Consider the following 48,430-nt stretch of genomic DNA (forward strand, 5'->3'; position numbering starts at 1 on the left):
TGAAGAGCTTCCTGTACCTGGCCGGTACCGAGCTGGACTTCTCCGACGGGCTCAACGGCAAGGGCTTCTTCTTCAACAACCCCAACGCTTCCCGCACCTGCGGCTGCGGCGAGAGTTTCTCGGTGTAACCCCTCCGCTCCTACTGAGCTTCGATACGCAACCCCTGCGGCCCCGGCTGCAGGGGTTTTTCGTTGTGCGAGCGGACGCGCTTGACAACGCAAGGTTCGGGCAACAACGGCCGGTTGGGCAGCCCAACGGTCGGTACGGGCAACATGGGCGGGGCCAGGGCCGACAATACGTAGCGCAGCGGGCACAATGCGCCGCGCACCCTGCCCCAAGCCGCGCCTACGGCCCACAACGCCCCGCCTAGCTCCCACAACGCGGGGCGCCCCGCCTGCACGGCAGCAGGTAGGCATCACCACGCGCCGCGTCTACCCCGCAACAACTTCCGCACCCGCCGCAACGCGCCGGCTGGCGCTGACGGTACGGGAACTGCGGCGCCCAATCCGACGGCTGCCCGCACCAATGGGCGGTTCGGGACGCCCAAAGCAACCCAGCAACGCCTTTTTTCTACCTTCACGGCCTTTCTCCCACCTGATGCTATTAGCAGTATGAAAAACGACCTGATTGAGGCCCGCCTGCGCCGCGACGAGGCCCTACTCTCTTTTCTCGGCTCCGAAAAAGCGGCCTACGCGGATATTGAGGCCGACGTGGCCCCCTTGCGCCAGCAGCTCAGCAACGCCCTGGCCAAGGCCCAGGACACGGCCCAGAACGTGCTGACGGCCGATAACGACGGCAGCTCTGCCCGCAAAAAAGGCCAGCGCAACCAGCTCACGCAGCTGCTACGCCGCCTCATCGTGGGCCTGCAGTCTATTGCCACCAGCACCAACGATGCCCGCCTGCTCGCGTTGGCGGGACAGGTGAGCCGCTTGCCGCGCCTGCCCGAAACGGCCTTTGTGGACGAGTCGCGCCGGCTGCTGAGCCTGGCCCCGGAGCGTAGCGAAGCCCTGGCCAAGCGCCGCTTCACGCCCGAGCACTATCGCGAAGCCGTGACCTTGACCGCGGAGCTACGCCGTAACATCAGCGAGGGCCGCCTGAACGACACCGAGGGCAGCACGGGTCGGCAAAGCCTGGAGCGCCTTGTCAAGCAGAATGCCCGCGCCATTGAGCAGCTGCGGACCTATTTCCGCATTTACGAGCTGGATGAGCCGGAGCTGTGGCAGCGGTTTGTGGCGGCGGCCAAGCCGGTGAAGCGCGGCGGCTCGGATGGCCCCGCAGCCGCCTAGGGGTGCGTTCTATCGGGTAGTAATGGCAAAAAGCCCCGTCCGACATACCGGGCGGGGCTTTTTGGTGCAAACGGCGGAGAGACAGGAAACGGAATCAGGGCGTGTATTTGACGAAGGAGCGCGTGGTGCGCTGGCTGCCGGCGCGCAGCTCCAGGGTATAACTCCCGTTGCGCAGCCGCCGCAAGTCGATGCGCTGGCCGGGCCCGAGGTGCCCCGACAGCACCAGGCGCTTGGCCGCGTCGCGGATGCAGTAGTCGCCGCTGGCGGGGCCGCAGCTCAGCCACTCGGCCGCGGGGTTGGGCGTCAGCTCCCAGTCGGCGGCGGGCAGGGGGAGCACCTCCGAGAAGCCGCCCGGGAAGCGCAGCCGGTAGTACACGGCCTCGGCGCCGGGGGCCGGGTCGAGGAAGCGGTAGCCGGGGCCGGCGGTGCGCACCGGCACCGTACCCACAGCCCGGAAGGCCACGCCGTCGGTGGAGCGCTCCACGTCGAAGCGCCCGGCGGCTTTGCCCACGGCATCCCAGGTCAACAGGGCGCCCTGCGGGGTGCGCCCCACCGCCCAGGTACTCAGGGCTACCGGCGCGGGGCTGGCTTCGGGAGCTGCGGCCGTGGGGGCCGCGCCTGCGGGCGGCCGAACGGTATGGAGGGCCACGGAGCGGGATGCCGGATGCTGCCCCCCGGCCCAGGCGGGAAGCAGCAGGGCCAGCAGCAAAAGGTGCCAGCCACCGGGCCGCTGTAGTAAGGACGGGGTTGTTTTCATGCGGAGTGGTGGTTGTGGGCGCGCCAGCGTTAACAGAATTAAGATACAATAAAATGATGATATATTCATATTAAATCACCTATTATAATCCAATAAAAAACAAGCGGCCCCTGCCGGTGGGCAGGGGCCGCTTGTGGTAGGGCTGCTCGGGCGAAGCGGCCTAGTTGGTCTTCACTACGGTGTGCACCGTGCGCTGGCGGCCCTGGCCTACTTCGAGGTAGTAGCTGCCGGCCGGCAGGCCGTGCAAATCCACCGTGGTGCGGCCCTGCACCTTGCCGTTGCGCAGGGGCTGGCCCATCAGGTTCAGCAGGCGCCACTGCACCGGCTCCTCCCCTGCCAGCACGAACAGCTCGTCCTGGGCCGGGTTGGGGTAAGTGCTGATGCTGAGCTTGTCGCCGCCCGCAATCAGTACGGCGTGCGAATCGGTGGTAGTGCCGTCGTGGTCGATCTGGCGCAGCCGGTAGAAGGCCGCCTTGGTCAGCGGGTCACGGTCGAGGAAGCTGTAGCTGGTAGCCCGGGTCGACTGGCCCTGGCCTTTTACCGAGCCAATGGTCAGGAAGGCCTTGCCATCGAGGCTGCGCTGTACTTCGAACCGGTCGTTGTTGATTTCCTGGGCAGTCGTCCAGTTCAGCACGGCCCCGGCGGCCGTACGCTTGCCCGTAAAGGCGCTCAGCTCCACGGGCAGCGGGTTCACGGCCAGGTTGCTGCTGGTAGTGGCCAGCACAAAGTCGCCCAGGGCCGTCAGGCCGGTGACGTTGATGGTGCCGGTGGGGGCGCCCGAGCCGGTGCCGCCCAGGTTTTCCCAGGTGCCGCCGCCAATGCTGCGGGCCAGACGCAGGGTAGCGCCGTCGGTTACCTGGTCGTCGGCGCCGTAGTTGAGGGTGATGGAGCCGGTGTTGAAGGTGGTACCCGGGGCCGACAGCGAGAACAGGCGCACGCCCGATACGCGCTGCAGCGTAGCGGCGAAGGGGCGGGCAGCGGCGTTGCCGCCTTCTACCTGCTGGGCCGTGTAGGTACCCGTAGCGGAGGTTTGCGTCAGCGAGAGGTTAATCGGACGGTAAACGCCCACCCCGTTGCGGAAAGCCCCGACGGGGAAAGCCAGCACTTTGGAGTTGGCTCCGCTGGCCGTGACGGTGAGCGGGCCGTTGACGAAGCTGGTGGCGCTGCCGCCGGTTACCAGCGAGCTGCCGTTGGAGCTGTTGCTCAGCGCAATGGTCAACGGGTTGCCGGTGGAGGTAGTCACCACGCCGCTGGTCAGGTTCAGCCCTTTAAACGTGAGCGGCTTGAGCAGCGTCACGCCGTTGGCGTTGTTTACCAGCAAGGTCACGGTGCTGGCGTTGATGGCAATGGAGCCGGCGCCCTGAATGGTCTGGGGCGTAGTGCCGTTCAGGGTCAGGTTGACGTCGGCGTTGGGCTGAATAGACAGGCCGCCGCCGTCCACCGTGATATTACCGCCAATGGCCACGCCGCCGGTAGCATTACCGGTGATGTTCAGGCTGACGCTGGACTGGTTGGTCGAAGCCAGAATCAAATCGTTGAGCACCGTCAGGCGGGAAGTACCGCCGTACACCAGGCCCGCGTTGGTGGGATAAGCGTACACCAGGTTGCCGTAGGTACGGCCCTCGAGGCTAGCCGGCACGGCGCCGCCCGTGAAGCGGTAGGTGCTGCCCGTCTGGAAGGTGGCGGGGCCGTAGGGGTCGGCGCCGGCTTCCTGCAGAAAGGACGAGCCGCTCTGGAATACGGCCACCCCGTTGGTCGAGCCGAAGGGCGCCGCGGTAGAAGGCACCCGGGCACCCACCACGGAAAGCGAGCCGCCCGACTGAAAAGTCAGGGAGTTGGCCGGAGCGGTGAAGCGGTGCAGGATGCGCGTGTTGCTGTTGCCGCCAGGGTTGGCGCCGTCGAATACCACGCCCCCGCCCACAGTGCCGGTGGCGCCGGTGTTCAGGTTGATGTTCAGGCTGTGCCCGTTGGAGTTACCGTTGGCCCCCGCCCCCAGCACGGTAAGGCTGGTGCCCGGGGCCACGACGAAGTCATCGACGTTGCCGGCGCCGGTACCGTCGCCGGTAATGGTGAAGGTGCGGGTTATTTCCTGGCTGTTGCCGGGAGCCGGCAGGTTCAGGGTGACGGCCGCCCCATTGGCGAGGGTCAGCCGGCGCATTGCATCGTCTATATCCAACGTTACGGCGGGCGTACCGCCGTTGAATACCAAAATGTCCGTGTTCAGGCGCGTGCCGCGGTTCGGGCTCCAGTTGGCTGCCGTACTCCAGTTAGCCCCGTTGCCGCCTACCCAGGTGTAGGTCGTCTGGGCCCAGCCGCTCAGCGGCGCCGCTACCAAAGCCAGCAGCGCCAATTTCTTCAAGCGGATAAAAGGGAGATGTTGGTATTGTTTTCTCATGCAATAGAATGTGTTGGAGGCGCGCAGAAGAGCTGCCGCGCAGCAAACGGCGACGCACGGCGAAGCAAATATACCTGTTAGAAGAATATTAACAGAAAACTATTTACAATTGTAATAATTCAAGTTTTTAACCTAGTGGAAAACGAAAGAGCAGCCCCGGCAACGGGACTGCTCTTTTCACGGAAAGACGCAGGCTGCTATTCCTTCACGAAGCGCTGCACCACGCGGCCTTTCGCGGCCGTGCGCACTTCCAGGTGGTAGCTGCCCGGCTTCAGCGCCGACACATCCACGCTGAACTGGCCGTCGAGGCTGCGGCCCTCCAGCATGGGCTGGCCCAGCAGGTTGAGCACGCGCCACTGCTGGCTGGCCACGGTGCGGACGTGCAAGGTCTGGCGGGCAGGGTTGGGGAAGAGCTGCAGCCCGGCGTTGCCGGCCTGCACCACCACTACCGGCGAATAGGCAGTGCTGCCATCGGTATCGACCTGCTTCAGGCGGTAGTAGGCGGTGCCGGCTACGGGCCGGGCGTCCACCCAGTGGTAAGTACGCCTGCTGGTGCTGGTGCCGGCGGCGGCCAGGGTGCCCAGAGCCGCAAACTCATGGCCGTCAGTGCTGCGCTGCACCTCGAAGTAGGCGCTGCTCTTTTCCTGGGCGGTAACCCACTGCAGCAGTACGCCCGCCTCCTGGCGCTGGGCCGTGAACGAGGTCAGCTCCACGGGCAGGGGGTTGAGGCCGGGCGTGGTAGCAGTGGTAGCCAGGGCGAAGTCGCCGAGGGCAGTGATGTTGGCCGTGATGGTGCCGGTGGCAAAGCCCGAGCTGGGGAAGCTGCCGGTGATGCCAACGGTGGTCAGTTCGGTGAAGGCAGTGTTGCCGTTGGCCGAGCTGCCCACGCGCAAGGTAGCTTGGTCGTTCACGCCGTCGTCGGTGCCGAAGCGGAGCGTGATGGTGCCGCTGGTGAAGGCCGCGCCGCCGGTTTCCTTGCTGAGGCGGAAGTAACGCACCGCCGACACGTTGGTGAGCGGAGCCGTAACGCCGCGGCTGGTGCCCGGCAGTTCTTGGATGCGGGCGGTGTAGCTGGTAACCGTGGCGGCATCCTGGGTCAGGGCCAGGGTAACGGGGCGGTAGAAGCCAAGCGTGCCACCTAGCGGGAAGTCGAGCGTAGCCGTGGTGTTAGCCGGCGTGGACAGCGTCAGGGCGTTGACGTAGCTATCGGCGTTGCCACCGGTGATGGAGCCCGTCACCACCAGACGGGTAGAAGCGCTAAACTCCAGGGCACCGCGGCTCAGAGTCACGTTGCCCACGGTCAGCACGTCGGTGAGGTTGATGGTTACGTTGCTGGTGCGGTCGAGCGTGAGGGAGGCCAGGGAGGCCGTGCCGTTGACAAAGTCCAGCGCCCCAATACTGCCACTGCCTGTGAAACGCAGGGAGCTGGTGGCAGCGCCGCGCAGTTGCCCCGTCCCTACCGTCACCGGCCCGTTGATGATCAGCGTCTGGCCGGAGAAGCCCAGCACTCCGTCGGTTAGGTTCAGGTTGTTTACCGTCAGGCTGCTGCCGAGGGTCAGCTCGTCGCCGCTGCCGCTGGGGTTCAGTGTGAGGGTGCCTAGGGTTTCGTTCGTGCCGAAGTAAATCGTACCGGGGTTGGTACCGCCCGACTTGGCTACATTGATGGTACCGTTGGTGGCATTGGTCAGCACACCTTCGCCTAAGAACAAGCCATTTCCAATTAGGGTAATGGTGTTGCTGTTCAGAGCCAGCGGACCGTCCAGCGTCAGGCCGCCACCGCTGGTGTTGCCCAGCGTGAGATTGGTGCCGGTGGCAGCCAGAGCCGCGCTAGCTGTACTATTGACGGTAAGACGGAACAGGTTAATATCGTTCCCGTTGCCAGTCAGCGTCTGGACGCCTGAGCTGGTCAGCTGCAGCGTATAGGCGTTGCTTGCGGTGCCGGGCGTCACGGTTCCCAACAGGGTGAAGTTGCCAGCGAGGTTGAGCGTGGTGAAGGTGGGCGTGCTGGAGCCAGCAAAACCGGCAAAGCCCGTCACGTTTTCCACAGTGAGGTTGCCGCGGACGGTAGTTGTGCCGGTGGGCAAGGTTTTGGTGCCGTTCGTCAGCTTAAGATTGCCGTAGCCCGCCGTCGGCGTTAGGGCCGGGGTTAGGGCGAAAGTGCCGCTCTGGGCGTAGTCGATGGTGCTGGTAGCATCTACCGAGCCCAGAGTGTAGGCAATGGTAGAGTTTTGCACCACCAGGGTGCTGCCCGCGCCCAAGTCGAGTGGGCCGGTAAAGTTGAAGGCAGCGGGGATGATAAATCCAGCGTTGGCGTCCAGCACTACCTTCGAGCCGTTGCCGGACACGGTCCAGGCGGCGCTGATGGTGCGGCCGGTACCGCTCACGCGGAACGTTTGCCCGTTGGTGGTGAAGTCAACCGGCGAGGTGCCCGAGCCGTCGGGGTTGGTCCCGAACGTTGCGGGGTCGTTCAGGGCGCCGGTGGCTTTGGCGTAGTACGTCGTGGGAACGATGTTGCAGTTGTTGGTCGACGAGGAGTTGCGCGGTGTGGGCGGCGTGACGGTCGTGAAATCAACGGCATTGTCGTTGCCGTTCACGCAATCATCGATGCGGCGAGCGGCGATGTTGTTGTCGAGGGAAGCGGTAGGTCCGCTGCCTTCAAAGCAGCTAGAAGAACCATAGCCGACCAGATCAAGTACGTCGGCGGTTGGACATGATACCGAGTAAGCCGTTGTTACCGACGACAGCAATACCTTGCCATTGGTGCCGCTCATCGTGGTAGTGCCAACTACATCGGGCGTGGGCAGGGCCGTGGTCCCACCGCTACCAGCCGCTTGCTGCACTAGGTAATAGCCATAGGCCGGAATCGTGCCGGTCAGCGGCGTGGATTGCCAACTGGTACCGGAGCTTGAACTGTACTGCACCGACCAGCCACTCACCGAAATAGCGGAGCCAGTGGTGTTGTGCAATTCAATAAAGTCGTTTCTGTACACCGAGCCGGAGTTGCCACCGCCGCCGTACACCTGGCTGATAACCACCTGGCCCGCCACCGGAGCCGTGAGCGTGGTAAAATTGGCCGTGCCGGGCGTCGTCGTCAGGTAGTTTTCAAAGCCGGCCGTAGCCGAAGTGTTGTAAGCGTAGACCTCGGCGGTGTAAGCCGTGTTGGGGGTCAGGCCGGTTACCGTGACGCTGGTAGCCGTGCCATTCAGCACCACGTAGTTGCCGGCGCCGGTGGTCGTGCCGGTGCCGCTGTTGCCGAAGGCCACGTTGGCCGTGTAAGCCGTTTGGTCGACGGGCGCTACGGCGCCGGTGCTGGTCTGCCGGATTACCAGCAGGCGGCTGGTACCGTCGCCGCCGGCTACGGTCAGCACGACGGAGCTGCCGCCGATGGTGCCGGTGCTGACCGTGGGCTGGGTGGTGGGCTCGGCTACCACGGTGCCGGTTACAGCCTTGGTTACGTCGGTAGCGCCGGTTGCTTGGTGGAGCAGGTTGCCGGCTACCGTGCCGCTACCGGCCCCGCTGAGGCGCACGTACACGGTGCTGCTGGCGGTGCCGCCCGTCTGAGGCACTGCCACCGTAGCGCCGAAACCGGAGCCGCTCGACAACGACACCTCATAGCCGGTGGGCGCCGTCACGGTAATGTCGGTGGTGAGGTTGCTGCCGCCAACGGTGTACGACTGTGCCGCCGAAGGCGTCCCGGCTAGGGTATTGAAGGCATTCAGCGCCGCGGGCGAAACGGTGATGGTAGGCGTGATGGAATTAACCGTACCCTCTACCGCTACGTTGCGCGTGGTGGCATTGGTGGAGGCATTGGTCACGTTGCCGCTGACTGCGCCCGTACCGGTGCCGCTAAGCCGCACGTAGATAGCGGTAGTGCTAATCGAGCCGCTGCTCGGCGTCAGCGTGACGCTGCTGCCGAAGCCGCTGGTGCTGCTGGTTGATACTTGAAAGTTCGTAGGCGCCGTCACGACCAAGTCGGCCGTCAGGTTGGACCCGCTCACGTTGTAGGTCGCCGTAGAAGTCGAGGGCGTACCGCTATTGGTGCTACCCACACTCAGCGGGCCGGCAGAGGAAACAGTAACGCTAGGAGTTGGCGTGCCGGCGGTGCCTCTTACGACAACATCATCAATGGTCCAAGTTTCACTAGCATTATCATTGAACAAGGTGATGCGGAAACGCAATTGCGTCGTGGTGGGAATTGCCGTCACGCTAACGGTGCTGTAGCCAGGAGCACTAGAGCCTCCGCCCCCGGTGAAAACCGTTACTGCACCAGTTCCATGTGCCCGGGTAGCCGTAGCGGTACCGGAGGTAAAGGACCACCGGCTATTTGAACCAGTAGCAGCGCCCCCCCGCACTCTAACCTGATCAACGTAACTAAATCCACCGTCGGTGCTTATTGCCAGAGTTACTAAGTCAGGCGAATCGGCACCGTTACCACTGGTTCCAGAAAAAGAAGCCAATCGAAAGTCAACTGACACGTCAGTGTAACCAGTCGTATTAATATCAGCATCTGAGGTAATGGTGGCCGTACCACCTGACACACTATATCCCCTGGCTCCTGAAACAAACAGTGGTGCATTCGGAGTTAAACCTCCTGTCCGAGTTTCAAATCCGCCACCAGTTAGGGCCACAACTGCAGTAGGCGTGGCCGGAGTAGCCTCAAAGTCTTGCACTGCAATAATCTGCCCCCACCCTACTAGCGGGGCGCAGAGCAACAACAGAGCCGTGAGCCACCTGGCCATATTTCCGGGGCGGGTGTGGGCGTGAGTTAAGCTTCGAGTCATGCAAACAGGCTGAAGGGGGTGAGTTGGAGCGAACTAAGATACAAAGGTGCGTCTCATCAATAGTAATTCCGGCGGTTTGGATATTACAGTATTGTTACGGGCGCGGCGGCGGCCCACAAATAAAAGGCCCCTACCGACGCGGCAGGGGCCTTTTGCTGAGGCAGTTAATCTAGCTTACTGCTTGTTGAGCTTGCGGGTAGTCTGGCCGTACTTGGTAGCCAGCTTCACCAGGTACTGCCCGGCGGGCAGGCGGCTGGTATCAAAGGAGCCATCGGCGGCCAGGCGGCCGCTGAGCACCACGCGGCCCAGCATATCCGTCACCTGCACCTCGGCAGCCGGGGCGGCCCCGGCCAGGCGTACGTACAGGGTCCGCTCCACCGGGTTGGGGTACACGGTCAGCCCGTCGAGGATGCTGGCCGCGCGGGCCGCGGTGCTGGTCGTCACCGTGAAGACGTTCGGGCTGCTAGCCGTGCCGCCGGGCGTCGTTACCGAAATGGTGCCGGTGGTAGCGCCCGTGGGCACCGTCACGGTGATGGACGTAGCCGATACCACCGTGAAGCTTGGGGCATTTACCCCGTTGAAGGCCACGGCGGTGGCGCCCGTCAGGTTGGTGCCCGTAATCGTCACCAGGGAGCCAATGGCACCCGTGGAGGGCGAAATGGCGGTAATCGTCGGAGCCGGTGTGGGCACCGTTACCGTGAACGAGCCGGTGCTGGTAGCCGTGCCGCCCGGGGTCGTTACGGCGATGGTGCCGGTGGTGGCGCCCGTGGGCACGGTGGCCGAAATCGTGGTGGCGTTGGTCACGCTAAAGGTGGTAGCCGCCGTGCCGTTGAACGATACAGCGGTGGCGCCGGTGAAGTTCGTGCCCGTGATGGTCACGACAGTCCCAACCGGGCCACTGGTCGGCGTAAAGCTGGCCACCGTTGGGGCCGGCGTGGGCGTCGTCACGGTAAACGAGCTGGTGCTGGTGGCAGTGCCGCTCGGCGTGGTCACCGAGATGGTGCCGGTCGTCGCACCCGTCGGCACGGTAGCCGTGATGGACGTGGCCGAGCTAACGGTGAAGGTGGTAGCCGCCGTGCCGTTGAAGCTCACGGCGGTAGCGCCGGTGAAGTTCGTGCCGGTGATGGTTACCACCGTGCCCACCGGGCCGCTGGCAGGCGTGAAGCTGGCAATGGTCGGCGCCGGCGTGGGCACCGTTACCGTGAACGAGCCGGTGCTGGTAGCCGTGCCGCCCGGGGTCGTTACGGCGATGGTGCCAGTGGTAGCGCCCGTCGGCACGGTGGCGGTAAGGGTCGTGGCGTTGGTGACGCTAAACGTCGTAGCCGCGGTGCCATTGAACGACACCCCGGTGGCGCCGGTGAAGTTCGTGCCCGTGATGGTCACGACAGTCCCGACCGGGCCGCTGGTCGGCGTGAAGCTGGCAATGGTCGGGGCCGGCGTGGTTACGGTGAAAGTCGCCGTAGCCGTGCCGCCGCCGGGGGCCGGGTTGGTTACGGTTACGTTGTAAGTGCCCGCCGTGGCAATGGCCGAGGCCGGTACCGCCGCCGTCAGCTGCGTGGCCGAGACAACAGTGGTGGTCAGAGCCGTGCCGTTGAAGCTTACCACCGAGCCGCTGCCGAAGCCCGTTCCGTTTACCGTCAGGGTAAAGGCGGCGCCACCGGCTACGGCCGTGCTGGGCGCGAGGCTGCTGATGGTCGGCGCCGGGTTGGGCGTCGTCACCGTAAATGTGCCGTTGCTGGTATCCGTACCGCCGGGCGTGGTCACCGAGATGGTACCGGTAGTAGCGCCCGTCGGCACGGTAGCCGAAATGGACGTGGCCGAGTTGACGGTGAAGGTGGTAGCGGCGGTGCCGTTGAACGATACGCCGGTAGCGCCGGTGAAATTGATACCGGTGATGGTGACGACGGTACCAACCGGGCCGCTGGTCGGGTTAAAGCTGGAAATAACGGGCGCCGGCGTGGGTACGGTCACCGTGAACGAGCCGGTGCTGGTGGCAGTACCGCCGGGCGTGGTCACGGCAATAGTGCCGCTGGTAGCGCCCGAGGGCACCGTAGCCGAAATCGTGGTGGCGTTGGTGACGCTAAACGTCGTAGCCGCGGTGCCGTTGAACGACACCCCGGTGGCGCCGGTGAAGTTCGTGCCCGTGATGGTCACCACCGTGCCCACCGGGCCGCTGGTCGGCGTGAAGCTGGTCACCGTCGGGGCCGGGGTAGCGGAAGTTACGGTGAAGGTCTGCGGGGCCGAGTTGCCGCCGCCGGGAGCCGGGTTAGTTACGGTTACGTTGTAGCTGCCTGCCGTGGCAATGGCCGAAGCCGGCACGGCGGCCGTCAATTCCGCCACCGAAACGAAGGTGGTGGTCAGGGCCGTGCCATTGAAATTCACCACCGAAGCGGGCATGAAGTTGCTGCCCGTCAGCCTCAGGGTAAATCCGGCGCCCCCGGCCGTAGCCGTATTGGGCGAAATAGCCGTCAGTACCGGCACCGGGTTGGGCTGCGTTACCGTGTAGTTCAGGCTCGACGTGACCGTGCCCCCCGGCGTGGTTACCGTTATTGGCCCGTTGGTAGTGCCCGTAGGCACCGTGACCGTAATCTGAGTGGCCGAGTTGACGGTGAAAGTCGTAGCCGCCGTGCCGTTAAAGCTCACGGCGGTGGCGCCGGTGAAGTTCGTGCCCGTTATCGTCACCACCGTGCCGATGGGGCCGCTGCTGGGCGTGAAGCTGGCAATGGTGGGCGCTTGGGTGGTAGCATTGGCGGGCGCCAAAGCCACGCCGCGCAGCACGGTGTTAGTAGCGGAGGTAGCCAGCAGGCTCAAACTACCGGCCGGGTCGACGGCCCCGTTGTAGCCCGTCACGTCGACCCCGGTGTACAGGGCCGTGTTGCCGGTGGCAAACAGCGTCACGGTGTTGCCGCTGCTCTGCGCTGCCAGTCCCCGCACGCTGGTCGGCGCCAGAATCACCCCGTTGGCGGTCCAGGTGCCGTTTACCAACGAATACTTGGCAATACCGCCGCCGGCGGCGGTGCGGTCGTCGGCTACGTAGGCCACATCCGGGCCCGGTACGGAGGCGTCGATATCAACCAGGGCGAAACCGTAAGGCGAGGCCGAAGTACCCGAGCTGGGAATAACCAGCGTGGCCGTTTGCCCGGCGGTAGTGGGCAGGCCGGTACCCACGGCATTCACCCCAATGTTGCTTCCCGAAGCGGAAGTAACGTACAGCTGCCCCCCGTAAATGCCTACTACCCGCACGTTGCTGGGCGTGGCGCTGATTTGGGTGGAGGTGCTGGCACCCAAAGTGGCGTAGCGGGTGCCGGCGCTGCTGGTGGGGGTTCCATTGCCGGCCAGCCAGAAGCGCGTCCCGTCATCGGTAACGGCGCCGCGGGCGTTGCTGGTCAGGTAAGCGTCCGTCAGGCCGGTGGAGGTGTCCACGTTGCCGTTCGCATCGATGCGGGCCACCACCCGGGCAGCGGCCGACCCGACCACCGAAGCCGTGCCGGGCGCCGCGTCGTAGCCCAGCAGGGTCACGTAGCGCTGGTCAGCCGACAGTGCCAGCATCCCTTCCGAAGTGGCGTTGGCCGTTAGCGTAAACTGCTTCTGGGTACCACTAACCGTCGTGGGCAGGACCACGGACTGCACCAGCAAGCCGTTGCGCGTGTATTCGTCCACAAAAACGGCGGCGGCCGTTCCGGAAGGCACGGCCGCGGAGCCGTCCCCGACGCGCACCACCAGAATGTTGCCGGAGGTGAAGGGCGCCGCGGCCGCCGTGAGCGAGCTAGCAGCCAGAAGTGCTGCGCACAACCAGCTCGGCCTGCGCCACTGGCGCGCCGTCCTGATAACAGCTGTTAGGGGGGTAAAAGTAGGTTTCACGGGCATTTGAGCGGGAAAAGGTGGAGAACAGAAATTCGGTGCAAGCTAAGCTCCCGAGCGGTTTGATCCGGGCATGATACTCGTTTTAGTCTGGTCGCGTTGCTGCTGCATCCATAAAAAAAGCTCCCCGGCCGGGCCGGGGAGCTTTTCTAGGATCAGCAAGCAGTGGGTTACTGCTTCACAATCTTGTGATTGGTCTTGCCGCTGGCGCTGGTCACCGTTACGATGTAGTTGCCGGCTTTCAGGTTGCTTACGTCGAAGGCGCCATCAGACGACAGCTTGCCGCTCAGCACGGTGCGGCCCATCAGGTCCGTTACCACCACTGCTGCGTCGGTGTCGCCGTTGGAGATGTGCACGTTCAGCTTATCTACTGCGGGGTTCGGGTACACCGTCACGGCTACTTCGCCTTTGCCCGTGTTGTTCACAGCGGCCATCGTCGAGTACACTACTTTGCCGTCGAGGTCAATCTGCTTGAGGCGGTAGTAAGCGGTGCCTACCACCGGACGACCATCTTCGAAGCTGTAGCGCTGGGCCACAGTGGTGTTGCCTTTGCCGGCGCGGAAGCCCAGGGTGGTGAAGTTCTCACCATCGGTGCTGCGCTGCACTTCAAAGCCGCGGTTGTTCTTCTCCTGAGCGGTAGCCCAGTCCACCAGCACCCGGCCGTTGTTGAGCTTGGCCGTGAGCGAAATCAGCTCGACGGGCAGCGGCGTTTGGGCCTGGTTGTTCGGCACTTTGTAGTTCTCGGCGTTCAGCAGCTGGTCGTCGTTGAACTCGAAGGAGAAGAAGTAGTAGTCCAGGTTCGGGTTCAGGTTGCCTACCGAGAAGGACGTAGCAGCGCCGCTGAACACTACATAGGTGTTAGTGCTAGCCTCGATAGCCGTACCGGTACCGAACTGGTACACCCCACCGACCGTGGTACCCGGGTTGAAGTTCTGCTTGTCGCGCGGGAAGAGCGAGGGCGGCAGCTGCAGGTAGGTCGACGAAGCAATAACCAGACGGTTCTGGCCGTAGTTACCGGCGCTGAAATCGTAGGTGATGGTGGCCGTGGTGCTGCCGGTCGGACGCACGATAACGGCGTTGGCCTGGGCAATCGGCTCGGTGGCAATGGCAAAGCCTTGGGCCCGGCCGCTACCGTTGTTGAGCAGGAAGTCCGCGCCGCCGTTCAGCGCGGCGTTGTTGAAGGTCAGTTCCTGGGCCGAGGCCCCTACGCGAGTCGGAGCATAAACCACCTGCAGGTCCACCGTACGGTTGCCTTCGGAGTTGTTCTGCAGCGTGTCCGAGTAAGCGTAATCCGGGGCGAATGCCGGCGAATTAGCAATCGGCGGGGTGGAGCCGGGGTAAGTAGCCGTCGGCGAGTACGTGTGAGCGTCCAGCTTGAAGGCAAACTGCGGTACGGCGTTCGGGTTACGCTGCGGGTCTTCCGCATCGCGCGGGAAACGCACTTGCAGCGGGCCAGTCAGCAGGAAGGTTTCCAGTCGCACGGTCACCGGAGCCGAGGCAGTGTTCTTCACCACAGCATCGCCGAAGAAGCCCAGAGCGCGGCTCAGGCGGATGGTCGGCTCGCTGATACCCGTAACGGATACGTCACGGTCGGGAGCGGGTGCGCTGCTGGCGCGGATGATAGCATTAATCGTCAGGGCATTGGAACCCGGCACGAAGCGTACGTACACGGGACGTTGCGTTACGTTGCCTTGGGCATCGGGCGAGAACGAGACGGTGCTGGAGAAGTTGACGTTGTCGGACGATACCTGGAAGTAGCCAGCGTTGGGACCAGCCGGCGAAATCACCAGCGGCTGCAGCAGGTTGGTTCCAGAAATCAGGAACGACTGCGAAACCGATACCGTGGAAGGACGGGTAGCAAAGGTGAACGAATTGTTCGTGGGGTTGGTGATGGAGATATCCGATACCCCGCCGCTCGACTGCGCCGTTACCGTCACCGTCTGCGAAGCTACGTTCGGGTTGGTCAGGCTGATGCTGCCACTGAACTGCCCGCTGGCCAGCGGCGACACCAGACGCACTTCAATGGTAGTAGGCTGCACTACGCCATTAACAGAGGGCACCGTCAGCGCCCCGGAGGTGAAAGCCGTACCAGCGGAAGCGTTGCGCACCTGAATGTTGGCGTTGGAGGGCGTAAGAGTGATGGGCGCCGAGCCCAGGCCCGTGCCGCTCAGCTCGAAGAACTGCGAGCCGGCCGAACCGCTCTGCGTGGCCGCCCCAAAGTTGATGGTGTTCGGATTAGCCGTGATACCGGCCGTAGCGGGCGAAGTGCCCGTGCCGCTTACGCGCACGTTGCGGGTAAGGCCAGGCGAGGTAACCTGCACGAAGCGGTTACCGGTTGCACCAGCTGTGGTAGGGGAAAAGCGCACATCAACCTGCACGTTGTTGAGCGAACCGTTGGTCGGCGTGAGGCTGATAGCCGACGAGGTGAAGGGGTTGCTGCCAATACGCACCTGAAAGTCAACGGGCGGCGTAATCGTCACCGAGTTAGCCAGGTTGGAGCCATTGACGGTGAAAGACTGCGGCGAACTAGCCAAGCCCACCTGTACCGAGCCGAAATCAGGCAGGATAGTCGGGTTTACAGTCAAAGTCGGCTGCGGAGCCGAGTTGCCGGTCAAGTTCAGCAGTTGCGAAACTTGGTCGGTGGTAGAGCTTACGGTGAACACACCGGTAGCCGTGCCAGTCGAAGCGGCCGAGTAACGCACGAAGATAAATGCTCCGTCATTCCCGTTGATTTGCCCGTTTGCGTCGACGGTCAACTCAATCGAGTTGGAGAAGGGACCAGAACCGCTGGGCCCAATTTGGAATGCCCCCACACCGCTGGTGGTGGTGACCACATCCACAGTAGAGCCGGGCGTCAAAAACTCGCCGGTTACCTGAACAATCTGTGAGGTAGAGTTACCACCTGGCGAGGTGGTAAAGTTCAGGGTGCTGCCAGCAGTTGGCACCAACGTAATCGTCTGAGCCTGGCTAACCAGCGCGAAGCTCAACAGGGTGAAAATCATCGCGCAGAGACGCTGCCAAGCAGGGCGTCGTAAGGCGACTTTGTAAGCGTTTTTCATATGAAAAAGCGAGGAATGGTTACAGGAGAAAGGGATTCAGGCTTCGACTTAGCCTGTTCGGCTTGACGCCTTTGGGGCACATTACGCAAAAAGCTAGCGGTTGGATGATTGATTCCTTCTTTTATTCTTGCATTTTTTATATGCTACATCGGTCTTTTTGAAGGGCAAACGCGAAGGCGCCCGTTAGCACATTTCATGCCACACAAAGGTGCGAAGGTATTTGCCATAAAAAAACTTGTTTTTTTGTCGCTTTTGTGGGGTACGTGTGCACCGCATAGCTGGCAGAGGCACTGCAAGTATTAAATTTCCGCTATTATTTGACAGTTCAGACAAATAAAAGCAAGAATGTTACAACCTGCATCAGCCAATCTTCTTGTTATTGTTATTTTCTGGGAAGAGGCAGGTTAAAAACTGGCAGAATGCAGGCACCAGAAGCCGTATTAGGGCCCTTGCCTGCCCGATTCCGGCAGCTATACGGTACCACTTTGATTAGGTTATAAAATAAAATAACCGCGGGCGCTCCTCTCCAGGAGTGCCCGCGGTTGTGCCGAATCAGACCCAGAATCAACGCCAGTCTGGCAGGGCGGCATTCTGAAAAAGCCGCACGCGGTTGTTGCCGTCGGCAGCATCCATTACCCAGACCTCGGGCGGCGAGATGTTGTCGTTCACCGCGTTAGTGAAAATAATTTTGGAGCCGTCGGGAGAGAAGCGCGGATTCAGGTCGTTGGTACCCGCCGGCTTGCGGCTCGACAAATCCACCAGGCCCGAGCCATCGGGGCGCTGCACGAAGATGTGGGCATTTAGCTGCCGGCCGGTGGGGTCGTCGATGCCTGACAAGTCGCGAGTGTAAACGATCTGCCGCCCGTCGGTGCTGAAGCCGGGCGAGTCGAGGCGGCCCGGTAGGTTGCCCACCACCGGAGCCAGCCCGGTCCCGTCGGGGTTGAGCAGGTAGATTTCGGCGTCGAACACGTTGGCCCCGATGGTCTGGATAATGATTTTGTTGCTCAGCGCCGACCACTCCAGCTCGCGGAAGTGGCGCCCGGCCGGGGCCGTAGCCAGCAGCTGCAGCCCGCTCCCGTCGCGGTTGATGCGGTAAAGCTGGTCGTAGCGGGCGTAGATGAACTGCGAGCCGTCGGGCGACCAGCGGAAAGCCAGCCCGTTGTTGGAGTAGCCCTCCACCGGAATGATCGTCACGCGGCGCACGTCGGAGCCGTCGCGGGCCATGGTGTAAATGTGGTACTGGCCGGTGGCGTTGCTGGTGTAGGCTACCCGGTCGCGGATGGGGCTGAGCTGGGGCGCGGTTTCCACGAAGGCCGACGTCGTTAGGCGCAGCATGGTACCGCCCGCCAGCCCGTCGGCGGCGAAGATATCGGTGTTGCCGCCGGTTTCGCGGGTGAACAGGTAGCGCAGCTCCGGGAAAGGCTTGGTGCGGAAGGTCCAGACGTCGCCGCGGGTAGTCTCCCCCGCTTTGTCGCGCACGGTCACCTGCCAGTAATACGTCGTGTTGTATTTGAGGTCATTGATGACCACGCTGGTGTCGCGCGCGTTGCTGAGCGGCTGCTGGCGCACCGAGGAGTTGCTTTCGTACAGCACCACGTCGTAGCGCAGCGAGTCGCCGTGGTCGGGGTCGGAGCCGCGCCAGCGCAGGGTCAGGCTGGGGTTCTGCTCCACGGCCCCCGCGGCGGGCTGAGGCTGGCCGGGCACGTTGGGGCGCTGGTTGCCGGTGGATTTCTCCAGCCGCACCTCCACGCCGGTGGCCGGCCCCTCGGCAACCTGCACGTTCAGGGTTTCGGTTTTGTAGTCGGCCTTGCGCACCGACAACGCGTAGGGACCCACGGCCAGGTTGGGCAGGGTGAAGCGGCCCTCGGCGTCGGAAGTAAACGAGGTGGTGGCCGGGTTGGTGGTAATGACGGCGTTGGGCAGCACCGCATTGGTGCGGCTGTCGCGCACGACGCCCGACAGCGCGCCGTAGCGGGTTGGCTCAACGGTATTTTCTTCGCAGGCGGTCAGCACCAGGCCAAGCGCCCACAGCAGCAGCCAGAGGGCGCGCCGGGTCAGATTCGCAATCATGTGGTGGAGGAATGCTGGTAAGAAAAGCCGGCCCTGGGCAGCCGTGGCGGGCCGCCCTCAGCCGGTAAGAATAATCAGGGGGCAGCGGGCAGCAGCAGGGAGTCGGCGGCCAGCAGGGTGCCGCGCTCATCCAGCACGCGCAGCCGCACGCGGCAGGCATCGTGGGGGCCCAGGTTCAGCGTCGTGCGCGAGAGGACCACGTCCTGGCCCGGCTCGGCCACGAAGCGGCCCGACTGGGCGTTGCTGGCCGAGCCGCTGCGGCCTTGTTTCTCGGTGCGCAGCTCGTAGGCCCAGCGGGCGGCCCCGGCGGCGGCGTTGCGGCAGTGGCCGGTCACGGTCAGGTTGTCGCCGTGGCGCTGCAGCTCCAGCCGCGCCTGGCAGGCGGGTTGGTCGGCGCGCAGCAGGGCGGCAGCGGTTAGCAAGGCGGAAAAAAAGGAGGTGTACATAGCGGGGAGGTGGGAATAGGTGTGCGTCGGCCCAAAACCAGCTTTCGGGCGCCGTGCGGGCGCCCGAAAGCTGGTCGTCAGGGAATCACCCGGCCCTGCTCGATGGTGAGCCGGATGCCGTTGCCCTGCATCCGGACTTCGTAGCCCGGGGCCGGGGCGGCGCTGGTTTCGCGCTGGTTCAGCTCGTTGCGGCTGCCCTGCTGCTCGATTACATAGCGGCGGTTGTCCTGGCTCAGCTCCTGCTGCACCTCGTTCTGGTTGCCGGTTTGCCGAATCACCGACTCGATGCCGGTGCCGCTCAGCTGGCTGTCCACGCTATTGCCGTGGCCCCGCTGCTCCACGTCGGTGCGGTTGGCGGCGCCGTACTGGCTGATGGCGGCCACGTTGGCGGCCCCGGCCTGCACGATCTGCACCAGGTTGCCGTGGGCGGCGGCTCCAGTGTAGCGCTGTTGCACGCTGGCTTCGTTTTGCTCGCCCGTTTGCAGCAGCACGCTGGTATTGGGGCCGTCCAGGGGCTGGCTGCTGAGGGGCAGGCGCTCGGTGCCCAGCCGCTCGGCCAGTTGCTGCTCGCCCGAAATGCCTTCCCGCTCGGCGTTCTGGCTATGGGCTGCCAGCGGCGCAAAGCCGAGCAGGCTCGTTGCCGCCCAAAGGAGCACGTGTTTCATTGCGACGAACTTGAAAAGGTGAAAAGTGGCCCGACGACGCCCGCCCCAACGGGGCGGAGCCGCCCGGCTTGTCAACCCTGAAACCCTGCCCCGGGGGCGGCAGGCCGGTCCGGGGCAGGGTTTACGGCAGCGGATGCGCTGCTGCAGGGGTTAAGGATGGTCCTGGTGCACGTTGGCGGTGTTGCCGTTGCCGTACTGCTCAATCACGCTGTTCTGGCCGCTGGCGCCCTGCCATACTTTGGCGCTGTTGTCGTTGCCCACCTGGGTTTGCATGGCGCGGTGGTCGTTGCCGTCCTGGTCCACGGAGGCGGTGTTGCGGAAGCCGGCAGTGTACTGGGTGGCGCGGTTGTCGTTGCCTTCCTGATCAATCTGCTGCCGGTTGTCGTCGTTGATGATGGTCTGGGTAGCGCGGTTGCGGTTGCCCGTCTGCTCCACCAGGGCCACGTTGTCGTCCGAGCCGAAGATGCCGATGGTCTGGGCCGAGCGGTTGTCGCTGCCGGCCTGCAGGGCGCGGGATACGTTCCGGTCCCCGATCTGGTCCTGCTCGGCGCGGTTGCGGTTGCCCACCTGCTGAATGCGGGCCAGGTTCAGGCTGTTACCTTCCGACACGCGGCGCTGGCTCTGGCGGGCGTAGTTGTCGTTGCCGCCTTCCTGAATCACGATGGCCTCGTCGCCTACGGCCTGCAGCTGCTCCTGAATCGAGGTGCTGCGGGCGCCAATCTGCCGGGCCGAAGCTTTGTTCAGGGAGCCCGTCTGGTACTGCGTAGCCGTGTTGTCACCGTCGAGGGGGGTGCCGTCGCCCTGCACGATGGTGGCCTGGTTCAGGTTGCCCATCTGCGTCTGGGTGGCGCGGTTCCGGTCGCCCATCTGCCGGGCCGTGGCTTCGTTGCCGCCGATCAGGCCCTGGGTCTGGGTGATGCGGTTGTCGTCGCCCATCTGGGTGCCGGTGGCTTTGTTGGAGAGGCCCGTCTGCGTCTGCTCGGAGCGGTTGCCGTCACCGGTTGAGGTGATGCGGGCGTCGTGGTACAGGCCGCTTTGCGTCTGGGTCGAGCGGTTGTCGTCGCCGCTCTGGGTGCTGCGGGCCTCGTTGTAGCGGCCGGTCTGGGTCTGCGTGGTCCGGTTGTCGTCGCCGGTCTGGCTGCTACGGCTCAGGTTGTAGCGGCCGTCCTGGGTTTGGGTGAGGCGGTTGCCGTCGCCGGCCTGGGTGCCGTGGGCCTCGTTTTCCCGGCCCGTCTGGGTTACGTTGGCATCGTTGCCGTCACCACTTTGATTAAGGGTGCTGGTGTTATTTTGGGCATGGGCGAAGCCCGCGGCCAGCATGGCTGCCAGCACGAAAGTAATACGTTTCATCGGTCGCGTTGGGGTTAGAGGGGAAATGAGAAGAGGTTCCCTCCGGAGGAACAGTACAAATATATATTGGAATAGCTACAAAACAAGCGTTAACAATAAAAAAAGTAAAATATATTTCATTTATAATCCTATCAACGAGCCTTCAACGCTGTACCATTCTGATATCATGCATCTTAGCCGGAGCTACAGCCCCGACTCAGGCCCCCTTACACGCCCTGAAACCGCTGCACAACGCGGCCTTGATAAAACTTTACCGGGCGCAGCTCCTTCGCTTGGCCTGATTTGCCGCTCCCAATAGCACTATACCGGCTTATAATGATTTTGCCCGCCCGGCCTCGAATACGAAGCCAGGCGGGCAGCGGGTAGTCTAGTAGTGAGCAGGCTCAGGGCTTGGGCCGGGCCACCGTCAAAGGCTGCCGGCGGCCCAGGTACCAGACCACGCTCAGCCGGCCGGCCCAGTAAAAGTCATTGTACTTGCCCTGCACCATGCGGTCGAGGCGGTCGGTGAGGTAATAGTGGTTGTCGACGCTGAACTGCAGGCCCAGGCGGTCGGTGGGCAGCAGCTCCACCCCTACCCCGCCCACCACGTGCGGCAACACTTCGGCGCTGCCCCCCGCGGTGCGGCTGCGCGAGGTTACGCCCCCGCCGGCCAGCAAAAAGGGCGTCAGGCGCTCCTTGGGGAAAAAACGCAGGTGGCCCGCCAGCTCGGCGTAATTGAACGTTTCGCGGTAAAAGTCGCCGGCGGCCAGGGTGCTGCGGCCCAGGTTCACGGCGGCGGCCAGGCGGCCGTTGCCCCCGTAGCGCAGGGTCAGCTCGGCGCCGGGCCGCACCTGCGGGTTCTTGTAGTCGCCGGCGTAGCGCAGGGCCGCCGCGCTCAGCCCGATGCCGAAGTTGCTGCGACGGTCTTTCAGGGAGCGGCCCAGCACGTCGACGGTGGCGTTGTCGTTTTTCTCAGCCAGGTAGTCGTGCACGGCCTGCCCGTCGAGGTTGGCCGCCGCCCGGGGCGCCCACAGCCCCTCCAGCATGCCTTCGATAACCAGCGCCTGCACCGATTTCTCAATGGCTTCCTTCACGGCCATTTCCGTCGGCTCATTATAAGTAAAGCCGGTTTCGGTTTCGAGCAGGCGCTTGAAGTTCACGAAGCGGAACAAGCTGGCGTCGACCTGCTGCGAGAGGATGGTTTTGGTGGTGTACACCGTCTTCAGAATCTGCCCGTTGCTGGTGCTAATGGCCCGCAGATACACCGTCACGCGGTCTTGGCGGTACTGGCCCGAGGCCCCGGCCCCGAAGTAACGCAGCCCCGCCCCGCCGGTAAGCATGTTGGCGTCGTAGGAAATGATGCCGCCCTCCAGAATGACGCCCGCGAAGAGCAAGGGCGGCAGGGCGGGCTCCTTCTGCCCCGACTGCTCCGAAAACTCGGCCCGGCTGCTGCGGATGATTTTCCGCTCGTTGAGCAGGTTGCCGAGGTTTTCGCGCTCAATGGGCTCAAACCAGCGCGACTCCTCCAAGGCCCGCAGCAGAATGCTGGTAGCGCCCTGGGTAATAGCCGTGGAGAAGCTGGAGCCGTTGGCCGTGGGCTTGTACTGCCCGGTCTGGTCCCGGAATTTGTACACGGCCACCACGATGCGCTCCTGCGGCTCGGGCAGGCCGCGCAAGTCCTGGTTGGCGCGCACTTCGGCCCCGAGGCGGGCCCGCTCGGTGGCGAAGGGCTGGTGGAAATACGGCGCGCAGCCGGCCGCTGCGCTCAGCAGCAGCCCGGCCAGCACCCGGGTGGAACGGGCGAGAATACGCATGACGGGCAAGGACTAAGGCCGCGGCCCCGGGTCGTGGCGGACCCGGGGCCGCGGCCGGGGCGACTAGAGGAACGGAACGGTAATCGTGGTCTGGTTGCCGGTGCCCGTGTCGGTAATCTGCACGGCCATGCCGCTGCCGGTGGGCGTCACGTTCACCTGGTACGAGCCGATGGTGTAGGTGCCCTCCTTGACGCCGCCCTCCCCGAACTTCGAGGTAACAAGCTGGCGCGACAATTGCCCCAGAATCTGCTGGTTGAGGCTCTGCTCAAACTCCTTGAGCGGGTCGCGCTGCAGGCTGTTGCTCCCGGTCTTGTCTTCGATGGTGTTCTGGGCCTGGGCCGAGCTGAGCAGCCAGGAGTAGTTGAAGGTGTTGCCGCCGCCGAAGGAGGGGTTTTTCGGCTCGTACACGAAATCCTGGGCGGCGGCGTGCTGCCGGCTGCCCAGCAGCAGAATCCCCAGCAGCAGGGCCAGGCGCAGCCATAAGGTAGTAGTGGACATGGGAATGGTGGGTTGGAGGTGGAACAAGGGCCTCAGAAAAGGCCCGAGCCCGACTGGTCGGCGCCGTCGAGCTGGTTTTTCACGGTTTGGGAGCGAATCAGAAAGTCCTGGGCCACGGCTACGGCCTCCTGGGCGGCGGCCTCCACCACGTCGAATTTGGGCTGCAGGGGCATTTCCAGCAGCTCCGTATCGTTGACTTCCAGGGTCACGAGCGTAGCGGTACCGCGGGCAGGCCGCTCGCGCAGGGTCACGGTAAAGTCGGTGGCGCCGGCCGGGGCCTCCCAGTGGGTGTAGAACACGTCATAGAAGTCGTGCCCGACCTTGGTAATGGTCTGGTCCACAATCAGGCCCTCGATTTCGGTGGGGCGGAACTTGCGGTTCTGCACCGAATCGGCCCGCAGGAGCTTGCGCAGGGCTTCTTCCAGCTGCTTGGGCGTGATGGACGGCTCCTTGCCGGGCGCGGCTTCGTACTTCCTGGCCGTCGGGCCCGGTTTGCTGCCCGCCGCGGGCGGCGTAGCTCTGCCGGGCGCAGCGGCCGGCTTCGGCGCCGCCGGGGCTGTTCTGGGGATTGGCTTAAGAACCGCGCCAGCAGCTTTTTTGGGCGTCTGAGCGGCTGCCGGCAGGTACAGAGTAGCCAACAGGAAACTGCCGAGCGCAATCATCCAGGGCCGCCACCACAGCACAGGCGGTGGTGGCGGAGCAGTACGTACTGTCCGTCGCATAGTAGTGGAGAAGGAGACGCGGCCCGCAAGTGGCGCTGACGAAGCCGCTTAAATGAAAGAATCAGGCAACCGGGCCGGGGTCTGATCAGCTACCCCAACCCTGATATCAATCAAATGTAATTAATTACAAGTATTATACAATGATTACCGCAAAGAATATTATTTAAATTTTTATTAATATAACTATTCAAACTACATAACAGAATTTACCAGCTCAAGCATTGCTATTGTGGCTGCAACGCCAAACCAAGCCGGCGGCCCGCTTTGCAGCAGGCCGCCGGCTTTGCTTATTGGCTTACAACAAGCTTACTCCCAAAGTGGATAGTGCTCCAGGTTTACTTCCTGCCCGAAAAACAACCGGGTGCTGTCGGCAAAGGAAGGGGTGAAGTCGGACACGTAGAAGTGATGCTGAGGCGGGCGGCTGGCCGGGGGCGCGGCCAGCCCCTGCTGCTCCAGCAACTGCTGCAGGGCTTCGGCTACGGTATCGGAGGGGTCGAGCACATCGACGTGGCCCTGGTAGTACTCGGCAATCTGTTCCCGGATCAGCGGGTAGTGCGTGCAGGCCAGCACCAGCGCCTCGATGCCGGTCAGGGCCGCGTCCGAGAGGTAGGTGTCGATAACGCTCTGGCTGACGGCCCCGCGCACGAAGCCCTCCTCAATCATGGGTGCCAGCAGAGGCGTGGCCAGGGCGTGCAGGCGAATGTCGCGGTCCAGCGCGTCGAGCTTTTTGCGGTACACGTTGGAGCCCACCGTCTGCTTGGTTCCGATAAGCCCGACTTCGCGCCCGGCGTACTGCGCCCCGACGTGCCGCACGATGGGGTCGATAACGTTGAGCACGCGGGCCTTGGAGCCCACGTACTCGCGCACCAGCTCGTAGGCGGCCGCCGAGGCCGAGTTGCAGGCAATTAGAATGACTTTGCAGTGCTGGCGCAGCAGCAAGTCACAGATTTTGACCGAGTAAGCCTGAATGGCGGCCGTGCTTTTGTCGCCGTAGGGCAGGTGGGCGGTGTCGCCGAAGTACACGAGCCGCTCGTGGGGCAGCAGCTGGTTGACGGCGCGGGCGACGGTGAGGCCACCGATGCCGCTGTCGAAGACGCCGATGGGGCGGGCGTCGGTGGCCGGGAGTGCGGGTACGGACATGGCGCCGAAGGTACGGCGCAGAGAAAAATAAAGGCGCCGGCGGGCTGGGTTCGACGTCCCCGCTCCCGCCGGCGCCGCCGGGCGCAGCTTACCGCCGCTTAGCGGGTGTAGTAGTCGTGGTGCACCAGTTGGGGCGGCCCCGCGGCCGTTTTCAGGTGCAGGGAGGTAGCGTTCAGCTCCACGATGAGCAGGCGCTTGGGCGGGAGGGCAAAGCCCCCGAAGCTTTGCTCCACCAGGAGCGTGTCGCCGCGGCGCTCGTAACTCCGCTTGATGGGCGCATCGGTGCCCTCGCGGGTTATCCACTCCGTCGGCGTGACTTCCAGCGTCTGGTCGCGGCCCGGAAAGCTGACGTCGGAGTAGGTTACCTGGTTGCCGCTGGCGTCGGTATACTGGGAGGCGGAGCGGGTCAGGGTCCATGTGTCTTCCAGCACCTTTTCCGGCTTGGAATCATCCTTGGAACAGGCGGCCAGCAGCAAGAGGGTGCCAAATAGCGCGGTGGATAGTAGTCTGGACATGGGCAGTGTAGATGAAAGAGAATGAATGGTGCGAGGACAGGCGCAAATGCAATGCCGCTCTGCCAAACCAGTAAAGTGAGCGTGGAGAATAACGGATTCGAACCGATGACCTGTTGCGTGCGATGCAACCGCTCTAGCCAGCTGAGCTAATTCCCCGGGGGTAATAAAGGCAAATTATGACGCCAGCTTTGGCGGCGCAAGCCTTGTTAATCGGGTTTTCATCCTAAATATGTATGTTGCTCAGCGAACCATCCGACTTTTTATGCCCCGAAGCGTCATTCTGGAGGAAATCGACCAGGCGCTGGCTCACTACGATTCCGCCCACGGCCGCCCGGTTGCCATCGAGCTGGGCGAGCGGAAATACACCCAGCTGATTCTGGACGTAGCTGCTCTGCACGCCGACGGCGGCGAGCTGACCACCAACACCGGCCGCCCCCTGGCTTACCGCGGCCTGGAAATCTTGCGCGACGACGTGCACCGCGACCGGGTGCGCATCCTCTAATCACGGATTTTTCGGATTTGACGGATTGCACGGATTTTGTAGACGATTGAATTACGGACTTTGCGGATTTGACGGACTTGGTTTCGCTTTTCTTGCGTTACCGGATTCTGCAGACGGACGAATCACGGATTTTTCGGATTTGGCGGCGCCTTCCTTCGGTTCCCGGATTTTGTAGACGATTTTTGCACTGCGAAGCTGTACAGCTTCAGCAGGAGCTTCCGGAGAAGCCGTCGGCTCGGTTTTGGGTCAAAGGCCAGTGGAGTGCGGCTGCCAAGCGGCCGTGAATCGTCCACAAAATCCGTGAAATCCGAAAAATCCGCACAAATCCGTGATTCATGAATCTGCTTTCCGGCGAAAATCTCTCTAAAAACTACGCGGACCGCTGGCTGTTCCGCGACCTGGCCTTCGGGCTGCAACAGGGGCAGCGCGTGGCCCTGGTCGGCATCAACGGGGCCGGCAAAACCACCCTGCTGCGCATTCTGGCCGGCATCGAGCAGCCCGATACGGGGCTGGTGTCGGTGCGCAAGGGTATCCGGGTGGCCTTCCTGGGCCAGCAGCCGCAGTTCGACGAGGAGCTGACGGTGGAACAGACCATCTTCGCCTCGCAGAACGACACGCTGGCCGCCATCCGCGACTACGAGCACGTGGTCAACGATGCAAACCACAAATCCGAGGATTTGCAGCGGGTGATGGAGCAGATGGACGCGCTCAATGCCTGGGACTACGAGGCGCAGGTGAAGCAGATTCTGGGGCGCCTGGGCATCCTGGGGCCGCTGCTGGACCGGCAGGTCCGGCACCTGTCGGGCGGGCAGCGCAAGCGCGTGGCCCTGGCCCGGGTGCTCATCGAGGAGCCGGAGGTGCTGATTCTGGACGAGCCCACCAACCACCTGGACCTCGACACCATCGAGTGGCTGGAAAACCGGCTGGCTTCCCCCACCCTCACCCTGCTGATGGTCACTCACGACCGGTACTTCCTCGACAAGGTGGCCAACGAAATTGTGGAGCTGGACCAGGGCCGGGTGCACCGCTACCAGGGCAACTACTCCTACTTCGTGGAGAAAAAGGCCGAGCGCGAGCAGATGGAGGCCGTGGAGGTGGAAAAAGCCCGCAACCTGCTGCGCAAGGAGCTGGAGTGGATGCGCCGCCAGCCCCAGGCCCGCGGCACCAAGCAAAAGGCCCGCATCGACGCCTTCTACGAAACCCAGGAAAAGGCCAAGACCAAGCTGAAAGGCCCCGAGCTGGAGCTGTCGGTGAAAACCACCCGCCAGGGCGGCAAAATCATCGAGGTGGAGCACCTGCACAAGCAGTTCGGCGACAAAGTGGTGCTCGACGACTTTAGCTACGTGTTCAAGAAAAAGGACCGCATTGGCCTGATCGGACCGAACGGGGCCGGTAAGTCGACCCTGCTGAACATGCTCACCGGTAAGCTGCAGCCCGACTCCGGCACCGTGGACGCGGGGCAGACCACCGTGTTCGGCTACTACACCCAGAACGAGCTGGAATTCGACGAGTCGCAACGCGTCATCGACATCGTGAAGGAGGTGGCCGAGGTGGTGGAAATGGCCAACGGCGACGTGGTGACGGCCTCGCAGTTCCTGCAGCACTTCCAGTTTCCGCCGGCCCAGCAGTACACGCTGGTCAGCAAGCTGAGCGGGGGCGAAAAGCGCCGCCTGCAGCTGCTGCGCGTGCTCATTAAGAATCCGAACTTCCTGATTCTGGACGAGCCGACCAACGACCTGGACATCATCACCCTGAACATTCTGGAGGACTTCCTGCTGAATTTCAGCGGCTGCCTGCTCATCGTCTCGCACGACCGGTACTTCATGGATGCCTTGGTGGAGCACGTGTTCGTGCTGGAGCCCGGCGGCAAGGTGCGGCAGTTCCCCGGCAACTACACCGACTACCGCGAGTGGCAGAAGGAGCACGAAGCCGAGGAGTACGCCCAGCAGCAGGCGCGCACGGCCAAGGCCGCCGCGGGCGTGGCCCCCTCGGCGGAGGTAAAGGCGGCCCCGGCGCCGGCCGGGCAGAAGCGTAAGCTCAGCTTCGCCGAGAAAAAGGAGTACGAGCAGCTGGAAAAGGACCTGGAGCAGCTCGAAGCCCGCAAGCAGCAGCTGATTGAAGAGCTGAATTCGGGCAGCGGCTCGCACACCGAGCTGGCCGACTGGGCCGCCGAGCTGAAGCGCACCGACGCCGAGCTGGACAGCAAGGGCGAACGGTGGCTGGAGCTGGCCGAGTTTGCGTAGCCGCGGGCGGCAGCTCATCAGAGCTTAGCGGCGCCGCGGCAATAGCCCAGACGAGCCACTACAACGACCGGGCTCCGGAGAAACGACACCCAACCCACATGGGTAAGGACCGTTGCTCCGGAGCCCGGTTTATTTCTGCCCGCTGCCGAGCCGTTGAGGTGATGCGCCCGGGCCGCATTGCCGGAAATGGTGCCGCTTGTGGCGTAGGCAACGAGGCGCTTGGTGGGGCGCGCCGAACGTTCGGCGCGGGCTACATGAGGTGTGCGCAGACCCGCGGCGCCGGGGCCTGCCACGCCCGGCCGGTGCAACACTGAGCCGCCAGCTGGTGCCTATAGGCCAGCCATTAGCGCAGAAAGGGCCTTTTTGCCCGCCGAAGAAGAATACAACGCCGGGGCCGCGCAATTATTTTGCCCGGTAGCGTGCTACTTTTTCCTCTTTTCTGCATCCTTTTTTATGGCTCCGCCGCTCCGCCTCCCCGCTCCCTACCCCAAACGCTATGAAACAGCCCAACCTCGACCAGTGGACCACTGGCTTCGCGCTGGTGGCTTTCCTCGGCTTCTTCGTGGCCCCGCTGCTCTACAGCCAGGCGGGCCAGCGCAAAGACCAGATTAGAGCGGTTTCGCAGTCAGTGTATATGGTGCTTCTGTTTTTCTTTGTGGCATGAAGCCGTACTCCGCTGATTTACGTGAACGAGTCGCGGCCGCTTGTGCGGCAGGCGATAGTACACGTGGGCAGGTCGCTGCCCGTTTCAGCGTCTCGTTATCCTTTGTTAACAAGCTGCTGCAGCGCCAGCGGGCGGGCGGCGGGGTAGCGGCGCTGCCGCACCGGGGCGGCCCTGCGCCGCTGCTCGATGAGGCAGCCCGCACCCAACTAGCGGCCTGCGTGGCCCAGCAGCCCGACGCCACGCTCGCCGCATTGCGCGCCTTGCTCGTGGCGGCCGGCGGGCCGCACCACCATCTGGCAGGCGTTGCAGCAGTTGGACTTACGGCGTAAAATAAAGAGCGTCCACGCCGCCGAGCGCGACACCGAACGCGTGAGGGGGCTGCGCCGGGCGTTCCTCGAAGCCCTGGCGGGGGAAGACGTGACGCGCTTCAAGTTCGTGGACGAGACCAGCGTGCACCTGACCTACACGCGCCGCTATGGGCGGGCCGTCGGGGGCCGGCGACTCGACCAGGCCGTGCCCTTGCACAACGGGCCGAACGTGACCGTGCTGGCCGCCCTCACCCCGCAGGGCCTGCAGGCCGTCATGGAACTCGACGGGGCCGTGAATACGGCCCGCTTCGTGGCCTATCTCGAGCAGGTCCTGGGCCCCACGCTCGTGCCCGGCGACGTGGTCGTCGTCGACAACCTGCGCGTGCACAAGGCCCCCGAAGCGGCCCAGGTCGTCGCGGCCCGCGGGGCCCGGCTGCTGTTTGTGCCGCCCTATTCGCCTGATTTTACCCCCGTTGAACTCGCCTTCAGCAAGTTCAAAACGCAGCTGCGCACCGCCACGGCCCGGACCCGCGAGGCCTTGACCCAAGCCCTGCAAACAGCCAGCGAATGGATAGCCGCCACCGACGCCAAAAATTGATTTGCCCATTGCGGGTATCATGTACACTGACCGCGAATCCGCTCTAGCTTGATTTGCGCCCCAGGTCCGCTTCGAGCCTCACCGTCAAGCGCTTTTTCTGCGGCCGACTTTTAGCCTGAGCCCCCGCGCCGCGCAACCTTGGCCGGGCCGCGTGGTTTTTGGAACGTCATTCTCAACCCTCCATTCCAAACCCCATGAAAAACGCCCTTTCCCTGTTCCGCCTTTTTGTGCTGCTGACGGCGCTGCTGTCCGGCGGCCTCGCCCAGGCCCAGGAGGCGGCCAAGCCCAGCCCGGCCGCCACGGCCACCGGCAAGGCCGGCAAAGCCAACGTGACCGTGAAGTACAGCTCGCCGGCTGTGAAGGGTCGCACCATCTGGGGTGGCTTGGAGTCCTACGGCAAGGTATGGCGCGCCGGCGCCAACGAAGCCACTACCGTCACCTTCGACCAACCCGTGACGGTGGAAGGCAAAGCCCTGCCGGCCGGCACCTACTCCTTCTTCGTCATCCCGATGGAAAAAGAGGCCTGGACGGTCATCTTCAACAAAACGGCCAACCAGTGGGGCGCCTTCAAGTACGACGAGAAGCAGGACGCGCTGCGGGTCATGGTGAAGCCCCGCAAAGCGGCAAGCCTGAACGAGCGGCTGACCTATACCGTGGAAAGCCCCGGCCTGGTGCTGCGCTGGGAAAACATCGAGCTGCCCGTAGCCATCAAGTAAGGCCAACTCTCCTGAGACAAAAAGCCCCGCCGTGCGACGCAGGCGGGGCTTTTTCATGTTCTGCCGGCGACGTTAGGCCGCTGGATTAGCGCCTTTCTGGCCAGCTCCACTCAGGGCGCCGGCTCGGCCAGCAGCGTCAGCGAAACGGCCGCGTTTTCCACCCGCCGGTGCTTGTCGTCGACGTCGTGGATGCGCCAGGGCAGGCCGTGGATGTGGCGGCTCACGGTTTCGACCGTGGTGGCCGAGGTAGCCTCCATAATGGCCGGAAACTCGTTGGCCGGCGTCGTGCGGTAAGTAGCCTTGTCCTGCGGGTTGGTAGCCGTGACGATGGTCCAGACGGGGTTTATTTCCACGAACTGCTCCGTGGGCAGGGTCGGCAGGCCTTCTACGAGGATGCAGAGGCCTTCCTGGGGCATCCGAATGCCATAGGAGGCCAGCTCCACCACCAGCTCCTGATTCGGCAGCGCGGCTACTTCGGCGGCAGTATACATCAGCTCGGCGGGCAGCAAGTCGCGGGTCAAATCCGGGGTGAAGGGCGTGGTGAGCAGGGCCGGCAGCAGCCGCACCCGCACCCGGCCCGCGGTGGGGTGGTTGTCGCGAAACTTCACCGTCAGCCGCTGCACCACGCTGCCCAGGGTCGTGGCGTCGGGCCTGAACCGGCTGGCGACCTGGTATTCGGGCACCAGCAGCGCCCCACTCAGGTACTTGAGCTTGCCCGCGTAGCCCGACAGCACCACCGGCCGGGCGCCCTGCACCTGCACGCCGGCCAGCGCGAAGGTTTGCGGGTGCAGCCGCAGCGTATCGGGCGGCCCCGCGGGGCGGCGGGTGCGCGTGAGCTCCGCCGGCGCGTAGCCCAGGTGCTGCAGGCGAAAGTGCGCCACCGGCCCGGGCAGGCTGAAACGCCCCGCCGCATCGGTCGTCAGCCCGGCCCTGGTGTGCAGGTCCGTTACCGCCACGCCGGCCAGGGGCCGCCGCGTCACGGCATCGACAACCACGGCCTGGTAAGCATCAGGAGCCCCAAACAGGCTCAGCAGCGCGATAAAAGACAGCAAGCGGGGCTAGCAGTAGCAGGTAACAACGGTAAACTAGCGGGCGGTGCAGGCCCCGCGGAGCGCTTAGCGGCGGCTGGCTTTAGCCGGAGCAGCAGCCGTGGCCAGTGGGCTATCGAGGCGGAAGTACTGCTGGGTAAACTCGCCCGCCAGCTCGCGGCCGGCCAGGGGCATCACCAGGCGCAGGCGCACGGCGGCATCGGCGCAGCGGCGGAACCGGACGCGGCCGCGCAGCTCCTGCCCGGACGCGAGGGTGGTTTTGCGCAGCAGGGTGGTTTCCAGCTGCCGCTGCTGGTTGCGGGCGGCGGTGGCCTGCACGGCGTGGCTGGTGCGCTCCTGCTCGTAGCGGGCCATTTCGGTGCGGTAGCGGGCTTGGCGGCTGGCGCGGCGGGCGGCGTTTTCGTGGCGCGGCCGGCTGCAGATGTCATCCAGCAGGTTGCTCAGCGACGACAGCATTTCGGCGGCCGGGCGGGCGGTGGCTTTCTGCCGGTGATAGGCTGCCTGCTGCTGCAGGGCCTGAATGTTCTGCTCGGGGTTTTCGGACTGCACGCGCAGGGCCCCCACGCCGGGCGTGGCCGCGTAGGCATCCAGGTAGAAGGCTTCGGGCGCCACCAGCACGGGGCGGCGGCGGCGGTTGTGCACCGTCACATCGAACTCCAGCCAGGGCCCCGTGGTCGATACCACGCCCAGGCGCACGTCGAGGCTGTCCTGCTTGGCGGCTACCACTTCCATCCCGTCCTGCCACTGCCCGCCACCCGCGGCGGGCTTGACTAGCACGTAGTGCGAGGTGGTGCAGGCGCCCAGGCCGAGCAGCAGCGCGCCGGCGGGCAGCAAGGAAGACAGAACGGACCGAAGCGTAAAGATTTTCATGCGCGGGAGGAAGAGTGGTCGGGTAAGTAACGACTATTCCCTGGCTAATCAAAATCCAACCGTGACTCCACGCCCATAAATGCCGCCGCCGGGCCCGCAAGGGCGCTTAACTTATTACTACGGGCTTATTTAAGCCCAATCGGCAGCTCAAAATTACCCTCACCGGTAGGCATAAAATCCAAAACCTGCACCACGGCGGCGGCGGGAACCGGGCCGAAGGCGTGGGCGAAATGCTGCTGCCGGGCGGGCACCCACTCGCGCTCCACTCTCACGCCGGCCGCGACGATAAGCGCCTCGTCCAGCACCAGCAGCAGTAGCCCCGCGCGGCCGCGGTAGTAGCGGTTGGCCGTTTCCACGACCTGCTGCCGCTCGGAGAGGTGAATAAAGCCCTCGGCCGGCAAATCGGCGCTGGCAAAAAAGCCGGTTTGCTGCGCTTGCTGCCAGTCGGCGGGCTCGGCAATGCGGTAGAGCGTGTTCAATTAAAAATTGAGAATTAAAAATTAAAAATTTCGTTCTGAAAGGCGCCAGCGGCGCAGTAGCCCGTCGGCAGCAGAGAAGTGCAAAAGCAAAAACGGGACTGACAGCCGCAGCCATCAGTCCTCATTTTTAATTTTTAATTCTCAATTTTTAATTGCCTCAAGCCTTCCACAGCTCGTGCTGCTGGCCTTTGCTGGTCAGCACGAAGCGCACGGGGTTGGGCAGCAGCACCAGGCGCACTTTGCCGGGGTACTTCTCCGAGTCGACCCACACGCCGTCTTCGCTGGTCAGCTGGGGGCCGGCGGGCAGGTAGGCGGTGGGCAGCAGCACGTCGGTGTCGGAGCTAAGCTCGCCGTGGACTTTCTCCAGGGCGGCTTCCAGAAACTCGCCGTATTCCTCGTTGAAATCGTCTTCCAAGTCGTGCAGCTCTTCCTCCACGTCGTCGTAGCGGGAGTCGCTGTAGGCGAGCTGGTGCAGCTCGTGTTTCTTGGTCAGGAGGGCCGTCAGGGCCTGGTTCAGGGCGTTGGTATCCATAGAAATAGGTGTGCGCGGCCGGTGTGGGGAGGCGCGGCTGCCAAAGCAAATTTGGGAAAGAATCAAGAAACTCCCCAGCCCGGCCGCGAATTAGCCCGAAAGCGTATTTTTACCCCGTCTTTCCCCGGTACCCCATCCAACCACCCCAATTCCCCGCTCCCGCACATGGAAACGCTCAGCCCGGCCGCCGCGGCCACTCCGCAAGCCGTCGATTTTCTGCCCCTCAACGGCACCGATTACCTCGAGTTCTACGTGGGCAACGCCAAGCAGTCGGCCTACTTCTACCAGGCTGCCTTCGGCTTTGAGCTGGTGGCCTACGCCGGCCCCGAAACCGGCGTGCGCGACCGGGCCAGCTACGTGCTGCAGCAGAACAAAATCCGCTTCGTGCTGACCACCTCCCTGCTGCCCGACTCCGACATCACCCGACACGTGGCCAAGCACGGCGACGGGGTAAAGGTCATGGCCCTGTGGGTGGACGACGCCCGCAAATCCTTCGAGGAAACCACCAAGCGCGGCGCCAAGCCGGCCTTCGAGCCCTATACCATCTCCGACGAAAACGGCGAGGTAACGCTGGCCGGCATCTACACCTACGGCGAAACCATCCACACCTTCGTGGAACGCAGCAAGTACAACGGGCCCTTCCTGCCGGGCTTCGTGGCCAAGACCAGCAACGTGCCGCAGGGCGCGCCGGTGGGCCTGCAGTACGTGGACCACTGCGTGGGCAACGTGGGCTGGGGCGAGATGAACCAGTGGGTGAAGTTCTACGAGGACGTGATGGGCTTCAAGCTGCTCATCACCTTCGACGACGACGACATTTCGACCGAGTATTCGGCCCTGATGTCCAAGGTGGTGTCGAACGGCAACGGCTTCGTGAAATTCCCCATCAACGAGCCGGCCGAGGGCAAGAAAAAGTCGCAGATCGAGGAATACCTCGACTTCTACCACGACGCGGGCGTGCAGCACATGGCCCTGATTACCCACGACATCCGCTCGACGGTGGCCGAGCTGCGCCGCCGGGGCGTAGAGTTCCTCACGGTGCCCGGCACCTACTACGAGGACCTGATTGAGCGCGTGGGCAATATCGACGAGGACCTGGACAGCATCAAGGAGCTGAACCTGCTGGTGGACCGCGACGAGGAAGGCTACCTGCTGCAGATTTTCACCAAGCCAGTGGAGGACCGTCCCACGGTGTTCTTCGAAATCATCCAGCGCAAGGGCGCCAAGTCGTTCGGCAAGGGCAACTTCAAGGCCCTGTTCGAGGCCATCGAGCGGGAGCAGGCCCTGCGCGGCAACCTGTAAGCCGTCATGCGCAGGTTTGGCAAGCAGGATGCGCTGCTGTTCAACGACTGGCAAGCGCAACAGCCCCAAGGTAAACCCACTGGTTTGTACGCTCAACGCACTACGGGAGGCCGGTGGCGGATTCATGAAGCTCACTGTCCACACTACGGCTCCGGCGACGCCTTTAGCGGGGCGGGTTTCACTCCTAAAATCGGTTTCGAAAGCTTGGCTGAGTATCAGCAATGGTCCGACCAAAGCAGTGCAATAGTCTGCAAAACCTGTCACCCCTTGTAATGCAAAACGCCCTGGCCTGCACTGGCCGGGGCGTTTTGCATCGCACTTCTTGATATAAGCACCTGCCCTACTTCGAGCCGACCAGCACGCCGCTGACGAAGTAATTGCCGGTTTCGGTGCGCAGGTTGTAGACCACGCGGGCCGAGCCGGCGGCCTGGCGGTCCGCAAGGTGGGTGGTTTCCACGGCCGCGTCGGTGCCAAGCTGCAGCACGTCGTCGGAGGGGCGCAGCTCGTCGGCGCGCAGTTGCTGGCCCTGCCGGGTCACGATGGGGTGATTGGGCGTCAGCACCAGCTCGGTGGCGGCTTTGTAGCGGCCGACGAGCATTTCCAGGCCGGCGTACACCGGCGCCGCGCCGATGGTCAGCTGCACCAGCGGGTAGGCCTGCTCGTCGTGGATGTCGAGGCGCACGACGCGGGTGGGCACGGGGCGGCCGGTCTGGGCGTCGTAGCCGAGCACCACGTCGCCGGGGCGCACCTTGCTGATGTGCACCTGCCGGCCATCGGGCAGGGCTACGCGGGCAAAGGCCGGGAAGCACACCAGCTCCTCGCATTTGAAGGGCGCGTCGTAGACCTTTTTCAGGTCGAAATATTCTTTGTTCAGGTCGTAGATGGCGCTGCTGTAGCCCAGCAGCTGCTGCACCTGGCTCAGCATGAGCTGCTGCCCGCCGGCCAGGCTGCCCACGACGTTTTTCTCCCCGGCCCGCTGAATGTCGTCGCCGTAGTGAATCTTGGCCAGCTCGGTCTGGAAGGGCGTCACGCGGGTTTTCACCAGGGCCTTCTGGGTGTTCCAGGCTGTGTTCAGCTGAGGTAGGTACTTGACGTACAGGTCGAGGCGGCGCTTGGTGAACTGGCGGTAGTAGTCGAAGTTCTTGCGCTGGCCGGCGCAGTCGCCCTCGCGGGCCTCGGGCAGCTGCCGGGCCTGCTCCTGCTGCTTGAGGCTTTCCAGCTCGGTTTCGAGCTGCTGCTGCACCCGCGTGAAGCCATTACCGGTCATTTCGGAGCTAAAGGCCTCCACCATCTTGCTGTGGGCATCCAGGGCCGCCGTAGCTACCAGCGGCGCCAGCTTCTGCGGCCGCTGATTGCCGCCCATGGCCTGCATCTTGGCCTCGTTCAGACCGTGCTTGCGCATAAGCTGCTGCATGTAGGCGTCCTGCTCGGCTTCCGACTTCTTTTCCCACGCCGCGCGGAACGTCGGATTGCGCATCTGCTGCATAAACTCGGCCTGAGCGGCCTGAGCGGCCTGAAAGCTCGGGTCGGCCGTCATGCGCTGCTGGGGGCTGCCGGGCGCGGCCATCTGGGCCTGCAGAAACTGGGCTTTTTCGGCGTCGCTCATCCGGGCCAGCTTGGCCTGAAACGCGGGGTCCTGCATCTGCTGGGCCAGCTGCACGGCCTGGGCGTTGTAGCCGGGCATAGCCTGGCCGTGCTGCTGCAGGTAGGCCATTTTCTGCTGGTCCGTCATCTTATCCAGGCCCGCGGCCTGGGCCTGCTGGCCCATGCTTTTGTAGGCCTGCTCGGTGCGCGTCTGCTCCGTGGTGCGGCCCGCGCCAATGCTGGCTCCGAGCTGGCCCAGCTGCTTATCCAGCTCGGCAAAGGCGGCCGGGCGCTTGAGGCCGGCATTGAAGGCCGTGGGCGGGGCCGGCAGCCGGTCGAACAGGGGCAGCACGTCGGCCTTGACGGGCTTCTGGGCGAAGGCCACCGCGAAGGGCAGCACCACGAGCAGGGCGACCAGCAGGCACAGGAGCAGGCTGGTCAGGCGGTGAATTTTCATAGCTGGGGAAGCGGAAAAAGGGAACGGAACGGCGGCGGAGAAGGCGCCCCGCGGCCAGGGCCAAAACCCGGCGCGAAAGCGGCTGCAAGTGCGCGAAAAATCCGGCGCGGCTCAATCGCATGATAATGTGAGCTTTATCCAAATGCGTCTCCACCGTGTGCAAACTTCCCTTTTCTTTGGCGTACAAAACCCTCCTTTTTGATTTTCCCCGCATATGGCTCTTTCCGCTGACGTTCAACAGAAAATCCAAACCTGGCTTACCGGCAACTACGACGACGAGACCAAGGCCGAAATCCAGCGCCTGCAGGCCGCCGGCGACGAGGAAGGCCTCAACGATGCCTTCTACCGCGACCTGGAATTTGGCACCGGCGGGCTGCGCGGGGTGATGGGCGTGGGCTCGAACCGCATGAACCGCTACACCCTGGGCATGGCCACCCAGGGCCTGTGCAACTACCTGCTGCAGAGCTTCCCCGGTCAGGAAATCAAGGTGGCCGTGGCCCACGACTCGCGCCTGAACTCGCGCGCCTTCGCCCAGACGGCCGCCGGCATCTTCTCGGCCAACGGCATCACGGTATACCTGTTCGAGGACCTGCGCCCCACGCCCGAGCTGTCGTATACCATCCGGCACCTGGGCTGCCAGAGCGGGGTAGTCATCACCGCCTCGCACAACCCCAAGGAGTACAACGGCTACAAGGTGTACTGGAACGACGGCGCCCAGGTGGTGGCCCCGCACGACAAGAACATCATCCGCGAGGTCAACGCCATTCAGAGCGTCGACGCGGTGAAGTTTGAGGCCGACAAAGCCAAGATTCACATTATTGGTGCCGACATCGACAACGCTTACCTGGACCAGGTAGCGAAGCTGAGCATCAACCCCGAGGCCATCAAGCGCCAGCACGACCTCAAAATCGTGTACACGCCCATTCACGGTACGGGCATCACCATGGTGCCGCCGGCGCTGAAGCGCTTCGGCTTCATCAACGTGCACGTGGTGGAGGAGCAGGCCACGCCCGACGGCAACTTCCCCACCGTGAAGTCGCCGAACCCGGAGGAGAAAGTGGCCATGCAGATGGCCCTGGACAAGGCCAAGCAGCTCGACGCCGACCTCGTCATTGCCACCGACCCCGACGCCGACCGCGTGGGCATCGGCGTGAAAAACAAGGACGGCGACTGGGTGCTGGTCAACGGCAACCAGACGGCGGCCCTGCTGACGCACTACCTCGTGTCGGCCCGCCAGCAGGCCGGGCAGCTGAATACCGGGAAGGACTACATCGTGTACACCATTGTGACCAGCGACGTGCTGGGCGAGGTGGCCAAGCGCTACGGCATCCGCTCGTTCCAGACGCTGACGGGCTTCAAGTACATTGCCGGCGTGATCCGCGAGCTGGAGGCTCAGAACGACGGCCAGCACTACATCGGCGGCGGCGAGGAAAGCTACGGCTACATGATCGGCGACTTCGTGCGCGACAAGGACGCCGTGTCGGCCTGCTGCCTGATTGCCGAAATGGCCGCCGTGGCCAAGGACCAGGGCCGCACGCTCTACGAGGAAATGGCCCAGATGTACCGCAGCTACGGCCTCTACAAGGAAGACCTGATTTCCCTGACCAAGAAAGGCCAGCGCGGCGCCGAGGAAATCCAGGAAATGATGGCCGGGCTGCGCCAGAACCCGCCCGCCTCGCTCGGCGGCTCGCCCGTGGTGCAGCTGCTCGACTACCAGCAGTCGGTGGCCCGCGACCTTCGCACCGGCCAGACGACGCCGCTGCAGTACGAGAAGTCCAACGTGCTGCAGTTCGTGACCGAGGACGGCTCCAAGGTGTCGGCCCGCCCCTCCGGTACCGAGCCCAAAATCAAGTTCTACTTCAGCCTGAAGCAGCCGAATTTCGGCGCCGAGGAGTCGTTCGAGGACGCGCTGGTGGGCCTGGATGGGCGAATTAAGCAGATCATTCAGGAAATGCAGCTGCAGTAAACCAGTTTACAATGCCATCCTGACAGGCTTGTCTGGGATGGTAATAACCGGGTTTACTTCCCATTGAAAAGGCCGGGCCACTTAGCCCGGCCTTTATATTTGGCTTCTCCCGTGGTTGAACAGGGGCGTTGACTTCCATATGGAAATTATTACCGGTTCCCGGCGCACCCCGTTGACCTGGGCGCTAACAGTAACCTTTGTAAGCTTGGGCATCTACCTCCGCCAGCCCGTATTGAGTGGAATTTGCCTGCTGCTGGCGTTGATGCCCTTCGCGCTTTCCAAAGGGCTTGAAGTGGATTTGCCCAATTCCCGACTGCGGCATTTCACCAAAATCGGCGGCTTGCGCATCGGCGAGTGGGAAGAGCTGCCGCCCGTCAGCCGGGTGGTGGTCAAATACTTTTCGCAGCTGGGCACTTCCGGCCGGCCCGGCCGCATGCGCACCGATCAAGAGGCATTTTGGGTGGTTATGCTCTCCGTAGCAGGCTCCGCCAACGGCATCGTGGTGGAGCGGCTGGCCCTGACCGCCAAGGCCGACGCGCTGCAGCTGGCCGCAACCTTGGCCAAGCCTCTTGGCGTGCCGGTAGTGTTCATCCATCCGCAAGAAGCCCCGCACGGCGTGACGGTCTGAACGCGTAGGGCCGGGCAACGCGCCACAGCCGTACCCCGATGCCCGGCCCGAACATCAAAAAGGCTTTTTTCTTGGTCATCAGGTAGCCCAGGCACAGCGGGAAGGGCAGCCCAGCGGCGCGTGGGTAGGTACCCCAAGCCGTTTCGTCCGCCAAGTGCCAGCAGCTTGGCTCCTGGGCACTCGTAGCTACAGCGGCAATCGGTAAAAACCCTCGACTTCCAGGGCAGGGTCCGGGTAGAGTTCGGCCAGACTGAATTTCTCTTCGCCAGCAACTGCACTGTAGTCCTGGTTTCGCTCGAAGGCGTGGTAGATGGGGTTGTCGTCGCCCATAATCCAGCACTCCGCCGCCCCGAAGCCCCGGCCAATTTCCCGGTACACGTCCAGCAGCCGGGCCCGCGACTCCGGACGATTTCCCAGCACCAGCCGGGCCCGCATCACGCTCCAGATGGCAAAGGCATCGGCGCGGAAGCACAGATTCAGGTTGGGGCCGGGAAGCAGCAATTCCATGTTTATATCGGGCAGCATTGGGCGCCCGGGCAAGGCAGCCTCGGCAGTGGGCTTGCGCTTGTCGTACCACTGCACGGGCCGGCTGCCGGTGGCAAAGCCCTCGGCCTGCATGGCGGTGGCCAGCGCAGCAGCCGCGGCAAATTCGCTGCGTTCCACCTGCTCGATGGTCCGCAAGGTTTCGGCCGAGAAGGCGAACAGGGGAAACAGTGCGACGATATTGACGCCCATAGCTGCGTGAATCAGCCTACGTGGATAGCATTACAACCGCACCCCGATGCCCGGCCCGAACAGCACAAACCAGTGGTACGATTTGCCAGTGGCCACTGATTTGACCCCGTTGAGCAGGTAGCCGCCGCCCAGGTACAGCGGAAACGTCAGCTTGGCGTCGCGGCGGGTGGGGTACACCGAGCCCAGCACCACGATGCCCAGGTCGCGGTTGGCGTTGTTGTCGGGATTGAGGTTGAAGGCGTTCAGGGCCACGAAGCCCGCCCCCACCTTGTAGGGCCGCAGGCGGTTGATTTTCTCGGGGTGGTAGAAGCTGAATTGGGCCAGCGTGGCCAGCGAAATACCCCCGAACGAGGTGTAGCTGCCATTCGGCTCGCCGATGCGGCGCGTGAGCAAGCCGGCCGGGAAGCTGATGTCGATGTCGAACTTGTAGTTGCGCTTGAGCACCAGCTCCACCGTCTGCGTGAAGCCCGGGTCGCTGTACTGCCCGGCCTGGTGCTTCACCGTCACGATGATGCGGCTCCAGTCGTCGAGGTCGTAGGTTTTGCGGCTCAGCAGGGCGTTCAGGCTCAGCGCGTCGGTGCGGCAGGCCTTGTCCTGGTAAAACACGGCCCGGGGCGAGTTGTCGCCCGGGCAGATGACCACGTTGTCGACGTTGCGGATTTCCACCAGCTCCCCCTTGCTGTTGAGCGTGCGGATTTCAAAGCTCAGCAGCTGCTTGCCGTAGAAGACCTTGTCGGTATCGATGCCGTTCGGGTTGAAGCTGAACACCACGTCGCGCACGGTTCGCTCGAACAGCACCGGCCCGTTGAGCCGGGTGATGGGGTGGGACGCGTCGCCGTAGCTCACCGACACGAAATCCAGTGGGTGCGGCCGCTGAAACTCCCGGATGCTCAGCGCCTGCCCGGTGGCCTGCCCGGCGTTCAGGATGTTGCTGCGGCGCTTGTCGAAGGTGACGGGCACCTGCACGCGCAGCACCACCCGCGAGTCGGTGCGGATGGAGGAATCGGAGGGAATGACGGGCAGATCCTCGAAGTGGAAGCGGGCCTTCTGCAGCCCCTCCCCTTCCAGGCGCACGTCCACCGTTTCGCCGGGGCTCACATTGAGCGAAGAAGTCCAGTCGCCGCCGCGGTGCAGCACCTGCACCGAGCTAATGGTGGTTTTGGGCGTGATGTCGAGGTTGGTGACGTAGAGGGCCTGGTCGTTCTGCTTGAGGTAGAGGTAGCCCTCGGTCTGGCGGTGAGTGTTGTAGGGGCGCAGGAAGCACAGTACCCGGTCGTTGGTGAGGTACTGGCGCGTAAACAGCTCGGCAATCAGCGCCCCGCCGGGCTCCTCCTGGTCTTCCACCCGGTAAGTGCGGCGCAGATCGAAGGCGCGGCCGTTGTCGAGAATCAGCTCCACGCCGCGGCGGCGGCTGTTCTCGTCGAGCGTGACCATGCGCTTGTCGGGCGTGAGGAAGCGCAGGCGCGAGGCTTTCACCACGAACTCCTGCTTGAGGGCGGGCAGCTGGTAATTGAGCCGGCCGCCGCTCTGCAGCATGGGCCGCTCGCTCTGCAGCTTCACGGTGAGGGTGCGGCGGCCGAGCTGCTTGGGCAGCACGTGCAGGCGCAGGGTACCGTTGGGCTCCCGCGTCACCTGGTAGTCAAACTCCTCGGTGCGCACCCACTCGCCGGTCACGCGCACGTTGCGGGGGTTGGAGGAGTTCAGGGCCAGCACTTTCTCTTCGCCCACAAACAGCTCGTCGTCGGAGCCGCGCAGGTTCACGGAGGTGTAGGCCACCGGCAGCAGGGGCACCACGTCGCGCAGGGGCTCGTCGCCGGGGGCGCCGCGCTGCTCCACCACCAGCCGGATAAACTGGCTGCTGGTCAAGTCCTGAAACTTGATGCGGGTGCGCCAGGCCCCGTCGGCTTCGCGGGTAAGCGAGTCGAGCTGCTGAAAGTCGGTGGATTTGCGCAGGCGCAACGGCTCGTCGCCGGCCAGTTTTTCGGGGTAGAAGCGCACTTCCACCGTCTCGTCGTCGCGCCGAAACCAGAAGAACAGCGTCGGCTCGCCCTGCACGATGACGGTGTGCCGGCTGAGCTGGTAGCTGGCCGTATCGGTGCGCAGGGTCACGTCGCGCAGCAAGGGCGCCTGGGCCCGGGCCGCGCCGAGGCTGGCAAGCAGCAAGGCGCCCACCACGCCCAGCACTCGAAAAACAGAAGGTAAACCCACAGTACAAATTCCCAACCCCCACCGGCCCACCCGGTCGGGGAAAACACCGGCAAAGTTCAGCGCCCCGGGGCAGAGCCGCAACCCGGGCGTTTTAAAAAGTAGCCCGTCTCCTACCGGCCAGTCATTCGGCGGCGCCATTTCCGGCCCGCCCAGCCGATTGATTTGTCACAAAACAGCTCCCATTGGCAAAACCCGGACCGGCAGTATTGGGTATAAGAGCCAGCAGCCACGGCTCCGTCCGCCGCTGGCCGCTCAAACGGCGCGTCACAAAACCAGGGCATCCGGACTTTCGTTCGCGCCACGGCCTGCGCACTTTTGGCTTACTGCTCCGGGTCAGCTTGCCACCGTTCAGCCTGCCCACTCTTTTCCACAACCAACCCAACACGTTATGCTTCACCTCAACCCTGCTACGGCCCGGCAGCCACCCGCGGCCCGGCTCCAATCGGTGCTGGCGGAGGGCCGCCTGATGGACGCCGCTGATTTACTGGCCGACTGGGCCCAGCGCCAACACGCCCCGCAGGCCCTCAGCATGGAGCAGCAGGCGCACCTGCTGCACAGCTGCTTCGAGCTGCTGCGCCGCGCCCCGAACCTGCCCGCCGACCTCTGGCAGCAGACGCGCACCTGCCTGCAGCGGCTGCTGCCGCGGGCCTAGCTTCCGCGCCAACGCACCCAAACAGCCGCCGCCCGGCTCCGTTCGACGGAACCCGGGCGGCGGCTGTTTTTATCGAGCAACGCCGTTAATTTTTTTCCTTCCGGATGGTGAGGATAAACAGCACCAGCAGCCAGAAACTGGTGGCGCCCAGACCCCACCAAGTCACGGCGGGTAGGCCGCGGTAGTAGGGCATCTGCCCGGCCGGGTAGTTACCGAGCAAACTCAGGCCCGAAAACAGCAGGAAAGCCACCGCCAGCAGCGTAATAATGCCCCGCGACACCAGCCGCTCGGCCGTGCGCAGCAGCGGCAGATAGCCGCTGAGCTGGGCCTGCACCCGCAGTTCGCCCTTGCTGAGCTTGCGCACAATCTGGCGCAAATCCGTGGGCAGGGTGTACATCAGCGCCAGCAGCTGCTGCCCGGTGTACTGCAGCTCGGTCGTCACATTGCTCACCGAGTACTGCTCCAGGATGAGCCGGCGGCCGTAGGGACGCACAAACTCGAAGGTGTTGAAGGCCGGGTGCAGCACCTTGCCAATGCCCTCCAGGATTACCAGGGCCCGCAGAATCAGGAACACCGAGCCGGGCACCTGCAGCTTGAAGCGGTAGATGATGGTCTGCAGGCGCTCCGCGAGGGCACTCATGCTCATTTCCTTCACGTCGAGGCCGGTGAAGTCGTCGATGAGCAGCTGCAGCTCGGCCTCGAAGGCGCGCATGTCGCGGATGTCGGCGGTGAGGGCCAGGCGGCGGAAGTTCAGGGCCATGCCGCGCGCATCCTGCTGGCTCATGCTGATGAACACGCCCGCAAAGGCGTACTTCTGCTGCTTGGTCAGCCTGCCCACCATGCCGAAGTCGATGAGCACGATGGTGCCGTCGGGGCGCACCAGCACGTTGCCGGGGTGCGGGTCGGCGTGGAAGATACCGAACTCGAAAATCTGTGTCAGGTAGATGTCCATGCCCGTTTCGGCCACCGTGGCGGGGTCCAGGTGCCAGCGCAGCAGCTGATCCTTGTCGGTAATCTTGCAGCCGCTGATAAACTCGATGACCAGCACCCGGGCCGTGCTCAGCTCGCGGTAGGGCTTGGGCACGTAGAAGGTCTGGTAATCGGCGTAGAGCTTGCGAAACTGCTCCATGGCCCGGGCCTCGGAGGTGTAGTCCAGCTCCTGCATCATGCTCCGCTCGAAGGCCTCCACGATGTCCTGCGGGTTGCTCAGCCCCTGCTTGCGCAGGTAGCCGCCCGTGAGCTTCACCAGCTCCCGTAGCAGGTGCAGGTCGGTGGTGATTTTGTCGCGGGCGTCGGGGCGCTGCACCTTCACCACCACCTCGGTGCCGTCGAGCAGGCGGGCCTTGTGCACCTGCCCGATGGAGGCCGAGCCCAGCGGCACGTCCTCGAACTCGCTGAATACCTCCCCGAGGGGCCGGCCGATTTCGGCCTCGATGATGCGCTTGGCCTCGGCCGTGGCGAAGGGCGGCACCGCGCTCTGCAGCTTGGCAAACTCGTCGACCAGGGCCTGCGGCAGCAGGTCGGCGCGGTTGCTGAGCACCTGGGCCAGCTTCACGAAGGTGGGCCCCAGCTCCTCGATAACCATGCGCACCCGCTCCCAGCGCGAGGTGTCGAATACGGCCTGCTCGCCGTGCTGCCAGGTGCGGCGGCGCTGCCGGGGCACCAGCCGCCGCAGCGCGGTGGTCGTCACCACGTCCTCGAAGCCGTAGCGCAGCAGCACCTCCACTACTTGGCGGATGCGGCCCAGGTTGGTTATCGTATTCTTGAACATTAGCGGCAAGTTAGGCCCGCGGGAGAAGTAAATGCTAGTCGGCCGGGGCGGGGCGCCACTGCTGCCAGTAGGCGCCAGTGGCGGGCAGCTGCATCTGCGCGGCCGCCTCGGCCAGCAGCTCCCAGAACCGGGCCGGCACCGGGGCCAACGTAGCGCCCAGTTCGGCCAAGGTATCCAGCGCCAACTCCCATTCCTGCTGGGCCAGGAACTCCTCGTAGCTGGCCATCAAGTCCTGGGCCGTGCGGCCCGAGTCAGGCGACCGTACCTCCGGCGTGGGCTGCGAAGCTGCAAGAAGCTGCGCAGCTTCCTGCAGCTTCGCCGCTACTGGGTGCGGGCTTAGGCGCGGGAGCTTGTCAATCAACCAGGCCAGAAAAGCGTCGAGCATGGCTACGGGCGGTACAAAAAAGCCAGCCCCGCTGCGCTGGGCAGGCGAGGCTGGCTCGGTGAACTGTTACGAAAACGGCTTAGGCGTTGCCGCCTTCCGAGCCGCTGCCCGCCGGGGCTGCACCCGCCGACTTCTTGGCCGTGGCCGCACCGCCCTTGCTGCCCGCCGCCGATTTCTTGGCGGCCGTGCTGGCCGCGCCGGCGGCTTTGGTGGTAGCCTTGGCGGCGGTTTTGGCCGCGGCCGGCGCCTCCGCAGCCGGGGCGCTGGCCTTCTTCGAGCCGCTGGCCGACTTGCCGGCCGAGCCCTTCACGGCGCGCTTCAGCTCCTCCACGTCGGTGCTCGACGCCACGCCCATGCCTTTCATCACACGCTTGGCAATGCTGTTGATCTGGGTTTCGAACTCCTTGCGCTTGGTGTCGGTGTTTTTCTGCAGCGAGGCGAGGATTTTCTCGCCCTCCTTCTGGGAGAGTTTGTTTTCCTGCACCAGCTGGTTGATGGTGTCCTGCACCCGGTCGTTGGTGCGCGACACGAAACCCACACCAGCGTAAATGAACTTCTTAAACAGGTCTTCCATGGTCGAAAAAGTTGGGGAATGGTGAGAACCGGCGCGGCAGGCCCGCAGGCCCCAAAGTAGTATGCATGCCGACTACCTGCCACAAACCTACGAAAAGCTAAATATTCCGGGGTGCTTGACGGCCAATTTTTTGCAGAAAATTTCCCGGGCCGCCCACCCGGCCGAATTCACACTCAGGCCGCGGCCCGCACCGCTCGTGGACCGGCGGGCAAAACGCCCGGCAGCTTTTGCACGGACCGGTGCGCGGCGGCTTGAGCGGCCCACACGCCGCGGGCAAACCCGGCGGTGCGCTGCAGGGCGGTGCGGGCTTCGGGCACGGCGCGCCAGAACAGATGCCACCAGTGCACCAGCCCCTCAAACTGCTGCACCGTGACGGCGGTGCCAGCGGCCCGCGCCCGGGCCGCCAGGGCCAGGGAGTCGTGGAAGAGCAATTCACCGTCGGATACCTGCAGCAGCAAAGGGGGCAGGCCGCGCAGCTCGGCGTACAGGGGCGAGACGAGCGGGTGCGTCAGCGGAGTATCGGCGGCGTAGTGCCGGCCCCAGGACCGGATTTCGAGGGCTTCGATGAAGCGGGCCTCGTCGGGAATGTGGTCAACGCTGGCGGGCAGGTTCAGGTCGGTCCAGGGCGAGAAGCACAGCGCGGCGGCGGGCAGGGGCTGCCGGGCGTCGCGCAGGTGCAGCAGCAGGGCCAGCACCAGGCCGCCGCCGGCCGAGTCGCCGGCCAGCATGATGTCGTGCGGGGCGTAGCCCTGGGTGAGCAGCCAGCGCCAGGCGGCCAGCGCGTCGTCGAGGGCGGCCGGGAAGGGGTGCTCGGGGGCCTTGCGGTAGTCGACCGACAGGGCCCGCAGGCCGCAGCGCTGGGCCAGGGCGCCGATGAAGCCGCGGTGGGTATTCAAGGACCCCATCACGTAGCCGCCGCCGTGCAAATACAGCAGCACCCGCTGCTGGTCGGCGCCTTCGGGCTCAATCCACTCGGCCACCACGTCGCAGCCGGTTTCGGCGCGGTGGAAGTGCACGCCCCAGGGCATAAACTGCAGTAAGGTGCTCAGCTCCAGCCCCAGCCGCAGGCCGTTGACGGAGGGCCGGTGGCGGGCAATGGGGCCGGCCGCGGCCGAAAGCAGCCGCTTCACGAGCTGGTGTTGATAGGAAGGCATGGGTGGGAAGGCGGAAGGGCGAGGGGCCGGGCAAGCAGCCGCTCAGGCGCGAATGGTGGGCCTTGCTATAACGCAGGGCCCGGGGAAAGAGTTGAAATATAGGAGTTCGGCGGGTTGATTGCACGCTCTACTTAATCGGTACGTCATGCAGAGCACGATAGAGCCGCTCAGCAACCCTACTCCTGCCCCGGTAGCTTCTCGCCGATGCTGTGCCTGCGGTAACCGCGGATGGCAATCGGAATCAAACCCAGCACCGGAATGAAGAAGCTGATGACGAACGGATTGCGCCAGAGCAGCCGCAGCGTGGTGCCGAAGCCGCTGAGCCGCAGCTTGTACTTGGGGCCGTACTTGCGGTAGCCGCGCTCAAACTCGTGGAACAGCAGCGGCCAAAACGGCGGCAGGTAGAACGGGAACAGGCGCCAGTTCTGCTTCATGCGCTGCCACAGCTCCCCTACGTTGTATGGCTGCTGCCCGTACTGGGCCACGGCCGCGTCGAGTTCCTGCTGCATCTGCTGGTGCACGCGCTCGGTCAGGGCCACAAAATCCTCGCGGGTCATTTCCTCGAAGGGCTTGTCGGTCCAGTCGGCGGGGCGCAGGCGGCTGCCGAGCACGAAGGTGAGCTTGGCCGGGAAGGCCATGTAGAACACCCAGGGCTGCAGGATGATACCGATGATGAGCCAGGTAATCGGCAGGAAGGGAATGCCGATTTTCTTGACCAGCCGGTTCAGCCAGTCCCAGCTGTAGGCCCCGGGGTTAAGGTACTCGCCGTTGACGGTCGAGAAGAGCACCAGATCGGTTTTGTGCTGAATGCTGAGGCGGACGATGCTGCTGGCCAGGCGCTGCAGCTGGTACTTGCGGTTGAACCCCTTCCCGATGCCCGGCACGCCCTCGGGGTACAGCATCAGGTTGTGGTCGTTGTAGTACATCATCGTCTCGAAGTTCAGCGTGGTGGCGTCCACGCAGCCCGCGCGCTTCCAGAAGTCGCGCAGCAGAAACGGGTTCATCAGGGCCGACTGCGAGAGCAGCGGCGCCGACAGCGGCCGGGGCATATCCTCGGGCCGCGGCACGGAGCGGTAGAGGTCCGACAGCGCCACCATGGCGTCCCAGGGAAAGGCCATGCCCGAGTGGTTGGAGCAGAAAATCAGCGGCCGGTCGGGGTTGTTGCGCTCGGGGTAGTTTTCGAGGAAGCCCACCAGCCGGGAGCGGAACCACACCCGGTCGAGCAGCTGCATGACGTTTTCGTCGAGGGCCCGCACGAAGTCCTCGTCGAAGTAGTCGTTGTAGATGTGCTGATTGGCGCGGATGGCCGCCGACGGTGGGGGCGGCGGCGTGGCGGCGGGGGCAGAAGCCAGGGACATGGCGGAAATGCGGCGGAAGAAAGCCCTTGGGCGGGCCGGAGGAGGGGTTTCCAAGATACAGGTTTGCCCGTAACCGCAACGACGCCCGGCCAGGGCTAGCGGCTAGTTCCCCTCCTCAGCGGCGGAGGGTTTAGGGGTGGTTGACCTGTCGTTGCACGGCCATAAAAGGGCGTCATGTCGAGCTTGTCGAGACATCTCGCGTGCTGATGTGGGATAGTAATTTCTAACTCTAATTTTTCAACCACCCCTTGTATGATTGCACTGCCCTATCTTCTGGGTAGCCAGCCAAGGAAGCGGAGTCACCTACCATCCCTAAATGCGGGGCTTCGGCCTCGACCTTGTGGGTTAGAGCCAGTGCTC

38 protein-coding genes and 1 tRNA gene (1 of these 39 cut by a window edge) are annotated in these 48,430 nt (G+C 64.0%); 12 read left to right on the top strand and 27 right to left on the bottom strand.

Annotation, left to right across the window (positions count from 1 at the left end):
* Nucleotides 1-128: the end of a HesB/IscA family protein gene (locus tag EJV47_RS17355; protein WP_126694437.1), read on the top strand. It extends 199 nt beyond the left edge of the window; the window shows 128 of its 327 coding nt (coding positions 200-327); its start codon lies beyond the left edge, outside the window; its stop codon occupies nt 126-128.
* Between the two features lie 483 nt (nt 129-611).
* Entirely contained in the window at nt 612-1,286 is a 675-nt protein-coding gene (locus EJV47_RS17360; protein ID WP_126694438.1) for a hypothetical protein, read from the top strand.
* A gap of 94 nt (nt 1,287-1,380) precedes the next feature.
* On the opposite strand, the gene EJV47_RS17365 is transcribed toward EJV47_RS17360, so the two are convergent.
* The 15 genes from EJV47_RS17365 to EJV47_RS17435 form a co-directional block, all read right to left on the bottom strand.
* On the bottom strand, nt 1,381-2,043 hold the full coding sequence (locus EJV47_RS17365) for a hypothetical protein (RefSeq protein WP_126694439.1): 663 nt from the start codon (nt 2,041-2,043) through the stop codon (nt 1,381-1,383).
* Between the two features lie 160 nt (nt 2,044-2,203).
* A complete protein-coding gene (locus tag EJV47_RS17370; RefSeq protein ID WP_165903805.1) occupies nt 2,204-4,402 on the bottom strand; it encodes a T9SS type A sorting domain-containing protein in 2,199 nt (732 codons plus the stop codon).
* 233 nt (nt 4,403-4,635) lie between these two features.
* Complete coding sequence (locus EJV47_RS17375) at nt 4,636-8,487, bottom strand: lamin tail domain-containing protein (RefSeq protein WP_207895922.1); 3,852 nt, start codon at nt 8,485-8,487, stop codon at nt 4,636-4,638.
* A gap of 906 nt (nt 8,488-9,393) precedes the next feature.
* Nucleotides 9,394-13,011 carry an IPT/TIG domain-containing protein gene (locus tag EJV47_RS17380; protein ID WP_126694442.1) on the bottom strand — a complete coding sequence of 1,206 codons (3,618 nt, stop codon included), beginning with the start codon at nt 13,009-13,011 and terminating at the stop codon, nt 9,394-9,396.
* 239 nt (nt 13,012-13,250) lie between these two features.
* The gene (locus tag EJV47_RS17385) at nt 13,251-15,836 is read right to left on the bottom strand and encodes a T9SS type A sorting domain-containing protein (protein ID WP_165903806.1); all 2,586 of its coding nucleotides are present in this window, start codon (nt 15,834-15,836) and stop codon (nt 13,251-13,253) included.
* A gap of 867 nt (nt 15,837-16,703) precedes the next feature.
* Nucleotides 16,704-18,209 (bottom strand): carboxypeptidase regulatory-like domain-containing protein, encoded by a 1,506-nt coding sequence (locus EJV47_RS17390; protein ID WP_126694444.1) that lies wholly within the window; start codon nt 18,207-18,209, stop codon nt 16,704-16,706.
* A gap of 74 nt (nt 18,210-18,283) precedes the next feature.
* A complete protein-coding gene (gene csgH, locus EJV47_RS17395; RefSeq protein WP_126694445.1) occupies nt 18,284-18,655 on the bottom strand; it encodes a curli-like amyloid fiber formation chaperone CsgH in 372 nt (123 codons plus the stop codon).
* Between the two features lie 77 nt (nt 18,656-18,732).
* Nucleotides 18,733-19,320, bottom strand: coding sequence for a hypothetical protein (locus tag EJV47_RS17400; RefSeq protein WP_126694446.1), 588 nt, complete (start codon nt 19,318-19,320; stop codon nt 18,733-18,735).
* Between the two features lie 150 nt (nt 19,321-19,470).
* Nucleotides 19,471-20,670: a hypothetical protein gene (locus tag EJV47_RS17405; protein WP_126694447.1), complete on the bottom strand. Its 1,200-nt coding sequence runs from the start codon at nt 20,668-20,670 to the stop codon at nt 19,471-19,473.
* A gap of 383 nt (nt 20,671-21,053) precedes the next feature.
* Nucleotides 21,054-22,463, bottom strand: a complete 1,410-nt coding sequence (locus EJV47_RS17410; protein ID WP_126694448.1) for a CsgG/HfaB family protein — start codon at nt 22,461-22,463, stop codon at nt 21,054-21,056.
* Nucleotides 22,464-22,526: 63 nt separating this feature from the next.
* Complete coding sequence (locus EJV47_RS17415; RefSeq protein ID WP_126694449.1) at nt 22,527-22,961, bottom strand: curli production assembly/transport component CsgF; 435 nt, start codon at nt 22,959-22,961, stop codon at nt 22,527-22,529.
* A 32-nt stretch (nt 22,962-22,993) separates the two neighbouring features.
* Nucleotides 22,994-23,599 (bottom strand): CsgE family curli-type amyloid fiber assembly protein, encoded by a 606-nt coding sequence (locus EJV47_RS17420; protein WP_165903807.1) that lies wholly within the window; start codon nt 23,597-23,599, stop codon nt 22,994-22,996.
* A gap of 390 nt (nt 23,600-23,989) precedes the next feature.
* On the bottom strand, nt 23,990-24,823 hold the full coding sequence (gene murI / locus EJV47_RS17425) for a glutamate racemase (RefSeq protein ID WP_126694451.1): 834 nt from the start codon (nt 24,821-24,823) through the stop codon (nt 23,990-23,992).
* Nucleotides 24,824-24,921: 98 nt separating this feature from the next.
* Nucleotides 24,922-25,338, bottom strand: coding sequence for a hypothetical protein (locus tag EJV47_RS17430; RefSeq protein WP_126694452.1), 417 nt, complete (start codon nt 25,336-25,338; stop codon nt 24,922-24,924).
* An 82-nt stretch (nt 25,339-25,420) separates the two neighbouring features.
* Nucleotides 25,421-25,494, bottom strand: a tRNA-Ala gene (locus tag EJV47_RS17435).
* A gap of 106 nt (nt 25,495-25,600) precedes the next feature.
* Between EJV47_RS17435 and EJV47_RS17440 the strand changes: the two genes are divergently transcribed.
* The 6 genes from EJV47_RS17440 to EJV47_RS17460 all read left to right on the top strand — a co-directional run bounded on the left by EJV47_RS17440 (nt 25,601) and on the right by EJV47_RS17460 (nt 30,369).
* The gene (locus EJV47_RS17440) at nt 25,601-25,840 is read left to right on the top strand and encodes a hypothetical protein (RefSeq protein ID WP_126694453.1); all 240 of its coding nucleotides are present in this window, start codon (nt 25,601-25,603) and stop codon (nt 25,838-25,840) included.
* A gap of 335 nt (nt 25,841-26,175) precedes the next feature.
* Complete coding sequence (locus EJV47_RS17445; protein WP_126694454.1) at nt 26,176-28,083, top strand: ABC-F family ATP-binding cassette domain-containing protein; 1,908 nt, start codon at nt 26,176-26,178, stop codon at nt 28,081-28,083.
* A gap of 496 nt (nt 28,084-28,579) precedes the next feature.
* Nucleotides 28,580-28,747 (top strand): hypothetical protein, encoded by a 168-nt coding sequence (locus EJV47_RS28100; protein WP_165903808.1) that lies wholly within the window; start codon nt 28,580-28,582, stop codon nt 28,745-28,747.
* Nucleotides 28,744-29,076, top strand: coding sequence for a COG3415 family protein (locus tag EJV47_RS17450; RefSeq protein WP_126694455.1), 333 nt, complete (start codon nt 28,744-28,746; stop codon nt 29,074-29,076). The genes EJV47_RS28100 and EJV47_RS17450 overlap by 4 nt, the downstream gene beginning before the upstream one ends.
* A complete protein-coding gene (locus EJV47_RS17455) occupies nt 29,060-29,653 on the top strand; it encodes an IS630 family transposase (protein ID WP_165903809.1) in 594 nt (197 codons plus the stop codon). The genes EJV47_RS17450 and EJV47_RS17455 overlap by 17 nt, the downstream gene beginning before the upstream one ends.
* A gap of 194 nt (nt 29,654-29,847) precedes the next feature.
* Nucleotides 29,848-30,369 carry a DUF2911 domain-containing protein gene (locus EJV47_RS17460; protein WP_126694457.1) on the top strand — a complete coding sequence of 174 codons (522 nt, stop codon included), beginning with the start codon at nt 29,848-29,850 and terminating at the stop codon, nt 30,367-30,369.
* A gap of 110 nt (nt 30,370-30,479) precedes the next feature.
* Here EJV47_RS17460 and EJV47_RS17465 read toward each other — a convergent pair whose 3' ends face one another.
* The 4 genes from EJV47_RS17465 to EJV47_RS17480 form a co-directional block, all read right to left on the bottom strand.
* A complete protein-coding gene (locus EJV47_RS17465) occupies nt 30,480-31,421 on the bottom strand; it encodes a peptidase associated/transthyretin-like domain-containing protein (RefSeq protein WP_126694458.1) in 942 nt (313 codons plus the stop codon).
* Nucleotides 31,422-31,484: 63 nt separating this feature from the next.
* On the bottom strand, nt 31,485-32,288 hold the full coding sequence (locus EJV47_RS17470) for a hypothetical protein (protein WP_126694459.1): 804 nt from the start codon (nt 32,286-32,288) through the stop codon (nt 31,485-31,487).
* Between the two features lie 125 nt (nt 32,289-32,413).
* The gene (locus EJV47_RS17475; protein ID WP_126694460.1) at nt 32,414-32,767 is read right to left on the bottom strand and encodes a DUF952 domain-containing protein; all 354 of its coding nucleotides are present in this window, start codon (nt 32,765-32,767) and stop codon (nt 32,414-32,416) included.
* 157 nt (nt 32,768-32,924) lie between these two features.
* On the bottom strand, nt 32,925-33,299 hold the full coding sequence (locus EJV47_RS17480) for a hypothetical protein (protein ID WP_126694461.1): 375 nt from the start codon (nt 33,297-33,299) through the stop codon (nt 32,925-32,927).
* 165 nt (nt 33,300-33,464) lie between these two features.
* On the opposite strand from EJV47_RS17480, the gene hppD reads away from it, so the two are divergent.
* Complete coding sequence (gene hppD, locus EJV47_RS17485; RefSeq protein ID WP_126694462.1) at nt 33,465-34,598, top strand: 4-hydroxyphenylpyruvate dioxygenase; 1,134 nt, start codon at nt 33,465-33,467, stop codon at nt 34,596-34,598.
* Nucleotides 34,599-34,938: 340 nt separating this feature from the next.
* Here hppD and EJV47_RS17490 read toward each other — a convergent pair whose 3' ends face one another.
* Nucleotides 34,939-36,639: a Hint domain-containing protein gene (locus EJV47_RS17490; protein ID WP_165903810.1), complete on the bottom strand. Its 1,701-nt coding sequence runs from the start codon at nt 36,637-36,639 to the stop codon at nt 34,939-34,941.
* A 214-nt stretch (nt 36,640-36,853) separates the two neighbouring features.
* Between EJV47_RS17490 and EJV47_RS17495 the strand changes: the two genes are divergently transcribed.
* Both EJV47_RS17495 and EJV47_RS17500 read left to right on the top strand, forming a co-directional pair.
* On the top strand, nt 36,854-38,605 hold the full coding sequence (locus tag EJV47_RS17495; RefSeq protein ID WP_126694463.1) for a phospho-sugar mutase: 1,752 nt from the start codon (nt 36,854-36,856) through the stop codon (nt 38,603-38,605).
* A 139-nt stretch (nt 38,606-38,744) separates the two neighbouring features.
* On the top strand, nt 38,745-39,233 hold the full coding sequence (locus EJV47_RS17500; protein ID WP_126694464.1) for a hypothetical protein: 489 nt from the start codon (nt 38,745-38,747) through the stop codon (nt 39,231-39,233).
* Between the two features lie 186 nt (nt 39,234-39,419).
* On the opposite strand, the gene EJV47_RS17505 is transcribed toward EJV47_RS17500, so the two are convergent.
* Both EJV47_RS17505 and EJV47_RS17510 read right to left on the bottom strand, forming a co-directional pair.
* The gene (locus EJV47_RS17505) at nt 39,420-39,968 is read right to left on the bottom strand and encodes a hypothetical protein (RefSeq protein ID WP_126694465.1); all 549 of its coding nucleotides are present in this window, start codon (nt 39,966-39,968) and stop codon (nt 39,420-39,422) included.
* Nucleotides 39,969-39,998: 30 nt separating this feature from the next.
* The gene (locus EJV47_RS17510) at nt 39,999-42,176 is read right to left on the bottom strand and encodes a hypothetical protein (protein WP_126694466.1); all 2,178 of its coding nucleotides are present in this window, start codon (nt 42,174-42,176) and stop codon (nt 39,999-40,001) included.
* Between the two features lie 388 nt (nt 42,177-42,564).
* Between EJV47_RS17510 and EJV47_RS17515 the strand changes: the two genes are divergently transcribed.
* Nucleotides 42,565-42,828, top strand: coding sequence for a hypothetical protein (locus EJV47_RS17515; RefSeq protein ID WP_126694467.1), 264 nt, complete (start codon nt 42,565-42,567; stop codon nt 42,826-42,828).
* Nucleotides 42,829-42,913: 85 nt separating this feature from the next.
* Here EJV47_RS17515 and EJV47_RS17520 read toward each other — a convergent pair whose 3' ends face one another.
* The 5 genes from EJV47_RS17520 to EJV47_RS17540 form a co-directional block, all read right to left on the bottom strand.
* Entirely contained in the window at nt 42,914-44,599 is a 1,686-nt protein-coding gene (locus EJV47_RS17520) for an ABC1 kinase family protein (protein ID WP_126694468.1), read from the bottom strand.
* A gap of 34 nt (nt 44,600-44,633) precedes the next feature.
* On the bottom strand, nt 44,634-44,984 hold the full coding sequence (locus EJV47_RS17525; protein ID WP_126694469.1) for a hypothetical protein: 351 nt from the start codon (nt 44,982-44,984) through the stop codon (nt 44,634-44,636).
* A gap of 79 nt (nt 44,985-45,063) precedes the next feature.
* Nucleotides 45,064-45,558 (bottom strand): phasin family protein, encoded by a 495-nt coding sequence (locus tag EJV47_RS17530; protein ID WP_126694470.1) that lies wholly within the window; start codon nt 45,556-45,558, stop codon nt 45,064-45,066.
* A 173-nt stretch (nt 45,559-45,731) separates the two neighbouring features.
* Complete coding sequence (locus EJV47_RS17535) at nt 45,732-46,712, bottom strand: alpha/beta hydrolase fold domain-containing protein (protein WP_126694471.1); 981 nt, start codon at nt 46,710-46,712, stop codon at nt 45,732-45,734.
* Between the two features lie 176 nt (nt 46,713-46,888).
* Complete coding sequence (locus EJV47_RS17540; RefSeq protein WP_126694472.1) at nt 46,889-48,070, bottom strand: lysophospholipid acyltransferase family protein; 1,182 nt, start codon at nt 48,068-48,070, stop codon at nt 46,889-46,891.
* Between the last annotated feature and the right edge of the window lie 360 nt (nt 48,071-48,430).

It is taken from the genome of Hymenobacter gummosus (assembly GCF_003970915.1).
GTDB classification, from domain to species: Bacteria; Bacteroidota; Bacteroidia; order Cytophagales; family Hymenobacteraceae; genus Solirubrum; species Solirubrum gummosum.

Coding starts and splice junctions, on each gene's coding strand:
- EJV47_RS17360 (WP_126694438.1), top strand. CDS start 612: ATGAAAAACGACCTGATTGAGGCCCGCCTGCGCCGCGACGAGGCCCTA.
- EJV47_RS17365 (WP_126694439.1), bottom strand. CDS start 2,043: ATGAAAACAACCCCGTCCTTACTACAGCGGCCCGGTGGCTGGCACCTT.
- EJV47_RS17390 (WP_126694444.1), bottom strand. CDS start 18,209: ATGATTGCGAATCTGACCCGGCGCGCCCTCTGGCTGCTGCTGTGGGCG.
- csgH (WP_126694445.1), bottom strand. CDS start 18,655: ATGTACACCTCCTTTTTTTCCGCCTTGCTAACCGCTGCCGCCCTGCTG.
- EJV47_RS17400 (WP_126694446.1), bottom strand. CDS start 19,320: ATGAAACACGTGCTCCTTTGGGCGGCAACGAGCCTGCTCGGCTTTGCG.
- EJV47_RS17405 (WP_126694447.1), bottom strand. CDS start 20,670: ATGAAACGTATTACTTTCGTGCTGGCAGCCATGCTGGCCGCGGGCTTC.
- EJV47_RS17410 (WP_126694448.1), bottom strand. CDS start 22,463: ATGCGTATTCTCGCCCGTTCCACCCGGGTGCTGGCCGGGCTGCTGCTG.
- EJV47_RS17415 (WP_126694449.1), bottom strand. CDS start 22,961: ATGTCCACTACTACCTTATGGCTGCGCCTGGCCCTGCTGCTGGGGATT.
- murI (WP_126694451.1), bottom strand. CDS start 24,823: ATGTCCGTACCCGCACTCCCGGCCACCGACGCCCGCCCCATCGGCGTC.
- EJV47_RS17430 (WP_126694452.1), bottom strand. CDS start 25,338: ATGTCCAGACTACTATCCACCGCGCTATTTGGCACCCTCTTGCTGCTG.
- EJV47_RS17440 (WP_126694453.1), top strand. CDS start 25,601: ATGCCCCGAAGCGTCATTCTGGAGGAAATCGACCAGGCGCTGGCTCAC.
- EJV47_RS17445 (WP_126694454.1), top strand. CDS start 26,176: ATGAATCTGCTTTCCGGCGAAAATCTCTCTAAAAACTACGCGGACCGC.
- EJV47_RS28100 (WP_165903808.1), top strand. CDS start 28,580: ATGAAACAGCCCAACCTCGACCAGTGGACCACTGGCTTCGCGCTGGTG.
- EJV47_RS17450 (WP_126694455.1), top strand. CDS start 28,744: ATGAAGCCGTACTCCGCTGATTTACGTGAACGAGTCGCGGCCGCTTGT.
- EJV47_RS17460 (WP_126694457.1), top strand. CDS start 29,848: ATGAAAAACGCCCTTTCCCTGTTCCGCCTTTTTGTGCTGCTGACGGCG.
- EJV47_RS17470 (WP_126694459.1), bottom strand. CDS start 32,288: ATGAAAATCTTTACGCTTCGGTCCGTTCTGTCTTCCTTGCTGCCCGCC.
- EJV47_RS17480 (WP_126694461.1), bottom strand. CDS start 33,299: ATGGATACCAACGCCCTGAACCAGGCCCTGACGGCCCTCCTGACCAAG.
- hppD (WP_126694462.1), top strand. CDS start 33,465: ATGGAAACGCTCAGCCCGGCCGCCGCGGCCACTCCGCAAGCCGTCGAT.
- EJV47_RS17490 (WP_165903810.1), bottom strand. CDS start 36,639: ATGAAAATTCACCGCCTGACCAGCCTGCTCCTGTGCCTGCTGGTCGCC.
- EJV47_RS17495 (WP_126694463.1), top strand. CDS start 36,854: ATGGCTCTTTCCGCTGACGTTCAACAGAAAATCCAAACCTGGCTTACC.
- EJV47_RS17500 (WP_126694464.1), top strand. CDS start 38,745: ATGGAAATTATTACCGGTTCCCGGCGCACCCCGTTGACCTGGGCGCTA.
- EJV47_RS17505 (WP_126694465.1), bottom strand. CDS start 39,968: ATGGGCGTCAATATCGTCGCACTGTTTCCCCTGTTCGCCTTCTCGGCC.
- EJV47_RS17515 (WP_126694467.1), top strand. CDS start 42,565: ATGCTTCACCTCAACCCTGCTACGGCCCGGCAGCCACCCGCGGCCCGG.
- EJV47_RS17520 (WP_126694468.1), bottom strand. CDS start 44,599: ATGTTCAAGAATACGATAACCAACCTGGGCCGCATCCGCCAAGTAGTG.
- EJV47_RS17525 (WP_126694469.1), bottom strand. CDS start 44,984: ATGCTCGACGCTTTTCTGGCCTGGTTGATTGACAAGCTCCCGCGCCTA.
- EJV47_RS17530 (WP_126694470.1), bottom strand. CDS start 45,558: ATGGAAGACCTGTTTAAGAAGTTCATTTACGCTGGTGTGGGTTTCGTG.
- EJV47_RS17535 (WP_126694471.1), bottom strand. CDS start 46,712: ATGCCTTCCTATCAACACCAGCTCGTGAAGCGGCTGCTTTCGGCCGCG.
- EJV47_RS17540 (WP_126694472.1), bottom strand. CDS start 48,070: ATGTCCCTGGCTTCTGCCCCCGCCGCCACGCCGCCGCCCCCACCGTCG.